53 protein-coding genes (1 of these 53 running past the window's edge) are annotated in these 56876 nt (G+C 60.2%); 25 read left to right on the top strand and 28 right to left on the bottom strand.

Translation table 11 applies throughout. The annotated features are described in order from the left end of the window. The 5 genes from H3028_RS08440 to H3028_RS08420 form a co-directional block, all read left to right on the top strand. A protein-coding gene (locus tag H3028_RS08440; protein WP_181296595.1) for an HD-GYP domain-containing protein crosses the window boundary here: on the top strand, positions 1 to 130 show its end. Its footprint begins 1175 nt before the window's first position; only the last 130 of its 1305 coding nucleotides appear in the window; its start codon lies beyond the left edge, outside the window; the stop codon is at positions 128 to 130. 130 nt (positions 131 to 260) lie between these two features. Continuing rightward, positions 261 to 956 (top strand): crotonase/enoyl-CoA hydratase family protein, encoded by a 696-nt coding sequence (locus tag H3028_RS08435; protein ID WP_181296594.1) that lies wholly within the window; start codon positions 261 to 263, stop codon positions 954 to 956. Positions 957 to 1074: 118 nt separating this feature from the next. Next, entirely contained in the window at positions 1075 to 2295 is a 1221-nt protein-coding gene (locus tag H3028_RS08430; protein WP_181296593.1) for an aspartate aminotransferase family protein, read from the top strand. Positions 2296 to 2363: 68 nt separating this feature from the next. Then, complete coding sequence (locus tag H3028_RS08425) at positions 2364 to 2651, top strand: topoisomerase II (protein ID WP_019340650.1); 288 nt, start codon at positions 2364 to 2366, stop codon at positions 2649 to 2651. Between the two features lie 10 nt (positions 2652 to 2661). After that, positions 2662 to 3648, top strand: coding sequence for a succinylglutamate desuccinylase (locus H3028_RS08420; RefSeq protein WP_181297094.1), 987 nt, complete (start codon positions 2662 to 2664; stop codon positions 3646 to 3648). Between the two features lie 288 nt (positions 3649 to 3936). Here H3028_RS08420 and H3028_RS08415 read toward each other — a convergent pair whose 3' ends face one another. The 3 genes from H3028_RS08415 to H3028_RS08405 form a co-directional block, all read right to left on the bottom strand. Further along, a complete protein-coding gene (locus tag H3028_RS08415) occupies positions 3937 to 4299 on the bottom strand; it encodes a YgaP-like transmembrane domain (RefSeq protein WP_181296592.1) in 363 nt (120 codons plus the stop codon). A gap of 122 nt (positions 4300 to 4421) precedes the next feature. Next, entirely contained in the window at positions 4422 to 6455 is a 2034-nt protein-coding gene (locus H3028_RS08410) for a S9 family peptidase (protein WP_181296591.1), read from the bottom strand. Between the two features lie 136 nt (positions 6456 to 6591). Further along, positions 6592 to 6903 (bottom strand): hypothetical protein, encoded by a 312-nt coding sequence (locus H3028_RS08405; protein ID WP_181296590.1) that lies wholly within the window; start codon positions 6901 to 6903, stop codon positions 6592 to 6594. A 17-nt stretch (positions 6904 to 6920) separates the two neighbouring features. Here H3028_RS08405 and fadB point away from each other — a divergent pair, with 17 nt between their 5' ends. The 5 genes from fadB (at position 6921) to H3028_RS08380 (ending at position 14089) form a co-directional block, all read left to right on the top strand. Beyond that, entirely contained in the window at positions 6921 to 9068 is a 2148-nt protein-coding gene (gene fadB / locus H3028_RS08400; protein ID WP_181296589.1) for a fatty acid oxidation complex subunit alpha FadB, read from the top strand. An 18-nt stretch (positions 9069 to 9086) separates the two neighbouring features. Next, positions 9087 to 10262 (top strand): acetyl-CoA C-acyltransferase FadA, encoded by a 1176-nt coding sequence (gene fadA, locus H3028_RS08395; protein ID WP_181296588.1) that lies wholly within the window; start codon positions 9087 to 9089, stop codon positions 10260 to 10262. A gap of 80 nt (positions 10263 to 10342) precedes the next feature. Continuing rightward, positions 10343 to 10570 (top strand): DUF1653 domain-containing protein, encoded by a 228-nt coding sequence (locus H3028_RS08390; RefSeq protein ID WP_021210141.1) that lies wholly within the window; start codon positions 10343 to 10345, stop codon positions 10568 to 10570. Between the two features lie 307 nt (positions 10571 to 10877). Continuing rightward, entirely contained in the window at positions 10878 to 13490 is a 2613-nt protein-coding gene (gene topA / locus H3028_RS08385) for a type I DNA topoisomerase (protein WP_181296587.1), read from the top strand. 80 nt (positions 13491 to 13570) lie between these two features. Further along, on the top strand, positions 13571 to 14089 hold the full coding sequence (locus H3028_RS08380) for a DUF6586 family protein (RefSeq protein ID WP_181296586.1): 519 nt from the start codon (positions 13571 to 13573) through the stop codon (positions 14087 to 14089). A 37-nt stretch (positions 14090 to 14126) separates the two neighbouring features. On the opposite strand, the gene H3028_RS08375 is transcribed toward H3028_RS08380, so the two are convergent. Beyond that, on the bottom strand, positions 14127 to 14966 hold the full coding sequence (locus H3028_RS08375; RefSeq protein ID WP_181296585.1) for a DMT family transporter: 840 nt from the start codon (positions 14964 to 14966) through the stop codon (positions 14127 to 14129). Between the two features lie 203 nt (positions 14967 to 15169). Between H3028_RS08375 and H3028_RS08370 the strand changes: the two genes are divergently transcribed. Beyond that, the gene (locus H3028_RS08370) at positions 15170 to 15406 is read left to right on the top strand and encodes a hypothetical protein (protein WP_181296584.1); all 237 of its coding nucleotides are present in this window, start codon (positions 15170 to 15172) and stop codon (positions 15404 to 15406) included. A 62-nt stretch (positions 15407 to 15468) separates the two neighbouring features. Here the strand turns inward: H3028_RS08370 and sulA are convergent, their stop codons facing one another. Together sulA and lexA are read right to left on the bottom strand one after the other, a co-directional pair. Further along, positions 15469 to 15948, bottom strand: a complete 480-nt coding sequence (sulA, locus tag H3028_RS08365; RefSeq protein WP_181296583.1) for an SOS-induced cell division inhibitor SulA — start codon at positions 15946 to 15948, stop codon at positions 15469 to 15471. 10 nt (positions 15949 to 15958) lie between these two features. After that, positions 15959 to 16567, bottom strand: coding sequence for a transcriptional repressor LexA (lexA, locus tag H3028_RS08360; protein WP_181296582.1), 609 nt, complete (start codon positions 16565 to 16567; stop codon positions 15959 to 15961). A gap of 194 nt (positions 16568 to 16761) precedes the next feature. Between lexA and H3028_RS08355 the strand changes: the two genes are divergently transcribed. The 8 genes from H3028_RS08355 (at position 16762) to H3028_RS08320 (ending at position 23765) form a co-directional block, all read left to right on the top strand. Continuing rightward, the gene (locus tag H3028_RS08355) at positions 16762 to 17469 is read left to right on the top strand and encodes a TetR/AcrR family transcriptional regulator (RefSeq protein WP_181296581.1); all 708 of its coding nucleotides are present in this window, start codon (positions 16762 to 16764) and stop codon (positions 17467 to 17469) included. Between the two features lie 38 nt (positions 17470 to 17507). Next, positions 17508 to 18032, top strand: a complete 525-nt coding sequence (locus H3028_RS08350) for a L,D-transpeptidase (protein ID WP_181296580.1) — start codon at positions 17508 to 17510, stop codon at positions 18030 to 18032. A 16-nt stretch (positions 18033 to 18048) separates the two neighbouring features. Beyond that, positions 18049 to 19047 carry a beta-N-acetylhexosaminidase gene (gene nagZ, locus H3028_RS08345; protein WP_181296579.1) on the top strand — a complete coding sequence of 333 codons (999 nt, stop codon included), beginning with the start codon at positions 18049 to 18051 and terminating at the stop codon, positions 19045 to 19047. Between the two features lie 15 nt (positions 19048 to 19062). Continuing rightward, positions 19063 to 19800 carry an S-methyl-5'-thioinosine phosphorylase gene (locus H3028_RS08340; RefSeq protein WP_181296578.1) on the top strand — a complete coding sequence of 246 codons (738 nt, stop codon included), beginning with the start codon at positions 19063 to 19065 and terminating at the stop codon, positions 19798 to 19800. A 181-nt stretch (positions 19801 to 19981) separates the two neighbouring features. Then, positions 19982 to 20479 carry an LEA type 2 family protein gene (locus tag H3028_RS08335; protein WP_181296577.1) on the top strand — a complete coding sequence of 166 codons (498 nt, stop codon included), beginning with the start codon at positions 19982 to 19984 and terminating at the stop codon, positions 20477 to 20479. 9 nt (positions 20480 to 20488) lie between these two features. Further along, positions 20489 to 20686, top strand: coding sequence for an SEC-C metal-binding domain-containing protein (locus tag H3028_RS08330; RefSeq protein WP_181296576.1), 198 nt, complete (start codon positions 20489 to 20491; stop codon positions 20684 to 20686). 7 nt (positions 20687 to 20693) lie between these two features. Next, complete coding sequence (locus H3028_RS08325; protein WP_181296575.1) at positions 20694 to 21158, top strand: DUF2489 domain-containing protein; 465 nt, start codon at positions 20694 to 20696, stop codon at positions 21156 to 21158. A gap of 69 nt (positions 21159 to 21227) precedes the next feature. Then, positions 21228 to 23765, top strand: a complete 2538-nt coding sequence (locus H3028_RS08320; protein ID WP_181296574.1) for a penicillin acylase family protein — start codon at positions 21228 to 21230, stop codon at positions 23763 to 23765. A 54-nt stretch (positions 23766 to 23819) separates the two neighbouring features. On the opposite strand, the gene H3028_RS08315 is transcribed toward H3028_RS08320, so the two are convergent. Then, positions 23820 to 24419 (bottom strand): DJ-1/PfpI family protein, encoded by a 600-nt coding sequence (locus tag H3028_RS08315; protein ID WP_181296573.1) that lies wholly within the window; start codon positions 24417 to 24419, stop codon positions 23820 to 23822. A 107-nt stretch (positions 24420 to 24526) separates the two neighbouring features. Further along, on the bottom strand, positions 24527 to 25225 hold the full coding sequence (gene tsaA, locus H3028_RS08310) for a tRNA (N6-threonylcarbamoyladenosine(37)-N6)-methyltransferase TrmO (protein WP_181296572.1): 699 nt from the start codon (positions 25223 to 25225) through the stop codon (positions 24527 to 24529). A 398-nt stretch (positions 25226 to 25623) separates the two neighbouring features. Here tsaA and betT point away from each other — a divergent pair, with 398 nt between their 5' ends. The 3 genes from betT (at position 25624) to betA (ending at position 31001) form a co-directional block, all read left to right on the top strand. Further along, positions 25624 to 27693, top strand: a complete 2070-nt coding sequence (betT, locus tag H3028_RS08305; protein ID WP_181296571.1) for a choline BCCT transporter BetT — start codon at positions 25624 to 25626, stop codon at positions 27691 to 27693. Positions 27694 to 27790: 97 nt separating this feature from the next. Then, on the top strand, positions 27791 to 29263 hold the full coding sequence (gene betB / locus H3028_RS08300; RefSeq protein WP_181296570.1) for a betaine-aldehyde dehydrogenase: 1473 nt from the start codon (positions 27791 to 27793) through the stop codon (positions 29261 to 29263). Between the two features lie 61 nt (positions 29264 to 29324). Continuing rightward, complete coding sequence (gene betA, locus H3028_RS08295) at positions 29325 to 31001, top strand: choline dehydrogenase (RefSeq protein WP_181296569.1); 1677 nt, start codon at positions 29325 to 29327, stop codon at positions 30999 to 31001. 45 nt (positions 31002 to 31046) lie between these two features. Here betA and H3028_RS08290 read toward each other — a convergent pair whose 3' ends face one another. The 5 genes from H3028_RS08290 to H3028_RS08270 form a co-directional block, all read right to left on the bottom strand. Then, on the bottom strand, positions 31047 to 31502 hold the full coding sequence (locus H3028_RS08290; protein ID WP_181296568.1) for a carboxymuconolactone decarboxylase family protein: 456 nt from the start codon (positions 31500 to 31502) through the stop codon (positions 31047 to 31049). Positions 31503 to 31512: 10 nt separating this feature from the next. Beyond that, on the bottom strand, positions 31513 to 32250 hold the full coding sequence (locus H3028_RS08285; protein ID WP_181296567.1) for an SDR family oxidoreductase: 738 nt from the start codon (positions 32248 to 32250) through the stop codon (positions 31513 to 31515). A gap of 182 nt (positions 32251 to 32432) precedes the next feature. Further along, entirely contained in the window at positions 32433 to 33101 is a 669-nt protein-coding gene (locus tag H3028_RS08280; protein WP_181296566.1) for a TetR/AcrR family transcriptional regulator, read from the bottom strand. 387 nt (positions 33102 to 33488) lie between these two features. Next, positions 33489 to 34811 carry a 30S ribosomal protein S12 methylthiotransferase RimO gene (gene rimO / locus H3028_RS08275; protein ID WP_181296565.1) on the bottom strand — a complete coding sequence of 441 codons (1323 nt, stop codon included), beginning with the start codon at positions 34809 to 34811 and terminating at the stop codon, positions 33489 to 33491. 176 nt (positions 34812 to 34987) lie between these two features. Next, on the bottom strand, positions 34988 to 36592 hold the full coding sequence (locus tag H3028_RS08270; protein ID WP_181296564.1) for a sensor domain-containing diguanylate cyclase: 1605 nt from the start codon (positions 36590 to 36592) through the stop codon (positions 34988 to 34990). 267 nt (positions 36593 to 36859) lie between these two features. On the opposite strand from H3028_RS08270, the gene H3028_RS21460 reads away from it, so the two are divergent. Together H3028_RS21460 and H3028_RS08260 are read left to right on the top strand one after the other, a co-directional pair. Continuing rightward, positions 36860 to 38338: an ATPase domain-containing protein gene (locus tag H3028_RS21460; protein ID WP_181296563.1), complete on the top strand. Its 1479-nt coding sequence runs from the start codon at positions 36860 to 36862 to the stop codon at positions 38336 to 38338. After that, on the top strand, positions 38331 to 38756 hold the full coding sequence (locus H3028_RS08260; RefSeq protein WP_181296562.1) for a response regulator: 426 nt from the start codon (positions 38331 to 38333) through the stop codon (positions 38754 to 38756). Before H3028_RS21460 ends, H3028_RS08260 begins: the two co-directional genes overlap by 8 nt. Before the next feature lie 11 nt (positions 38757 to 38767). Here the strand turns inward: H3028_RS08260 and H3028_RS08255 are convergent, their stop codons facing one another. From H3028_RS08255 to H3028_RS08245, 3 genes are all read right to left on the bottom strand, one after another. After that, on the bottom strand, positions 38768 to 39838 hold the full coding sequence (locus H3028_RS08255) for an acyltransferase (protein WP_181296561.1): 1071 nt from the start codon (positions 39836 to 39838) through the stop codon (positions 38768 to 38770). A 48-nt stretch (positions 39839 to 39886) separates the two neighbouring features. Beyond that, positions 39887 to 40885, bottom strand: a complete 999-nt coding sequence (locus H3028_RS08250) for a glycosyltransferase (RefSeq protein ID WP_181296560.1) — start codon at positions 40883 to 40885, stop codon at positions 39887 to 39889. A gap of 122 nt (positions 40886 to 41007) precedes the next feature. Next, a complete protein-coding gene (locus tag H3028_RS08245; RefSeq protein ID WP_181296559.1) occupies positions 41008 to 41229 on the bottom strand; it encodes a hypothetical protein in 222 nt (73 codons plus the stop codon). A 39-nt stretch (positions 41230 to 41268) separates the two neighbouring features. Between H3028_RS08245 and H3028_RS21225 the strand changes: the two genes are divergently transcribed. Further along, complete coding sequence (locus H3028_RS21225; protein ID WP_258237739.1) at positions 41269 to 41397, top strand: hypothetical protein; 129 nt, start codon at positions 41269 to 41271, stop codon at positions 41395 to 41397. Between the two features lie 229 nt (positions 41398 to 41626). Here H3028_RS21225 and H3028_RS08240 read toward each other — a convergent pair whose 3' ends face one another. The 12 genes from H3028_RS08240 to H3028_RS08185 all read right to left on the bottom strand — a co-directional run bounded on the left by H3028_RS08240 (position 41627) and on the right by H3028_RS08185 (position 56134). Next, on the bottom strand, positions 41627 to 42844 hold the full coding sequence (locus H3028_RS08240) for a glycosyltransferase family 4 protein (protein WP_181296558.1): 1218 nt from the start codon (positions 42842 to 42844) through the stop codon (positions 41627 to 41629). 141 nt (positions 42845 to 42985) lie between these two features. Beyond that, positions 42986 to 44104 carry a glycosyltransferase family 1 protein gene (locus tag H3028_RS08235; RefSeq protein ID WP_181296557.1) on the bottom strand — a complete coding sequence of 373 codons (1119 nt, stop codon included), beginning with the start codon at positions 44102 to 44104 and terminating at the stop codon, positions 42986 to 42988. A 36-nt stretch (positions 44105 to 44140) separates the two neighbouring features. Continuing rightward, a complete protein-coding gene (locus H3028_RS08230) occupies positions 44141 to 45454 on the bottom strand; it encodes a hypothetical protein (RefSeq protein ID WP_181296556.1) in 1314 nt (437 codons plus the stop codon). Continuing rightward, positions 45451 to 46785 carry a hypothetical protein gene (locus tag H3028_RS08225; RefSeq protein ID WP_181296555.1) on the bottom strand — a complete coding sequence of 445 codons (1335 nt, stop codon included), beginning with the start codon at positions 46783 to 46785 and terminating at the stop codon, positions 45451 to 45453. Before H3028_RS08225 ends, H3028_RS08230 begins: the two co-directional genes overlap by 4 nt. Further along, positions 46730 to 47989, bottom strand: a complete 1260-nt coding sequence (locus H3028_RS08220; RefSeq protein WP_181296554.1) for a glycosyltransferase family 4 protein — start codon at positions 47987 to 47989, stop codon at positions 46730 to 46732. Before H3028_RS08220 ends, H3028_RS08225 begins: the two co-directional genes overlap by 56 nt. 18 nt (positions 47990 to 48007) lie before the next feature. Next, positions 48008 to 48550 (bottom strand): transcription/translation regulatory transformer protein RfaH, encoded by a 543-nt coding sequence (rfaH, locus tag H3028_RS08215; protein WP_181296553.1) that lies wholly within the window; start codon positions 48548 to 48550, stop codon positions 48008 to 48010. A gap of 61 nt (positions 48551 to 48611) precedes the next feature. Further along, a complete protein-coding gene (locus H3028_RS08210; protein ID WP_181296552.1) occupies positions 48612 to 49343 on the bottom strand; it encodes a WbqC family protein in 732 nt (243 codons plus the stop codon). 19 nt (positions 49344 to 49362) lie between these two features. Then, positions 49363 to 51573, bottom strand: coding sequence for a polysaccharide biosynthesis tyrosine autokinase (locus H3028_RS08205; RefSeq protein ID WP_181296551.1), 2211 nt, complete (start codon positions 51571 to 51573; stop codon positions 49363 to 49365). Between the two features lie 58 nt (positions 51574 to 51631). Further along, positions 51632 to 52561, bottom strand: coding sequence for a glycosyltransferase (locus H3028_RS08200; RefSeq protein ID WP_181296550.1), 930 nt, complete (start codon positions 52559 to 52561; stop codon positions 51632 to 51634). Between the two features lies 1 nt (position 52562). After that, on the bottom strand, positions 52563 to 54068 hold the full coding sequence (locus tag H3028_RS08195) for a lipopolysaccharide biosynthesis protein (RefSeq protein WP_375154400.1): 1506 nt from the start codon (positions 54066 to 54068) through the stop codon (positions 52563 to 52565). 45 nt (positions 54069 to 54113) lie between these two features. Then, a complete protein-coding gene (locus tag H3028_RS08190) occupies positions 54114 to 55295 on the bottom strand; it encodes a DegT/DnrJ/EryC1/StrS aminotransferase family protein (RefSeq protein WP_181296548.1) in 1182 nt (393 codons plus the stop codon). Positions 55296 to 55360: 65 nt separating this feature from the next. Further along, entirely contained in the window at positions 55361 to 56134 is a 774-nt protein-coding gene (locus H3028_RS08185) for a hypothetical protein (RefSeq protein WP_375154399.1), read from the bottom strand. Positions 56135 to 56876: the final 742 nt, after the last annotated feature.

The following is a 56876-nucleotide window of genomic DNA, read 5'->3' as shown; positions in this document are numbered from 1 at the left end:
TTATCGGATTCGCAGCGGTATTTCCGATGGTTCCCACGGCCTGTTCATCGCCGATCCGAAACTGCAAACGATCCTGCACCCTGAGCTGCTCGCTGTGCTCGAGCTGGAACCGGATACAGCCGACAGCTGATCCAGCTCTCCCAGCCCTGCGGCTTTGGCAGTTCCGCCCAGCAAACCATGACTTGCCAGTCAGTCACGACGCTTTACCTTGCGGGTCGTGCTGGGTAACGTCTGCGGACTTCTAACAAGGAATATTCGTCATGAGTGATCTGGTTTCCTACGAACTCGCAGACGGCATCGCCACCCTGACCCTGAACAATGGCAAGGTGAATGCGTTGTCTCCTGAGGTGTTCGACGCGCTCAACGCCGCGTTCGATCGCGCCGAACAGGACCGCGCTGTGGTGATTCTCACCGGCCAGCCAGGCATTCTGTCCGGCGGCTATGACCTCAAGGTGATGACCGCGGGCCCGGAAAGCGCCATCGCGCTGGTCACGACCGGTTCGCGGTTCACGCGACGGATGCTCGCTCACCCATTCCCCATCATCGTTGCCTGCCCTGGTCACGCTATTGCCAAGGGCGCGTTCCTGCTGCTTTCGGCCGACTACCGCATCGGAGTCGAAGGGATGTTCAATATCGGTCTCAATGAAGTCCAGATCGGCATGACCATGCACCACTCGGGCATCGAAGTGGCGCGGGATCGTCTAACCAAACCGGCGTTCCATCGCTCGGTGATCAATGGCGAGATCTTCAATCCACAGGCGGCGCTCGAGGCCGGCTTCCTCGATAAGATCGTCCCGGCCGGTGAGTTGATGGACGCTGCCAAAGCGACTGCGGCTCAGTTGAAGAAAGTCAACATGACGGCTCACAAAAACACCAAGCTCAAGGCTCGCAAAGCGCTTCTCGAGACGCTGGATCGCGCCATCGAACTGGACCAGCAGCACTCGATCGTTTCCTGAAGAGAATTTTCGCCGGACCGCCCATTCCCGGTGGCCCTGCGTTTAAACTGCGCTTGCAACGCCCCGCCATGGCGGGGCGTTTTCATTCCTATTCGTGTCGCATCGCAGGAGAGTCCTGATGTCCGCCCCGCACACCCCGGTAGAACGCGCTGATTTCGACCAGGTCATTGTTCCCACTTTCGCACCCGCTGCCTTCATTCCAGTGCGCGGCCAGGGCTCGCGAGTATGGGATCAAGGCGGGCGAGAGCTGATCGACTTCACCGGCGGCATTGCCGTGAACGTGCTCGGCCATGCCCACCCGGCACTGGTGGCTGCGCTGACGGAGCAGGCGGGCAAGCTCTGGCACATCTCCAACATCTTCACCAACGAGCCGGCGTTGCGTCTGGCCAAGAAGCTCACCGCCGCGACCTTTGCTGACCGGGCGTTCTTCTGCAATTCTGGCGCCGAAGCCAACGAGGCGGCCTTCAAGCTGGCGCGCCGCTACGCTCACGACAATCACGGGCCGGAGAGGAACGAGATCATCTCGGCAGTGAATAGCTTCCATGGCCGGACGCTGTTTACCGTGACGGTCGGTGGCCAGCCGAAGTACTCCGATGGTTTTGGGCCGAAGATCCAGGGCATCAGCCATGTTCCGTATAACGATCTCGATGCCCTCGCCGCCGCTATTTCGGATAAGACTTGCGCCGTGGTCTTGGAGCCGATTCAGGGCGAGAGCGGTGTTCTACCTGCCGACCAGGCTTACCTGGAAGGCGCTCGCAAACTCTGCGACCAGCACAACGCATTGTTGATCTTCGACGAAGTCCAGACGGGCATGGGCCGCACCGGCGAGCTGTACGCCTACATGAATTACGGCGTCACGCCGGACATCCTGACCAATGCCAAGAGTCTCGGTGGCGGTTTCCCGATCGGTTTGATGCTGACCACCGACGAGATCGCTGGGCACTTCAGCGTCGGTACCCACGGCACCACCTACGGCGGCAACCCGCTTGCGTGCGCGGTGGCGGAAGCGGTGGTCGATATCGTCAATACGCCGGAGGTGCTGAACGGCGTCAAGGACCGACACGAACGCTTCAAGCGCGGGCTGCTGGAGATCGGCCAGCGCCATGGGCTGTTCAATCACGTGCGTGGCATGGGCATGTTGATCGGTTGCGTGCTGAACGACGCGTGGAAAGGGCGCGCGCGAGAGATCTTCGATGCGGCCGAGCGAGAAGCATTGATGATCCTGCAGGCTGGCCCCGATGTGATTCGCCTGGCTCCGAGCCTGATTATCGAAGAGGCCGATATCGCCGAAGGCCTGGCCCGCTTCGAGCGCGCCGCGGCAAAACTGTCCCAGGCCTGAGGCCCGGGCTTACCCATGGCAGGACGGCCATCCGTCCTGCCTTCGTTCCCTTATCGAGAATTCTGACCATGAGCGATAGCCTGCAACTGATCCTTGAAGACGTAGACGGTACCCAGCTGGAGACGTCCTGCACCCGTTTCGCCGTGATGTGGCAGGGGCGCGAGGTCTGGATTCAACAGGTCGGCAACAACCAGCTGATGATCGGCGTCGACGTGGAAGATGGCGACACCGAGTACGCCAATCTGCTGCTGCGTCCGTTGGCTACTAACCTGGTCAGCCTCGAGCTGGAGATGGAGCCGGTCGAGTCCGCTGATGACGACCATGTGCATGGACCGGACTGCAACCACGACCACTGACGGCCCCGACATGCTGGCGCTGGGCCGCCTGCTGGAGCTTACGCTTGCCGGGCGCGGGCCGGACGAGGAAGTCCAATTCACCGCTGACGGCGCCAGGCTGCGGTGGCTGGGCGAAGGCGCCCTTGAGGTGACGCCAGCAAAAGGCCTGGATGCAGGGCTGGATCTGGTGCTGTCGGCTGGCGTGCACGGCTGCGAGATCGTCCCGATCGAGCTGCTCGATCAATTGGTACAAGCGATTGGGCGCGGCGAGATACGTCCCCGCGTCCGGCTGCTGCTGTTGTTCTGCAATCCCCCTGCGATGCGCCAGGGCGTGCGCCGGGTCGCTGAAGACCTGAATCGCCTTTTCTGTGGCAAGCATGCGAGTGGCTGCAGCGACGAGGCTCGCCGCGCGTCGCGGCTGGAAGCACTGGTAGCGGCGTTCTTTCTCGAGCCGGGTCGTCGTCGCTGGCATTACGATCTGCACTCGGCCATGCGTGCATCGAAGCTGCCGCAGTTCGCAATCTGTCCGTGGGTGCCCGACCGTCAAGTGTCTTCGGAAAGTTTGATGCGCCTTCGCCACGCGGCGGTTGATGCGGTGCTGTTGCAGGAAAAGCCCTCCGGAACCTTTAGCGCCCACACGGCGACCCACCACGATGCCGAGGCCTTTACGCTTGAAATGGCGGAAGCCCCTGGCGGCGTCTGGCCTGATTGCCTCAGCGAGTTTCTCCGAACCGCACAGGATTGGATCGAGGCGGCCGAGCCTGTGCCGAAAGACCCGCCGCGACCTTTAACGACGTTTCGGCTGGCGCGAGAAATCATCAAGCGCAGCGAGCGCTTCGTCCTGCGCTTGCCGGCAGATATCGAGAATTTCACCCCGCTGTCACTCGGAACGCTACTGGCGGAGGATGAAAACGGTATGCGCTGGGTGGTCGAAGAGCGGGACGCGCGCATTCTGTTTCCGCTGGCTGATGTCGCGATCGGCGAGCGTGCCGGACTGATCGTCGTGCCTCGCGACTGAGTCAGCGATTGTTTTGAGTTTGTGAAACACCCGCCTCGGGGCGAGGCCTTTATCTTTTCTTGGTGGGGGCCGCCCGCGGGGCGAAGCTTTGTCTTTTGGATTGGCAGGAGGCCCGAATTCGCCGCGGGTCGCGCCTCCACGACAAGCGGCTCGGCGCGGGGAGCGAGCGCAGGGCTCGCTCTTGATCTTGTGGGAGGCCGCCCAGGGGCGAAGCTTTTGCCTTGGAGGTGCCGAAAGTCAGCTTTCGCCGCGGGGCGCCTCCCGCGAAAGCGAAGCGCCGGGGCTGCTTTAGACGCCGGTGGGTGGGTTGCTGAGTGAGTCGTTACCGGTCACCGCTGCGGTGCCGGTAGCCGCCTGGGCATTGGCTCGCAGGCGTTCATCATCGGCTTCACTGCGTTCCAGCGGCATGCTGCGGGAGTTGCCCTCAGCCATTTTGGCCTGCTCGTTCACTTCGCAAAGTACGCGCTTGGCTTCGCAGTGGCCGGTGAACCCCCGCGCCAGCGCCATGCCGCCCATCGCCAGTTGCAAAAGCCCGCCCAGGCCACCCCGGCCGATGCCCTTGCCTAGGAAATACAGCCCGCCTGCAATCGATGCCGCACGCTCCCAGCCATGCACGTTCTGTGACGCCTGGTTTGAGGATGTCCTGGTCATGAGGTAATCACTCCGAAACAGTGGTGTGATAAGTGACCCCGGCGCGCAGCCCCCGTTCCGACCGCAAGTCGGCAAGCAACGGTTGCCGCTCCTGTAACGGGGTTGCATCGACGCAGATATGACTAGCGAGTCGCCATGTGGAATATTTTGAGCAGGAATGCGTATTCCAGCGCGACATCCTTAAGCGCTTGATAGCGACCGCTCATGCCGCCGTGCCCGGCTCCGAATTCGGTCTTGAGCAGCAGCAGGTTATCGTCGGTCTTGCTGGCTCGAAGCTTGGCTACCCATTTGGCGGCTTCCCAGTACTGCACGCGGCTGTCGTTGTAGCCCGCCACGGCGAGAACTGCCGGGTAAGGCTGATGGCGCACGTTTTCATACGGAGCGTAGGCCTTGATGCGTGCGTGCACGTCTGGCTGGTTCGGGTCGCCCCATTCGTCGTATTCGGTCACCGTCAGCGGCAGATCGGCGTTGAGCATGGTGTTGAGGACGTCGACGAAGGGCACCTCAGCGATCGCCGCACCGAACAAATCTGGCCGCAGGTTCAGCACGGCGCCGATCAGCAAGCCGCCGGCGCTACCGCCGCTGACGGCGAGTCGGGCAGGTTCGGTATAACCATCGAATATGAGCTTCTCGGCACAGGCGATGAAATCGCTGAAGGTGTTCGGTTTGTGCTCCAGTTTGCCGGCGCGATACCAGGCCTCGCCGAGGTCGCCGCCGCCGCGCACATGGGCGATGGCGAAGATGAAGCCGCGGTCGAGCAGCGACAGGCGCGCATGGGAAAACCAGGGGTCCAGGCTGTGACCGTAGGCGCCGTAGCCATACAGATAGAGCGGTGCCGGCTTGCCGAACTGCTCGCGGCGGCCGACCAGGCTGATCGGTACCTGCGTGCCGTCTGCAGCGGTCGCCCAGATGCGCCGGCTCTCGTAGGCATCGGCATCGAACGGGCCCTCGACGGGCGTTTCCTTAAGCACCTGTTGCTCGCCGTTGGCCAGATCCAGCTGGCGAATCTGCGCCGGGCGGTTCAGTGCTTCGTAGCGCAGCCGGATCACCGGGCTGTCGAATTCGAGGGTGTTGTGCACGTGCAGGCTGTAAGCCGCATCCGGCAGTTGCAATCGGTAGGGTTCGCCAGCGGCTGGGCGCACCTCGATGATCGGTAAGCCGGCTTCGCGCAGGCTCAACGTGATTGCGCTGGCGTTCAAGCTGACGTCTTCGAGCATCACCGAATCGCGATGGCCGATCAATTCTTGCCAGTAATCGCGTTGCGGCGTGCGCTCCGGTGCCAGGTACAGCGCAAAGTTGATGCCTGCTTGATTGCTGCGAATCAGCCAGCACCATTGCCCGTCGAGCAGGCCGTGGTCGGGAAAGTACTCATGATCGTCCTGACGTGGCGCCAGGCAAGTCCAGTCGCCTTCGGGCTCGTTGGCGGACAGCACCCAGGCTTCGCTGGTCGTCTTGCTGTTGGACAGGATGACCAGCTGGCGTTCGGAGCTGGCGCGGTAGCAATGCACGAAAAAACGCCCGTCCGGATCGTGGTAGACCTCGGTACGACTGTTTTCGTCCAGGCGATGTCGGTAGATCTTGTGCGGGCGGTGGGTCTCGTCGAGCTCCCCGAAGAACAGCGTCTGGTGGTCGTTGGCCCAGGTCATGCTGCCATCGCAATCGTCGAAGGGCAGGGCGGTCACTTCGTCCGAGGTCAAGTCCTTGACGAACAACCGGTAGATCTCATCGCCCTGAGTGTCGAGGCTGTAGGCCAGCTTGCTGTGGTCCTGACTGACGCTGAATGCACCTAGCGACAGGAAGCCTCCGGCGGCCAGTTCGTTGGGGTCGAGCAGGAGCTGCTCGGCGGTATCGTCCACGGTGAACGACCCATCTGCCGGGCGCGGGCAGCGGTAGTGGCGGGGGTATTCGTCGCCAGCGGTGGTGCGCTGGTAGTACAGCCAGGGCCCCCAGGGCGAGGGCAGCGACAGGTCCGTCTCGCGGATGCGGCCCTTGATTTCCGAGAATAGTGCTTCGCGCAGTTCGGCCTGTTCAGCCAGCTGGCTTTCCAGGTAGGCGTTCTCCGCCTTCAGGTAGTCAAGCACCTCGGGCGCGTCACGGTTCTCGATCCACTTGTAGGGATCCTGGCCTTGATCGACGCGGGCAATGGGGGCGGACATGCATGACTCCTGAAGAATGGCCGCGAACTGGCGCAGCTGAACGAGATTGGGGGCAGGCGCCGAGTGTACAAGGTGCCTCATCCGTTTGTGACGGTACCGGGCGCTGGTGGTTCATCGGCACGCGGCTAAAGATCAGTTATGTGAATGGCTGGCAATGAGACGAAACCGGGCTTCTGCTGCTGCAGCATTGCTGGTCTTGACTAGGCTTATCGATCGGATCGCAGATGAGCGCCTCGGCATGGATCGGCATCCGATTGACATTGCGACGCTTTTCCATGAAGGTGTGCTCACCCAAATCAAACGGGCGTATGAATCGAGCGTTTGCCACGCAAATGCCGTCAGCCCGGTTTATCGTGTCGGTGGGTGTCGTTTCACCAGGCGTCGCTACGCCGCTATCGGTGACGGCCTTCGGGCCGATGACGTGCGACGCGTAACGTTCAGCTTCCATACCGTGGAGATCAGTTGATGATTTACGAAGGTAAAGCCATCACGGTTAAGGCTCTTGAGAGCGGCATCGTCGAATTGAATTTCGACCTCAAGGGTGAGTCCGTCAACAAGTTCAATCGCCTCACCCTCAACGATCTGCGCCAGGCAGTCGACGCCATCAGGGCCGACGCTTCGGTCAACGGCGTTATCGTTACCAGCGGCAAGGACGTGTTCATTGTCGGTGCCGACATCACCGAGTTCGTCGATAACTTCAAGTTGTCGGATGAGGAGCTGGTAGCCGGCAACCTCGAAGCCAACAAGATCTTCAGTGATTTCGAAGACTTGGGCGTGCCCACGGTCGCTGCCATCAACGGCATCGCCTTGGGTGGCGGTTTCGAAATGTGCATGGCGGCTGACTATCGCGTCATGTCGACCAACGCCAAGGTCGGTCTGCCGGAAGTCAAGCTGGGCATCTACCCGGGCTTTGGCGGCACCGTTCGCCTGCCGCGCCTGATCGGCGTCGATAACGCCGTCGAGTGGATTGCATCCGGCAAGGAAAACCGCGCCGACGACGCACTCAAGGTTCGAGCCGTCGACGCCGTGGTTGCTCCAGAGCAGCTACAAGCCGCCGCGCTGGATCTGGTCAAGCGCGCCATCTCCGGCGAGCTGGATTACAAGGCCAAGCGTCAGCCGAAGCTGGACAAGCTCAAGCTCAATGCCATCGAGCAGATGATGGCCTTCGAAACCGCCAAGGGGTTCGTTGCTGGTCAGGCCGGCCCGAACTACCCAGCACCGGTCGAAGCGATCAAGACTATCCAGAAAGCCGCCAACTTCGGCCGTGACAAGGCCATCGAAGTCGAGGCTGCTGGCTTCGTCAAGCTGGCCAAGACCTCGGTTGCGCAGAGCCTGGTGGGGCTGTTCCTCAGCGATCAGGAACTGAAGAAAAAAGCCAAGGCCTATGACAAGCAGGCCCGTGATGTGAAGCTGGCCGCCGTGCTCGGCGCTGGCATCATGGGTGGCGGTATTGCCTATCAGTCGGCTGTCAAAGGCACGCCGATCCTGATGAAGGATATCCGCGAAGACGGCATCCAGATGGGCCTGAACGAGGCATCCAAGCTGCTCGGCAAGCGCGTCGAGAAGGGCCGCCTGACCCCGGCCAAGATGGCCGAAGCGCTCAATGCGATCCGTCCGACCATGTCCTACGGTGACTTCGGTCACGTCGACATCGTAGTCGAGGCGGTGGTCGAGAACCCGAAGATCAAGCAGTCGGTGCTGGCTGAAGTCGAAGGACTGGTGCGTGATGACGCGATCATCGCGTCGAACACTTCCACCATCTCCATCAGCTATCTGGCCCAGGCGCTCAAGCGTCCGGAAAACTTCTGCGGCATGCACTTCTTCAACCCGGTGCACATGATGCCGCTGGTGGAAGTAATTCGCGGTGAGAAGACCAGCGAAACCGCCATCGCCACCACCGTTGCCTACGCCAAGAAGATGGGCAAGAGCCCGGTCGTGGTCAATGATTGCCCGGGCTTCTTGGTCAATCGCGTGCTGTTCCCATATTTCGGCGGCTTCGCCCGCGCCATCGCCCACGGTGTCGACTTCGTGCGTGCCGATAAAGTGATGGAAAAGTTCGGCTGGCCCATGGGCCCGGCCTACCTGATGGATGTTGTCGGCATGGACACTGGCCACCATGGTCGTGACGTGATGGCCGAAGGCTTCCCGGATCGCATGAAGGACGACACCAAGACAGCAGTCGATGTCATGTACGAGGCCAACCGCCTCGGTCAGAAGAACGGCAAGGGCTTCTACGCTTACGAGATGGACAAGACGGGCAAGCCGAAGAAGGTTGTCGATTCCCAGGCCTACGAGCTGCTCAAGCCAATCGTCAGCGAGACCCGCGAGCTTTCCGACGAGGACATCATCAACTACATGATGATCCCGCTGTGCCTGGAAACCGTCCGCTGCCTGGAAGACAAGATCGTTGAGACCGCCGCCGAGGCCGATATGGGCCTGATCTATGGCATCGGCTTCCCGCCCTTCCGTGGTGGTGCACTGCGCTACATCGATTCGATCGGTGTCGCCGAGTTCGTGGCGCTGGCCGACAAGTACGCCGACCTGGGCCCGCTGTACCACCCGACTGCGAAGCTGCGTGAGATGGCTGCCAATGGCCAGAGCTTCTACGGTTAATCGAGCGAGAGTGAAGATATGAGCCTTAATCCGAGAGACGTCGTCATTGTCGACTTCGGCCGTACCCCGATGGGTCGTTCCAAGGGCGGCATGCACCGCAACACCCGCGCCGAGACCATGTCCGCGCAGCTGATCGACGGTTTGTTGGCACGCAACGCCAAGGTTGATCCGGCCGAAGTGGAAGATGTGATCTGGGGTTGCGTCAACCAGACCCTAGAGCAGGGCTGGAACATCGCCCGCATGGCGTCGCTGATGACCCGTATCCCACACACCAGTGCCGCGCAAACCGTCAGTCGTCTGTGCGGCTCGTCCATGAGCGCGCTGCACACTGCTGCTCAGGCGATCATGACCGGTAACGGTGATGTCTTCGTCGTGGGTGGTGTCGAGCACATGGGCCACGTCGGCATGATGCATGGCGTCGACCCGAACCCGCAGCTGTCCCTGTACGCCGCCAAGGCGTCTGGCATGATGGGCCTGACCGCCGAGATGCTGGGCAAGATGCATGGCATCACGCGCGAGCAGCAGGACGCCTTCGGTGAGCGTTCGCATCGTCTAGCGCACAAAGCCACCGTCGACGGCCTCTTCAAGGATGAAATCATCCCCATGGAAGGCTACGACGAGAACGGTTTCCTCAAGGTCTTCGACTACGATGAAACCATTCGCCCCGAAACCACACTCAAGAGCCTGGCCGCGCTCAAGCCGGCGTTCAACCCGAAGGGTGGCACCGTCACTGCGGGAACGTCCTCGCAGATCACCGATGGCGCATCGTGCATGATCGTCATGTCGGCGCAGCGTGCGCAGGACCTGGGCATCCAGCCGATGGCGGTGATTCGCTCCATGGCGCTGGCGGGTGTTGATCCGGCGATCATGGGCTACGGTCCGGTACCTGCGACCCAGAAGGCGCTCAAGCGTGCCGGTCTGACCATGGATGACATTGACTACGTCGAGCTTAACGAAGCCTTCGCCGCCCAGGCACTGCCTGTGCTAAAGGATCTGAAACTGCTCGATAAGATGGAGCAAAAGGTCAACCTGCATGGCGGCGCCATTGCGCTGGGTCACCCGTTCGGTTGCTCGGGAGCACGTATTTCCGGCACCCTGCTGAACGTGATGAAGCAGAACGGCGGTACCCTCGGCGTGTCCACGATGTGTATCGGCTTGGGTCAAGGTATCACCACGGTGTTCGAACGCGTCTAAGCTGTTCGGTGACACGGAAACCGGGGCCCTGTGCCCCGGTTTTCATTTTGTTGGATACGTTTTTTTCAGAGGCAATCGAAATGCAGGTCACGCCAGGCCGTTATCGTCATTACAAGGGCCCCGAGTATCGGGTTTATGCGGTTGCCCGGCATTCCGAAACGGAAGAACCGGTGGTCTTCTATCAGGCGCTGTACGGGGATTTCGGCCTTTGGGTGCGACCGCTCTCGATGTTTACTGAAACAGTAGAGGTCGACGGGGAAACGCTTCCCCGTTTCGCCCTGATCGAAGCCGAACCCAGCCGTTTTTAAGGGCTGCCTGGGCAAGCTGGCTTAACCCTTGCGCTTGACCTCGACTCCATCGCCACTATATATAGCGGTGCTTTCGGGTCGAGTGAGATGATTTCACTTGGTTTCGGACAGTAAAACCCCCGCCGGGCAGCAGGCTGCCAAAGAAATTGTCGTGGGTTCGAAAGATTTCCGGAGCAATTGAATGCTCTTGGCAGTCCCGTAAAAAAGGCTGCTTCGCTTCTTTCTGGCAGACTGGGCGTTTTCGACGTCCGGCGACTGTCGGTTCAATATTCTCAGTTCACCTCTCGATTCAGGAACTCTCCTCTCCATGGGTAAATCGCTGGTCATCGTGGAATCACCGGCCAAGGCCAAGACAATCAACAAGTATTTGGGCAACCAGTACGTGGTGAAGTCGAGTATCGGCCACATCCGCGACCTTCCTACCAGCGGTTCCGCGGCCCGCGAGCCGGCCAAACGTGGCAAGGCGGCCGCCGCCGAAGCGCCTGCGCTGTCGCCGAAAGAAAAAGCCAAGCGTCAGCTGTTCACTCGCATGGGGATCGATCCCGAGCAGGGCTGGAAGGCCAGGTACGAGATCCTACCGGGTAAGGAAAAGGTCATCGACGAATTGCGTCGTCTGGCCAAGGAAGCCGACACCATCTATCTCGCGACCGACTTGGATAGAGAGGGGGAGGCCATCGCCTGGCACCTGCGTGAGTCCATCGGCGGCGACGACAGCCGCTACAAGCGCGTGGTGTTCAACGAGATCACCAAGAAAGCGATCCAGGAAGCCTTCTCAAAACCAGGCGATCTGGATATCAACCGAGTCAACGCACAGCAGGCGCGACGTTTCCTTGATCGAGTCGTTGGCTACATGGTGTCGCCGCTGCTGTGGCAGAAGATTGCGCGCGGCCTGTCGGCTGGCCGTGTGCAGTCGGTTGCGGTGAAGTTGGTCGTCGAGCGTGAGCGGGAGATCCGCGCCTTCGTTCCGGAAGAGTACTGGGAAGTTCATGCTGACCTGGCCACGGCCGAAAACGCCAAAGTGCGCTTCGAGGTCGCACGCGAGAACGGCGAGGCGTTCAAGCCGTTGAACGAAGGGCATGCCATGGCCGCGCTGGAGCAGCTGAAAGGCGCCGGCTACAGCGTGACCAAGCGTGAGGACAAGCCGACCAGCAGCAAGCCATCAGCTCCGTTCATCACGTCGACCCTGCAACAGGCGGCGAGCAATCGTCTCGGCTTCGGGGTGAAGAAGACCATGATGATGGCCCAGCGCCTCTATGAGGCTGGCTATATCACCTACATGCGTACCGATTCGACCAACCTTTCGGCGGACGCCCTGGGCATGGTGCGCGGCTTCATCGAGGATGAGTTCGGCAATAAGTACCTGCCCGAAAAGCCCAACTTTTATTCGAGCAAGGAGGGTGCCCAGGAGGCGCACGAGGCGATCCGTCCGTCCGACGTCAATCTGCGGCCGACCCAGCTGTCCGGCATGGAGCGCGATGCCGAGCGCCTCTACGATCTCATCTGGCGTCAGTTCGTGGCCTGCCAGATGCCGCCGGCGCAGTATCTGTCGACCAGCGTTACCGTCACCGCCGGCAATTTCGAGTTGCGCGCCAAGGGTCGCATTCTCAAATTCGACGGTTACACCAAGGTCATGCCGCAGCAGAGCAAGAGCGGTGAGGATGATGTGCTTCCGGAAATGAACAAGGGCGACGGGATGAAGCTCATCAAGCTTGACCCGAGCCAGCATTTCACCAAGCCGCCGGCGCGCTACTCAGAAGCGAGCCTGGTCAAGGAGATGGAAAAACGAGGTATTGGTCGTCCGTCGACCTATGCGGCGATCATTTCGACGATCCAAGATCGCGGTTACGTTTCCTTGCACAACCGCCGTTTCTACTCCGAGAAGATGGGCGACATCGTCACCGAGCGCCTCTCGGAAAGCTTCAACAACCTGATGGACTACGGTTTCACCGCTGGCATGGAGGAGAACCTCGACGACGTCGCCCAGGGCGAGCGTGAATGGAAACACGTACTCGATGAGTTCTACGGTGACTTCAAGAAGAAGCTTGAGGTGGCCGAGGCCAGTGATAACGGGATGCGCGCCAACCAGCCGACCTTGACCGATATTCCCTGCAAGGTTTGCGGTCGGCCGATGATGATTCGCACGGCGTCTACCGGTGTGTTCCTCGGTTGCTCCGGCTATAGCCTGCCGCCGAAAGAGCGCTGCAAGTCCACCGTCAACCTGATTCCGGGCGATGAAATCGCGGCCGATGATGAGGGTGAATCTGAATCGCGTGTGCTGCTTGGCAAACATCGTTGCCCGATCTGCAGCACGGCGATGGACGCCTATCTGCTGGACGAAACCCACAAGCTGCATATCTGTGGCAACAACCCCGATTGCACTGGCTACGAGATCGAGGAGGGCCAGTACCGCATCAAGGGTTATGAAGGCCCGAGCCTCGAGTGCGACAAGTGTGGCAGTGAAATGCAGCTCAAGACCGGCCGCTTCGGCAAGTTCTTTGGCTGTACCAACGCCGACTGCAAGAATACACGCAAGCTGCTCAGGAGCGGTGAGGCGGCGCCGCCGAAGATGGATGCGGTGAAGATGCCCGAACTCAAATGTGAAAAAGTCGACGATACTTACGTATTGCGCGACGGTGCATCTGGGTTGTTCCTCGCTGCCAGCCAATTCCCGAAGAACCGCGAAACCCGCGCGCCGCTTGTGCGGGAGCTGATCCCGCACAAGGATGAGATCGATCCGAAGTATCACTTTCTGCTGAGTGCGCCGCAGAAGGATGCGGAAGGCCGCCCAGCGGTTATCCGCTTCAGCCGCAAGACCAAGGAGCAGTACGTGCAGACTGAGGTCAACGGCAAGCCGACTGGCTGGAAGGCTTTCTTCGATGGCAGCAAATGGAAGGTAGAAGACAAGAGCACCGGTAAATAAGCGGCAGCGTCGGGTTGAAGTCAGTAGGCTACTGCACTGGCTTCGACTCGCAGCGTTTCAACTCTTGGGAGAGCATCTCCATGGCTCATGAGCTTTACACCCGAACCAATCAGAAAATCTATTTCGCCGGACTCGCGCTCGAAAGTTGGCGACGGGCCGAAGAAAAAAGTGCGCTAAATGCGCCGGGTCTGATCCAGGCGGAGCGAGAGGCCAGCCTTTTTCATCTGTATGGCGCACTGCTTGGCCTCTGCCACGAGATTGCCGGTTACTACCGCCTGCCTGGGGCCAGCGCGCCGCGTCCGGAACTGCTGCTGATGCGTTCGCCGCAGAATTTATCGCCGAGTCCGGAGCTGGCTGAGTTGATCGAACTGGCCGAACACCCCGAGACCTGGCTGGCGCAGCTACTAAAGGCGCATGCCGCGCTATTCGAGCCGCCACGCGCGCCGGCCAGAGCCAAGGCCGATCCCGCCATGCCATTGATCGAAGCGATCAGCGTAGCTGACGAAGCGCCAGCGCTGACACGTGAAGAGGTAGAATCCTGGCGGCGTAACCTGAAGGATCTCGCCTTGCGCTTCCGTGAATCGCTTACTGAATGGTAAGCGTCAAAGCGGATAGTTCTTCGCGGCTTGGGTTGCTTCAAACCTGATGCTTGAGCCGCAATACCAAGGCGAGGCCTCCCAGAATCGCGAGCCCAGCGATTACCAATCGGCCGGTTAGGGTTTCCCCCAGCAGCAAACTTCCCGCCAGCGCTGTGAGAAGCGGTACGCTCAATTGCACGCTGGCCGCCTGTATGGCTGCCAGACCGGGCAATGCGGCATACCAGATGGCGTAGCCGATACCGGACGTCAGGCCACCAGACAAAAGCGCATAGATCACCCCAGCGGTGTCCCACTCGAGCCAGCTCAACGCCAGCAGGCAAAGCACAGCCATGATCGGCAGGGTGCGAATGAAATTGCCAGCGGTCGCGGCCAGCGGGTCCGGTGTTCCTTTTCCCAATAGCGAGTACGCGCCCCAGGCGATACCTGAAAGCACCATCAACAACGAGGCCGATACAGAGGGTGTGCTCGTGCCGGGCAGCAGCAGTGCGAGCAATCCACCTGCAGCCAGCACCAGCCCGACTATCTGCAAGCGATGCAGCCGCTCCCCTTTTAGCAATCCCCAAGTGATCATGCTCAACTGCACGGCGCCGAACAGCAATAACGCTCCGGCGCCGGCATCGAGGTGCAGATAGGCATAGGAGAAGGCTGCCGCGTAGATGAAGAGGGCGAGGGCGCCGTACCAGTTCCCGGATGCTGCCGAGGGCCCCTTTCGCAGGTAGAGCAGCAGCCACAGCGTCAATGCTCCAGAGAGCAGACGCAGCGCAGTGAAACTGGTCGGGTCAATCTGGCTATCGCGCAGTGCCGCGCGGCAAAGTAGCGAGTTCCCCGCAAAAGCGAGCATGGCCAACACTGTCAGCATTAGGGTTCTTGCTGTCATCTCGAAGATCCTTGAGGCTAGCCGCCCTGTCTGCCATCCGGGCCGCGGTAGGACGCCATCCTACTGCGCCGTTGCGCATCGCCGCACCTGCTTCTGCATCTACGGTCAGAACGGTATGCGACACGGTTCCTCACTCAAGGAAGCCAGGGCTGTCGATAAGCCGGTCGGCTGGTACAATGCACCGTTTCACGGGGAGCAGATTCATGCCAACGTCTTTTCTGGAAATTGTCGAGCTACCCGACGGCAGTATTGTGCTGCGTCGCGCTGAGGATGAAGGCGTACTGGTCACGCTGGATTTCTCTGACGATGCCAAGGTGTTCCTGCAAGGTCAGCATGTCGAAATCGCCAAGGCGATGTTCAATGTCGGCGTGCAGATGGCGGGGCGAGTATCTGAAGGGGAATTCGAGCGGGAAGAAGAGGGCGCGCGCGTACTGCATTAATGCGGGGGGCTGGTCGCCTTTGTGGCGGCCGGGTGGCACTTCCATATGCCGATAGATCGATATCAGTTTCCCAGGCGAATGTTCAGGCTTTGCGCGTTGCCCTGAGCGGCCGCTACGCGGAGTTTCAGTCGGCTAGCCTTGTCGAGCCGTGGGAACCAGGTGATGACGGTATGGCTGCAGCCTGACATCAGCGCCTTGCATGCCAATTCAAGTACACCCTGGATTTCACGAGCCTGCAACAGCAGAATGCGGTCGCGGTTGAGCCCGGTTTCGCGCAGCCAGCTTTGCGAAAGCATTGCAGGCGGCGCGATCAGTGTCAGCCAGCGTGTATCGGCCGCCTCGCTGAACTCACGCAGAATGGGCGCGAGCAATTGGCGGCAATGATCACCGCTGCCGCTTAAAGCCATTTCGCTTAGGCAATCATCGGCAGGTTGCGGGGCGCGAGCGACGTCTGCGAACGGTGCCAGGCGATGGGCGATCAGGCCTTCAAACAAGGAAAGCTGTGGTGGTTTGCCTGCCGTGGGTTGGGGTTGGTACTGCATGAACCTCTCCTTAGCGGCGAATCACGCCGACACTCAAACCTTCAATAACCAGTTCCTGTTGCTCAAGATCCACTTCAATGGGCGAGAACTCGGGGTTTTCGGCAAGCAGCCAGACCTTGCTCCCTTCACGCTTGAAGCGTTTTACGGTTACTTCATCGTCAATTCGGGCTACCACTACCTGACCGTTGCGGGCTTCACGCGTGGTATGGACGGCAAGCAGATCGCCATCGAATATACCGATATCCTTCATACTCATGCCCTGGACACGCAGTAAGTAATCGGCCTTCGGCTGGAAAAATGAAGGATTGATCTGGCAAGAGTCCTCGACGTTCTGTTGCGCAAGAATTGGCGCGCCAGCAGCGACTCGACCAATGACTGGTAACCCGCTCTCTTCGGTGACCGGTTCGAAGCCTGGAATACGTATCCCGCGCGAGGCGCCGGGCGTCATCTCGATAGCCCCTTTGTTGGCCAATGCCCTAAGGTGCTCCTCGGCGGCATTGGGCGACTTGAAACCCAGCTCTTGAGCGATCTCCGCGCGCGTTGGCGGATAGCCATTCTCTTCCAGGCAGCGCTTGATGAGGGCAAGGATTTCCGACTGGCGAGGGGTCAGCTTGATCATGAGTGGTCTCTGTTCTTTTATACAGTGACTGGGATTATATACAGTGTCTTGTGCTTGGCAATCCTTGTTTGGTTGAGGGGCGGGCCGGCTTGATGCAAGCTCTGGTGAGCGAAAAGGCGTTCAGGCGCTTTCAAGGTTGACTTGAAGTAGTTTGAAACGTAAGTTTCAAACGGGTGTTTGTCAGGGGAGGGGGCATGGCGCAGTCTGAAACAGTCGAGCGTATTCTTGATGCAGCGGAACAACTATTCGCTGAGAAAGGCTTCGCCGAGACATCGCTGCGCCTGATCACCAGCAAGGCCGGGGTGAATCTGGCGGCAGTGAACTATCACTTCGGCTCGAAAAAGGCCCTTATTCAGGCAGTCTTCTCGCGCTTTCTCGGTCCGTTCTGCATGAGTCTCGAGCGGGAGCTGGACAGGCGTGAAGCGCTGTCCGACAGGAAGGAAAGCCTTGAAGAGCTGTTGGATATTCTTGTCGAGCAGGCGTTAGCGGTGACGCCACGTAGCGGCGACGACCTGTCTATTTTCATGCGCCTGCTGGGCCTTTCCTTCAGCCAGAGCCAGGGCCATCTGCGCCGTTACCTTGAAGATATGTACGGCAAGGTTTTCCGCCGTTACATGCTGCGTGTTCATGAGGCCGCTCCGTCGATCCCGCCGATCGAGCTGTTTTGGCGCGTGCACTTCATGCTTGGCGCTGCGGCGTTCAGCATGTCAGGTATCAAAGCGCTGAGGGCTATCGCTGAGAATGATTTCGGCGCCAGGACTTCCATCGAGCAGGTCATGCGCATGATGGTCCCTTTCCTGGCCGCCGGTATGCGCGCGGATTCTGGCGTGGCGGATCCAAGCCTGGCCCAAGCGCATCCGATTGCTCGACGCAACGCATTGGCGATGCCTGCCAAGGGTTGAGGTGCATGGTCAGGGGCTGATCGGCTAAGCTTGCCCCCATGTCTGATCTCGATTTTCTTCATATATCCATTGCCGACCAGCTGCTCTACGGGTTCTCCGATGGCAGGCTGTGTGTCCGGCTGCCGGTATCTACCGCTCGTAACGGTGCAGGCGAACAAAACGGTTCCGGCTGCACACCGCGTGGCCGCCATCAGGTCCGTGCGCGAATTGGTGAGGGACTGCCTGTTGGGGCCGTTCTGCGTGGCCGACGCTGGACCGGTGAAGTCTGGAATCGGGAGTTGCACGTACGATTCCCCGGGCGCGACTGGATCCTGACTCGGATTCTCTGGCTCAGCGGTTGCGAGCCCGGGTACAACCGAATGGGCGCGGTCGACACCTTTCGCCGTTATATCTATTTGCACGGCACACCCGATTCGGAACCCATGGGTGTCCCGCTTTCCCATGGCTGCATCAGGCTGCGCAATGCCGACTTGCTCGATCTTTTTCCGCGGGTGCCGGCTGGCTGCGCCGTGCTGATAGGCGAAGCGGCATGCCCGGACTGGTCGAGCGCAACACTGAATTAAGGATCTACTCATCATCATGCAAGGTTCATTGATGCTGGACATCGCCGGCACCTGGCTGACCGCCGAGGATCGCCAGTTGCTGCGCCAGCCGGAAGTAGGCGGGCTGATTCTGTTTGCCCGCAATATCGAAAGCGTCCTCCAAGTGCAGGCGCTCTGTCGCGCGATTCGAGCTGTACGGCCCGACATTCTGCTGGCTGTCGATCAAGAGGGTGGGCGTGTTCAGCGGCTGCGGCGTGATTTCGTCCGCTTGCCGGCGATGCGCGAGTTTGCCTCGCATGTCGATGCCCAGGGGTTGGCTGAGGTTTGCGGATGGGTGATGGCCACTGAAGTACTGGCGGTTGGGCTGGACTTCAGCTTCGCGCCAGTGCTCGACCTCGATCATCAGCGCAGCGCGGTGGTTGGTTCCCGCGCATTCGAAGGTGATCCGCAGCGTGCGACCGAACTGGCCGGTGCCTTTATCAAGGGCATGCACAGCGCCGGAATGGCCGCCACGGGCAAGCATTTCCCAGGTCATGGCTGGGCGGAAGCCGATTCGCATGTCGCGATTCCGGTTGACGAGCGCGGAATGGACGAGTTGCGCAGCCATGATCTGATTCCGTTCCAACAGCTGGCGAGCCAGCTCGATGCGGTGATGCCAGCGCATGTGATCTATCCGCAGGTGGACGACAAGCCGGCCGGTTTTTCCCCGCGGTGGTTGCAGGATATCCTGCGCAAGGAGCTGGGTTTCCGCGGCGTGATCTTCAGCGATGACTTGTCGATGGCCGGTGCGCATGTCGCGGGCGACGCGGCGAGCCGCATCGAAGCGGCGTTAACGGCGGGCTGCGACATGGGGCTGGTGTGCAACGACCGGGGGGCCGCCGAGTTGGCGCTGTCGGCATTGCAGCGTCTCGGTGCGCAGCCATCGCCGACGCTCGCAAAGATGCGCAATCGCGCGTCGGGCTCGCTGGAATATAAGCAGGATCCGCGTTGGCGCGCATCCATCGCCGCGCTCAAAGCAGCCGAACTGATCGTTTGACCAAGGAAACAGAAGATGACTGTCCATGCCATTATCGGCGGCACCGGCCTCACCGAGCTGCCGGGGCTCGCGCTGCATGAAGCTGTACCCATGGAAACGCCATACGGCCCACCGTCTGCAGATATCCTGCGCGGCACCTACGCGGGCCGAGACGTACTGTTTATGGCCCGTCACGGCCATCCGCACCGCATTCCGCCACATCAGGTGAACTATCGCGCCAACCTCTGGGCGCTCAGGGAAGCAGGAGCACAGTCGATCATCGCCGTGAACGCCGTCGGCGGCATTCACTCGGCAATGGGCGCTGGGCATCTGTGCGTACCGCATCAGCTTATCGATTACACCTACGGCCGCGAGCACACCTTCTTCGAGGGTGATATCGAGCACGTCACCCATATCGATTTCAGCTATCCCTATGACGAGCCGCTGCGCCAACGTCTGATTGCCGGTCTGGCAGCCGAAGGCTATCTGTTCAGCAGTCATGGTGTTTATGGCTGTACTCAAGGACCGAGGCTGGAAACGGTTGCTGAGATTGCCCGAATGGAGCGTGATGGTTGCGACATCGTCGGGATGACCGGCATGCCTGAGGCGGTTCTCGCCCGTGAACTCGAGCTGCCGTATGCCTGCCTGGCGCTGGTCGTCAATCCAGCCGCTGGCAAAACAACCGGCATCATCACCATGGCGGAAATCGAGGCGGCATTGGCAGAAGGAATCGTCAAGACGCGGGCGGTGCTGGCGCGAGCGCTTGCTGGTTGAAAAGGGCGCGGCTGGCGGCTGCTTGAGAAAGGGAAGCCATTGCGCGGCGGAGGCGGTTATGGTTTCTGCGGGCAGCAACGCCAGCCGTAGCAAAGACGTAGCAGGGACGTGCTAATTTCGCCACAACCCATTGCAGCCGATCCGCCGCTTGCTACACTTGGCCGTCCTTTGGAGTACCGGAATGCTTTGCCACGCACCTATAAGAAGAATATCGAGAGTAGTGGTTTTGCTGGGGCTGCTATCCGGCCTTTCCGGTTGTTCGACCTGGTTCAGCAGTGATTTCCGGGATCCTCGCGTTCAGCTCACCGACGTGGAGATCATCAAGGCGAGGCTTCTCGAACAGCAGTTCATGCTGCGTTTTCGTATCGACAATCCCAATGAGCAAAGCCTACCGGTGCGTGGCCTGGTCTACACCGTTCATCTCAACGACATTGAACTGGCGAGCGGCGAGTCCAGTGGCTGGGCTACGGTGCCTGCTAATGGCTTCGATTACTACGAAGTCCCGATCCATACCAATCTCTGGCGGCACATGAAATACATCGTGCGGCTACTGGAAAAGCCGGACCGGCCAATCGCCTATCGTCTGGAAGGTGAGTTGAAAACGGGCCTGCTGCTTGGTCGGCGCGTGCACATCGCCACCAATGGCGAGATAATCCCCGGCAACTTTATCCCTGAGTAGGCAACACCGATGAACCATGAAACCCACGTGCACGGTCCTGATTGCAACCACGATCACGAACACGATCATGCAGATCAAGGGCACGTCCACGGCCCGCACTGCAACCATAGCCATGATCCGGTTCGCAATCCGCTGAAGGATGTCGGCCGGAATGATCCTTGCCCGTGCGGCAGTCAAAAAAAATTCAAGAAGTGCCACGGAGCTTGATCCGCCCATGACGCCCCTCGCCACAGTGCTGCTGATTTCCGCTCTACTGCTAATCGCAGCATTGGCCGGATATGCCCTGCATCTATGGCGCAGGGTTTGGCGCAGAGAGCAACAACTTGCCGACATGCAGGCGCAGCAGCATGCAGCCCTTGCGGCGGATCTGCGGGTGCTCGCCGGTAGCCTGCTCGATGAGCAGGTGCCCCTGATCGAGGGCGCGATCCGGATCAAGGTCCTGCTGGACAACTACGACTCGAACCTTGGCCAAGACCCGCGCTGCCAGGTCTTCCAGGTGCTCTTCGAGGCGACCGAGCAAGTGCCGACGCATGCTGCCTGGAAGGCATTGGATAAGAACGAGCGCCGTCGTCATGAAGCCAACTTCAGCGCGCTCGAACTGCAGCACAAGGCCGAGGCGCGCCGCTCCGCTCGCTGGCTGCTCGACGAAGTGCTGCCGAAAAACCGCCAAGCTGCCTGAGCGCGACGGCTTCGCATCACACCATCTATTCTCTCTACCTCGTAGTGCCCTGCCTGTAAGGAGCCGTTGATGTCTCTGCGTCTGCCGTTTGTTCTGGTTCGCCTGACCCTGGGCGCTGCATTGGTAGCCGGTGGCCTCGGCGGCTGTCAGGCCTATCTGGATAGCCGCTACAGCGACAGCCTGCCACCTGCGCAAGGCGTCCAGGCGATCACCGGCCTGGATAAGAGCGTGAGCATTCGACGCAATGCATTAGGGATGCCATTGATCGAGACGGCCACGTTTCATGATGCGCTATTCGGTCTGGGATACGTGCACGCCACCGATCGTCTAAGTCAAATGGTCAGCTTGCGTCTCTTGGCCGAAGGACGCCTGGCCGAGATGGCGGGACCTGGCGTGCTGGAGATCGACCGCTTCATGCGCGCCGCGAATCTTCGACAAAGCGCTGCGGTGCTGTATCGAGAAAGCTCGCCGCGGATGAAACGGTTTTTCGAGGTCTACGCGCGGGGCGTCAATGCGTATCTGTTCCGTCATCGGGACAAGTTACCAATGGATCTGGCCGCCGCCGGTTATACGCCTGAGTATTGGAAGGCTGAAGATTCGGTACTGGTGTTCTGTCTGCTGAATTTCGGCTTGGCGGTCAACCTTCAGGAAGAGATCGCCTCGCTGGCCATGGCTCAGATGGTCGGTAGCGACAAGCTCGCCTGGCTGCTACCCACCTATCCTGACGAGCCGCTGCCGTTCGGGGAGGCCGACAAGCTTAAAGAGCTGAAGCTGAGCGGCCAGATACCAGGGCTGACCGCGCTCGACAGTGCGGCCTCACAGGTGGCTTCGCTGAACATGCTTGGCGTCGCCGCTTCCAACAATTGGGCGATATCGGGCAGCAATACACGCAGTGGCAAGCCACTGATGGCCAACGATACGCACCTGCCGCTGTCGATGCCCTCGTACTGGAATTTCGTACAGATCCGCTCGCCCAAGTTCCAGGCCGCCGGGGTCACGATCGCTGGCGTGCCCGCGGTGGTGGCGGGCTTCAACGGTAAACTGGGCTGGGGCATGACCATGGTGATGGGCGATACTCAGGATCTGTTTCTAGAGCAGGTGCGCCGTGAAGGTGGACGCCTGCTGTATCTCGCTGATGGCAAGTGGGTGCCGGCTCGCGAGCGTCACGAGACCTTCTTCATCAAGGGCGCACGACCGGTTCGCGAGACCATCTACGAGACCCGTAATGGCCCGCTGCTGAACAGCGTGCTGGGCGAGCGCAAGCACCCCCTGCAACCGTTGCAACTGAGCAGCGGTTACGGGCTGGCGCTCAAAACGACGCAGTTCGAAGCCGACCGATCGCTGGATGCGTTTTTTGACCTGACCCGCGCTCAATCGGTGGATCAGGCGTTCGAGGCGACTCGCGATATCCGTGCCGCCGCGCTCAACATCGTATTTGCCGACCAGCAAAGCACTGGTTGGCAGGTGACAGGGCGCTACCCGAATCGTCGTGAAGGGGTGGGTCTGGTGCCGTCGCCGGGCTGGGACGGGCGATATGACTGGGATGGATACGCCGATCCCATGCTGCACCCCTATGATCAGGACCCCGCGCAAGGCTGGCTCGCGACGGCCAACCAGCGCACCGTGCCCAAGGGCTACGGTATGCAGCTGTCCAATTCCTGGTACTACCCGGAGCGCGCCGAGCGAATTGCGGAGCTGCTCGCACAGGGCAAGCAGGACAGCCGCAGCGTGATCGCGATGCAATACGATCAGACCACGACCTTCGCCGCCAAACTGCAAACCATGCTGCAGGCGCCCGGAATGGCTGAGTCGTTAAAAACCGCGATTGACGCGCTCGCCGAACCTGAGCGGGGCAGGGCGCGCGAGGCGCTTTCGATACTGCTGAGCTTCGATGGCAAGCTCGCCGCCGATTCAGGCGATGCCGCCGTGTATGAGGCATTTCTGATGGAATCGGCACGTCAGACCTTTCTCGATGAGTTGGGGCCGGACAGTAGCGCCGCGTGGAAGGCGCTGGTGGAAACCGCAAACGCCTCTTACTCGGCACAGGCGGATCATCTGCTTGGTCGCGACGACAGCCCGTTCTGGGATGATCTGAGCACGCCCCGCCAGGAAGATAAGCCCGCTATTCTGGCGCGTTCTCTGGCGGCGGCGATCAGCCGCATGGAAGCCGCCCAAGGCGCTGATCGCACTAGCTGGCGCTGGGGGAAACTGCATACCTATACGTGGCAGACGGGCACGACGCAGCTGGCACCCTACATGTCAGCCAGCCAGCGCACTGGCGTTAACGCAATCAGCAGCTATCTGGACCGCGGCCCGTACGCGGCGGGCGGCGATCACAGCACCTTGAACGTTTCGGCCTACCGCTGGGGCGATAACTTCGATAGCTGGTTGATCCCGGCAATGCGCATCATCGTCGACTTCGGGCGTGACGAGCCGATGATCGGGCTCAACAGTTCCGGTCAATCGGGCAACCCGGCGAGCCCGCACTACGCCGACGGTATCGAGGCCTGGCTGAAAGGCGGCTACGTGAGCTTCCCGTTCAAACCAGAGAATCTGGACAAGGTCTACGGCACCCAACGGCTGTTGCTCACCCCAGCACGTCAGTAGCTTCCGACCGGCTGGGGAGGGCAGTGCAGCAAGCTGGCGTTGCCCGAGCCTCAGTCAGTCGTTCTGACGCCAATCGAAATCCAATTGCCGGGCGGTGGCCTCGGCCAGCTCGCGGCCAGCGATTCGCTCGACCAGGTGCAGGCTCATGTCGATCCCGGCTGAGATGCCTGCCGATGTCACGTAACGGCCGGCATCGACCCATCGGCAGCCTTCGACGATCTTGAGCATCGGAAACATCGCTTTCAGCTCGGTGATGTCTTCCCAGTGTGTGGTTGCCTTATGGGCGTAAAGCACGTTGGCCTTGGCCAGGAGGAACGCGCCGGTGCAGACCGAGGCGGTGAGTCCGGCCTGAGCGGCGGTCTTCTCGATCCACTGCACGACCTCAGGGTTCTCCAGCTCGGCCGTTACAACACCGCCGGGAATAATCAGCAGGTCGATTGGCGGGTGGTTGGCGAAGTTGAAGTTGGGTTGCACCACCAGGCCGGCCCTGGCGCGCACCAGCCCCTTGCGTGCGGCGATGGTGGCGGTCGAGAAGGGCGGCGGCATCCCATCGCGAAGCGCTACCCGCGTAGCGGTGGTGAAGACTTCGTAGGGGCCTGCGAAGTCGAGTACCTCAACGTCTGGATAAAGGTAGATACCGACGGCTGTGGGCATGACGGTCACCTGTCCTGTTACGGTGTGTCGAAAAGACGCTGCATTCGATTCGTTGCGTGGGCGCCCTAAACAGGAGGCCCGGGAGACCGGCACTGGCACGGCACAGACTAGCCCTCTACCCGCAACACTTCCACTACCGTAATGGAAGCGGGGTCGGGGTAATGCCAGCGCACCTCGACGTCCCATAGGCGGGTGCCGTAGCGTCGCTCCGGTGCGGGCGCCTGGTAAGCCGGTCGCGGATCCTGCGCCAGACACTGTTCGATAAGCGCCTGCAGTGGCTCTTTCAGCCGCAGCGCTTCGCCGCGGGCCTGCTCCAAGCTTGTCTCGGTCCAGCGCACGGCGATGAGTTCCGGTGTGTTGTTGGCCAGGCCATTGCGCGCGTCGGCGACCGCATCGGCGTAGGGAACGTAAGGCTTGATATCCAGCACCGGCGTGCCGTCCAGTAGATCGATCCCCGACAGGTGTAGGCGGCCGGGCTCGATCCGTTCGAGCCTGACTACCGACTGGCCGATGCCGTTGGGCCGGTGCGTCGAGCGCGTCGCAAAGACGCCCACCATGCGGTTCCCGCCGAGACGTGGTGGGCGTACCCGTAAACGTGGCTCGGCTTCCAGGGCTTGGTGGAAGAGAAACAACAGCCAGACATGGCTGACCTGCTCGAGGCCGTCCAGCGCATGGGCCTGATCGAAGGGTGGAATCAGTTCGAGTACACCCCGTGCAGCGGGCGCCAATTGCGGCTGTCGCGGAATTGCGAACTTCTCCTTGAAACAGGAGCGGACGAAGCCAATGGGCGAAACGGAATAGGACATGCTTGCCGTTGTGGTGTGAAAGCGTGGGTAGCCATCTTACCTGCTGCTGTGGCGAGGTACGCCTTCGTTAGCGCGGCACTGATCGAAACATGAATGCAGCAGGCCGGGCCGGTAGCAGGTGTTTGCGATGGGAATCATGCGTTTCTGCAAGATGCTAACAAGTTCTATAGAATCGCCGCCTTTTTTGCAGAACATAGGCTATTTTTGAGTTGCCGCTGTTTCCCTCCAAAGCTTCGTGCGCCGTGCTACATGCCGGCCGACTCCGGCATACCACGGGGTATCGCCACTTGAGTTCAGGCAATCAAAGCGCCGCTCTTTCGGCAATCGAAACATAGCCTGCCGCAATCCATCGCACTGCGATGTCAAAAAAGCCAGAACAAGTTCAGGAGAAAGAACTGATGAACGAGGCTGAGCTCTCATCCGACAACACCGAGACATCACGAGACCGCATTAACCCAGTCGTTTTCTACAGCTCGGCAATAGCCATCGTGCTATTCGCGATCTGGACCATCGTTTTCAAGGAGTCCTCCCTTTCGGTCATCAACACCGTGCTGGGCTGGATTTCAAACACGTTCGGCTGGTTCTATTTTCTTGCCGTGCTGGTGTATCTGCTGTTCGTGGTCGTTATCGCCACCAGTCGCTACGGCAAGATCAGGCTTGGGCCTGATCACTCCAAGCCCGAGTTCAACGTCGTCACCTGGGCCGCCATGCTGTTCTCGGCAGGGATCGGCATCGACCTGCTGTTTTTCTGCATTGCCGAGCCCATCACTCAGTTCCTCGATCCACCGGTAGGCGAGGGCGGTACCGCTCAGGCGGCGCGTCACGCAATGGAGCTGACGTTCCTTCATTGGGGCCTGTCCGGTTGGGGTGTGTATACGCTGGTGGGCATGTCGCTGGCCTATTTCAGTTTTCGCCAGGGTCTGCCCCTGTCGATTCGTTCGTCGCTCTATCCGATTTTCGGTAAAGGCATCTACGGGCCCATCGGACATACCGTCGACACCGCCGCCGTGCTGGGAACAGTGTTCGGCATCGCCACCAGTCTAGGCATCGGTATCATCCAGCTGAATTTCGGTTTGAACTACATTTTCGGCGTGCCGGAAGGCACCTTGACCCAGGCGGTACTGGTCGTGCTGATCGTCGTGTTTTCGGCAATATCGGCTGCGACAGGGGTGGAGCGCGGCATCCGCCGGCTGTCCGAGTTCAATATGCTGCTGGCGGTGCTGTTGCTGCTTTTCGTGTTGTTCGCCGGGCAAACCACCTTCCTGCTCAATGCATTGGTGATGAACATCGGAGACTACTTCTCCAACTTCATCAGCCTGTCGTTCGATACCTACGCCTATGATCAGCCCACCGATTGGCTGAATGCCTGGACCGTTTTCTTCTGGGCCTGGTGGATCGCGTGGGGGCCCTTCGTCGGGCTGTTCCTCGCGCGTATCTCACGGGGTCGGACCATTCGCGAATTCGTAGTTGGTACCTTGCTGTTGCCGCTGGCCTTCATGATGGCCTGGATGTCGATCATGGGTAACAGCGCCATCGACATGGTCATGAACGGCGCAGTCGAGTTCGGCGCGCAAGCGGTGAGCAATCCAGGCTCCTCAATCTATCTGTTCCTTCAGAGCCTGCCCTGGGCTGGCTTGACGACTGCGGTAGCGACCGTTCTGGCGATCGTGTTCTTCGTCACGTCCGGTGACTCGGGCTCGTTGGTGCTATCCAACTTCACCTCGATTCTCAGGGACGTCAACAGCGATGCGCCGGTTTGGATGCGGGTTCTCTGGGCCGCCATCATCGGGGTGCTGACATTAGCGCTGCTGCTCGCCGGCGGCTTGACGGCACTGCAGGGGACCGTGGTGATCATGGGACTTCCATTCTCCATCGTCCTGCTATTCATGATGGTCGGCTTGTTCAAAGCGCTGCATGTCGAAGGAGAGATGGCGGACAGTATCCAGAAGAGTCTTCCTGGGCAGTTGTCCGGCCGCGCGACGCTGGAACATGCACACATGAACTGGAGCCAGCGGCTCTCGCGTGCGATGAGCTTTCCCAGCCAGTCGCAGATCCGCCGCTATCTGCACGAGGTATGCAAGCCGGCCATGGAGGAAATCCGCCAGGCGCTCGGTGAAAAGGGCGTGCCGGTGGAAATCATCGAGGGCGAGGCTGGCAACGAGCATCTGATCCTCAACGTCAATCTCGGCAGCGAGCAGGATTTTACCTATCAGATCTGGCCGGTGCGCGGCTCCATGCCTTCGTTTGCCGTACGGACCCAGAGCAGCCGTGCCCACTACTACCGCCTCGAAGTGCACCTGCGCCAGGGGAGTCTCGGCTACGACCTGATGGGCTACTCCAAACGGCAGCTGATCGAAGACATTCTCGATCACTACGAACACCACATGCAGTTCCTGCATCTGCAGCGCGAGAAAGGCACCCTGGCCGGTGATATATCCGAACCGGGCGCTGCCCCTGGCGCCAGCTGACGTAGTCACGGCGGGCCTACAGGTTCGTCCGTGGCTCCCCAACCCGTGGCAGCGGCCCACCCGGTCGCTGCCATCCGGACAACGAAAGAGGTAAATCATGGCCCGTTATCCACGGCAACAGCTCTATATCGATGGCGCCTATGTCAATGCCAGCGGTGGCGACGTGTTCGAAAGCGTCAATCCGGCCAACGGTGAGGTGCTCGCGGAGGTCGCTCAGGCAACCCGCGCCGATCTCGAACGTGCGGTCGCCAGCGCCGAGAACGGCCAGAAGATCTGGGCGGCACTGACCGGTATGGAGCGTTCTCGCATCATGCGCAAGGCGGTCGATCTGCTACGTGAGCGCAACGACGAACTGGCGCTGCTGGAAACCCTGGACACCGGCAAGCCGCTGATGGAAACCCGCAGCGTCGATATCGTCACCGGTGCCGACGTGCTCGAGTACTACGCCGGCCTCGCACCCGCCATCGAAGGTGAGCAGATCCCGCTGCGCGACACCAGTTTCGTCTATACCCGGCGTGAACCGCTCGGCGTGGTGGCCGGGATCGGCGCGTGGAACTATCCGATCCAGATCGCCCTGTGGAAGGCTGCGCCGGCATTGGCTGCTGGTAACGCGATGATCTTCAAACCCAGTGAAGTGACCTCGCTGAGCGCGCTCAAGCTTGCCGAGATCTTCACCGAGGCAGGGCTGCCAGCGGGCGTGTTCAACGTACTGACCGGCACCGGTGCCGAGATCGGCGCCATGCTCACCGAGCACCCGCGCATCGCCAAGGTGTCTTTCACCGGTGGCGTGGCGACGGGCAAGAAAGTCATGGCCAGCGCTGCCAGTTCTTCGCTGAAGGACGTGACCATGGAACTGGGCGGCAAGTCGCCGCTGATCGTCTGCGAAGACGCCGATCTGAATCGCGCGGCGGATATAGCCGTGATGGCCAACTTCTTCAGCTCCGGACAGGTCTGCACCAATGGCACCCGTGTCTTCGTGCCGCGCACGCTGCTCGGCGAGTTCGAGGCCAAGCTGCTGGAGCGGGTCAAGCGCATCCGCATGGGCGATCCGCAGGATGAGCAGACCACCTTCGGACCCATGGTCAGCTTCGGCCATATGCAGAACGTGCTGGGCTACATCGCCAAGGGCAAGGCGCAGGGTGCGCGCCTGCTGTGTGGTGGTGAACGGGTGACCAGCGGAGAGTTCGGCCGGGGCGCCTACATCGAGCCGACCATCTTCAGCGACTGTACCGACGACATGATCATCGCCTGCGAAGAAATCTTCGGCCCGGTACTGAGCCTGCTGCCCTATGACGACGAAGAGGAAGCGGTGCGCCGCGCCAATGACAGCGACTATGGCCTGGCGGCTGGTGTGGTGACACCTGATCTGGTGCGCGCCCACCGCATCATTCATCAAATGGAAGCCGGGATCTGCTGGATCAACACCTGGGGTGAGTCGGCCGCGCAAATGCCGGTTGGCGGCTACAAGCAGTCCGGCGTCGGGCGCGAGAACGGTATTTCTTCGCTCGCGCATTACACGCGTTTGAAGTCCGTACAGGTGGAACTGGGCGAATTCGCCTCGGTTTTCTAAGCCGCCCGAAGAGGCAAGGGGCGGCGATGCGTTCGCGCTGGCCTGCGCAACAGGAGGATTCATGGAGTACGACTACATCATCATCGGCGCCGGCTCGGCCGGGAATACGCTAGCGGCACGCCTCACCGAGGACGCAGGCGTCAGCGTCCTGCTGCTCGAGGCCGGTGGCCCCGACTATCGCCTGGATTTTCGCACCCAGATGCCCGCCGCGCTGGCCTATCCGCTGCAAGGCACGCGCTACAACTGGGCCTACAAGACCGATCCGGAACCGCACATGAACAACCGCCGCATGGATTGCGGTCGCGGCAAGGGGCTCGGCGGCTCGTCGCTGATCAATGGCATGTGTTACATCCGTGGCAATGCGCTGGATTATGACAATTGGGCGACGATGCCGGGGCTCGAGGATTGGAGCTATCTCGATTGCCTGCCGTACTTCCGCAAGGCCGAATCCCGCGACATCGGGCCCAACGACTATCACGGCGGTGACGGCCCGGTCAGCGTGACCACGCCCAAGCCCGGCAACAACGTGCTGTTCCATGCCATGGTCGAGGCCGGCGTGCAGGCCGGTTATCCGAAGACCGAAGACCTCAACGGTTACCAGCAAGAGGGCTTCGGCCCCATGGACCGTACGGTTACGCCGAACGGGCGTCGCGCCAGTACCGCTCGGGGTTATCTCGATCAGGCCAAGGATCGCCCGAATCTGACAATCGTCACCCACGCCGTGACCGACCGTGTGCTGTTCGAGAACAAGCGGGCGGTGGGGGTAAAATACCTGCGTGGGCGCGAACAGCCTACGATTGCTCGGGCTCGCCGCGAAGTACTGCTGTGCGGCGGCGCCATCGCCTCGCCGCAAATACTGCAGCGCTCCGGCGTCGGACCGGCAGCGCTGCTCCGGGACCTGAACATCGAAATCGTTCACGATCTGCCAGGGGTCGGGCAAAACCTGCAAGACCACCTGGAAATGTACCTGCAGTACGAATGCAAGCAGCCGGTCTCGCTGTACCCCGCATTGAAGTGGTGGAACCAGCCAGCGATCGGTGCCGAGTGGCTGTTTCTCGGCTCCGGAATCGGTGCGAGCAACCAGTTCGAGGCAGGCGGTTTCATTCGCAGTCGCGACGAGTTCGAGTGGCCGAACATCCAATTCCACTTCCTGCCGGTCGCGGTGAGCTACAACGGCAGCAACGCCCATGACGGCCACAGTTTCCAGGCGCACGTGGGCTCGATGCGCTCCCCCAGCCGCGGGCGGATCCAGATCCGTTCGACCGACCCGCAGGTCGATCCCAGCATCCTGTTCAACTACATGTCCCATGAGCAGGATTGGCAGGAGTTTCGCGACGGTATTCGCCTGACGCGCGAGATCATTGGCCAACCTGCGCTCGACTCTTATCGCGGCAAAGAGCTCAGCCCGGGGGCACAAGCGCAGAGCGATGCGGAGTTGGATGCCTTCGTCCGCGAACATGCGGAGACGGCATATCACCCGTCATGCTCGTGCAAAATGGGTACGGACGAGATGGCGGTGGTTGACGGGCAGGGCCGCGTGCATGGGGTAGAGGGATTACGCGTGGTGGATGCTTCGATCATGCCGCAGATCATCACTGGCAACCTCAACGCCACCACCATCATGATCGCCGAAAAGATCGCCAATCGGATTCGTGGGCAACAACCGCTGCCACGCAGCACTGCGGCGTATTACGTGGCCAATGGTGCTCCGGTGCGGCAGTCGCCACAGCGCAGCTGAGGCAGCACCGGAGGGCCCGGCTTCCTGGTTGCGTAGTGCCTGGCGTTACCGCTCGACGGGGTCCGTCACCTCGCGCAGTGCCTGTGCCGCATCGATGGCCCGGGGAAAGCCGGCCGTAACGGTGGTGAGGTAGATCACTTCCTTCAGCTCGTCGCGCGTGACGCCGAGCCGGAGCGCATAGCCGGCATGCACTTTCAGTTGCGGCAGATTGCCCTGCGCGGCGAAGGCGGCGATGGCTGCCACTTGCCGGGTGCGATCGTCCAGTCCGGTGCGTCCCCAGACATCGCCCAAGGCGTAGTCGGTGATCCCATCGGCGAGAAAGGGATAATCCTGCCGCAAGGCATCGAGCACCGGTTGCCCGGCGCCGCCGGACAGATGGTTCAGGACCTTCAGGCCGGGCTCCTGCCGTTCGCTGCCGACAGCACCCAGCGAGGCGAGCATGAGCGGCCCGAGTATTCCCAGCCAGGCGGCGATCAGTATGTTTTCGGTACGAATTTGCATAGCGATGGCCTCAGAAAGGGCTGGCGGTAGGGCGCACGATCAACTCGCTGACGTCGACATCGGCTGGCTGCTCGATGGCATAGGCGATGGCGCGGGCGATGGCATCGGCCGGGATGGCGATGCGGCGGAAATCGTCCATGACCGCGCGGGCGTTATCGTCTGAGATGCTCTCGGCCAATTCCGACTCGGTCACGCCGGGGGATACCAGGGTGACGCGAATGTCGCCGCCGACCTCTTGGCGCAATCCTTCGGAGATCGCCCGCACCGCATATTTGGTCGCGCAGTAAACCGCAGCAGTGGGACTGACCGCATAGGCGCCAATGGAGGCGATATTGATGAACTGGCCCGAGCGCTGGCGCTGCATCAGCGGCAGGCCGGCGGCGATTCCATGCAGCACGCCGCGAATGTTCACGTCGATCATGCGGTCCCATTCCGCGACTTTCAGGGCGTCGAGCCTTGAGAGCGGCATCACCCCGGCATTGTTGATGATCACATCGATGCGACCGTAACGTCGCTCGGCGAAGTCGACGAAGGCCTGGGTGTCCTCGCGGCTGGTCACATCCAGCGTGCGGCAGGTGGCGACGCCGCCGGCCTCATTGATGCTCGCGGCTAGGCGCTCCAGCCGTTCCAGCCGGCGCGCACCTAATACGACGGTTGCACCCCGCGCGGCCAGCAGGCGCGCTGTTGCTTCGCCGATGCCGCTGCTGGCGCCGGTGATCAGTACGATTTTTTCGTTGATGCTCGACATGTAGGTGTCCTCCGCTGGGTCATTCGTCGGCGCCGGTGGTGCCGTGAGATGAATGGTGGGGCGGAGGCGGCGGATGGTGTTATGTCGATCCTGCCGAGTGCTTGCCTGATTCTGGCTGGGAGCGGTTTACCGGACGCTAGCTTAGCGGCGTCCGACGCGTTGGCCGCGCCGGAGGAGTCCCGTCAGGAAGGGCGCGGTGGCGTCAGACCGCAGCCCTTGAGGATGACCCTGATCAGGGTCTCGGTGCCTCGTTCGAAATCCTCCTTGGTCACCCGGCGTTGGCCAGTGATACGGCGGATCTGATCGGAGAAGTCGGCATAGTGCTGGGTGCTGCTCCAGATCAGGAAGATCAAATGCATGGGGTCGATGGGATCCATCTTTCCCGCGTCGCTCCATGCCTGGAACACCGCGGCACGGCCGCGGAACCACTCGCGATAATCTTCGTTGAAATGCGCCGACAGGCATGCACAGCCGCTGATGACCTCCATGGCGAAGATCTTCGAGGCCTGCGGCTGCTTACGTGAGAACTCCATCTTGGTGCGGATGTAATCCGCCAGCACGGCGGCCGGATCGTCATCGACGCTGAGATGGTCGAAGGCGCTATCCCAGAGCTCGAGGATATGTCGCATCACCTCGACATAGAGCCCCAGTTTGTTGGTGAAGTAATAATGCAGGTTGGCCTTGGGCAGGGCGGCGCGCAGAGCGATCGCGCTCATACTCGTGCCCTTGAAGCCATGGCGGGCGAATTCTTCCGCAGCGGCCGAAAGGATCAGTTCCTCGTTCTTCTGGCGAATCCGGCCGGTGCGTCGGACGGGGGGTGACTTGCTGAGGGCGGCGTCGAAGGTGTTCATAGATCCTTCTCTGTGATGATGGCATCGGGCCCGATGCGCATTTCCTGATGCTCTAGCGTAGGTCAGCTTTGGGCGATTTCACACCGCAGTGGCCGATCGTGCCGCATTGCTTCGGTCGTGCGATGTGCAGGGTACGAGGACGAAATCGAACGTCGCCCCGCTCTGCGAGCGAATCGTGACTGATGCAGCTATTCAAAAGGAAAACCCCGCCATCCAGGCTGTGTGAAAACTACTGCGCTCGGTCATGCTGCGTTAAAAACCGGCTCAAAATGCTCATTTACAACTCGTAAACTGCGCTTTTTCGCCTGTTTTTGCCTTGCCTGACCTTCGCTCGCTACGTTTTCACACGGCCTGCATCGGCGGGGTTTTGGTTTCAGCTGGCCTCGATCAGATCGTCTCGGCCCAGAGATCGTACTCGTCGGCGTTGGTCACGCGGACCCAGACCTTGTCGCCAGGTTGCAGCGGTTGTTCGCTGTCAACGTAGACCATGCCATCGATCTCCGGTGCATCGGAATAGGAGCGGCCAATGGCGCCGTCCTCATCGACTTCGTCGATCAGCACTTCCATCTCCTGCCCGATTTTGCGCTCAAGGCGGGCTGCGCTGATGGCCTGCTGATGGGCCATGAAACGATCCCAGCGATCCTGCTTGATCTCATCCGGCACTGGCTCCAGGTCCAGTTCCTCAGCCGGGGCGCCTTCGACCGGCGAGTACTGAAAGCAGCCGACGCGGTCCAGCTGCGCTTCGGTCAGCCAGTCCAGAAGGTATTGGAAGTCTTCTTCGGTCTCGCCCGGGAAGCCGACAATGAAGGTCGAGCGAATCGTCAGTTGCGGGCAGATCTCGCGCCACTTCTTGATGCGTGCCAGGGTCTTGTCTTCGAAGGCCGGGCGCTTCATGGCCTTGAGTACCTTCGGGCTGGCATGCTGGAAGGGGATATCCAGGTAGGGCAGCAGCTTGCCTTCGGCCATCAGCGGGATCACATCGTCGACGTTCGGGTACGGGTAGACGTAATGCAGACGCACCCAAACGCCCATGCTCGACAACGCTTGGCATAGCTCCAGCATGCGTGTCTTGACCGGCTGACCATTCCAGAAATCGGTCTTGTACTTGACGTCGACGCCGTAGGCGCTGGTGTCTTGGGAAATCACCAGGATCTCCTTGACGCCAGCCTTGACCAGACGCTCGGCTTCGCTGAGCACATCGCCCACCGGACGGCTGACCAGCTTGCCGCGCATGGACGGGATGATGCAGAAGCTGCACGTGTGGTTGCAGCCCTCAGAAATCTTCAGATAGGCGTAATGCCGAGGCGTGAGCTTGATGCCCTGCGGCGGAACGAGATCGACGAAGGGGTCATGATCGATTCTCGGCGGGACCACTTCATGCACTGCATTGACGACCTGCTCGTATTGCTGCGGGCCAGTGACAGCGAGGACGCTGGGGTGCACGTTGCGAATGCTGTCCTCGGCGACGCCCATGCAACCGGTGACGATTACCTTGCCGTTCTCGGCGATGGCCTCGCCGATGGCATCCAGCGATTCTGCCTTGGCGCTGTCGATGAAACCGCAGGTATTGACCACCACCACGTCGGCATCCTGATAGGTGGGTACGATCTGATAACCCTCCATGCGCAGCTGCGTCAGGATGCGTTCGGAGTCGACGGTTGCCTTGGGGCAACCCAGGCTGACGAACCCGACTGTTGGCGTTTTGCTCATCGACAATGTCCTCGGAACAGCGCATGAAAAAGGCGCGCGAGTATACAGAGCTGGATATTTTTTAGCCATGTCGGCCGTCGTGCTCGGCCGATTCAGTTGCGCGTCTGGTTCGGCGGGCTCTTGGAGATTCGCCAGATCGGCGCGGGCACTTGATAGCGTCTGGGTGGCAGCGTCGGTCAGTCGTCCCGGTTGGTGTCGGCCGGTGGGTAATGGTCCAGTTCGGCGAGCTCCGAGCGGTTGCGGCCGCGCTGTTTGGCCAGGTACAGGGCGCCGTCGGCCAACTTGAGCACGCGCTCGATGCTGTCGGCGTGTATGGGCCAGATTGCAACGCCGAGAGAGACGGTGATGTGGCCGACGGGCGCAATCTGCGCTTGCTCGACGCATTGGCGCAATCGTTCGGCGACCTGCTGTGCCGATTCGGCGTTGGTGTTCGGCAACAGCATTAGAAATTCCTCCCCGCCGCTCCGGCAAAGAACGTCGGCGTCCCGCGAGCAGGTTGTCATCAGCTGTGCCAGGTGACGAATGACCTGGTCGCCAATGTCGTGGCCGTGGCTGTCATTGATGCGTTTGAAGTGATCGATGTCCAGGGCCACAACGGCGAACGAATGGCCCTCGGCGCTTAGCGCGTCCAAGGCCAGGGTAAGGCCGCGGCGGTTGTGCAGACCGGTCAAGGGGTCGGTCTGCGCATCGAGATTGAGCTTGCCGATGCGTTGATGCAGCAGGTTGATACCCAGCTGCATGGCACGTTTTAGCTGGGCGGCTTCGAAGTACCAGGAGCGGATATGCTGAATGCGTTCGGGGCTGTTGGTTTTATCCATCTCGCTCGCACTTTTCGCCAGTCGCCAGAGCGGTCGCGAAATCAGCCCTGACAACCACCAGACGCAAAGGAAGGTCAGCAGAGCAAGAGGAGCAGTCTGGCGTAACACTTCAAGCATCAGGTCATCGAGCGGGTGCAGCGTTACCGCGGTGGGGCGTTGCGCGACGATGCCCCAGCTGGCGGTCGGCACCGGTGCGAAGCCGGCCAGCATGTCATAGCCCAGACTGTTGATGACCCGTTGGCTACCCGACTCGCCGTGGATGACCCTGTCGATAACCGGGTTCTCCGCCACCACCGTGCCGAGACGTTTGGAGTCGGGGTGGTAGAGCAACCGCCGGTTCTGGTCTATTGCGTAAATGTAGGAACCGTCCTTGTAGTAATGCTCGCCAAGCATGCTGTTGAGGATGTTTGGCTCCTTGAGATTAATCGTGCCGCCGATATAACCGAGGTATACGCCGTCCTTGTCGATGATCGGGTGAGATATCGTGACGACGAGCGTTCCGATCGCTGAAATATACGGACTGCTGATCATCGGCTGCCGCGTCCGGCTCGCTTTGCGCGACCCAGGTGAATGCAGTCGATGACCGATCAGCCGGCGAGTATCAGGTGACGTCGCTCGCAACACTCTGTGAGCGTCAACGATGAATACGTTATTGAAGCTGTTCGTCTGCAGACGCAACCGTTCGGCCTCGCTGAGCAGCGCTTCGTCGTCATGGAACTGCGCGGCGAGAATAGCCGCGCTGTATCTGAGCTGCTGCTGCACCGCGCCGAAGAATGTCTCTGTGCCGACCGCAAGCTTCGCCGCATAGGCGCGATTGGCCTCGAGGGTGCTGGCGATGAGTGAATCGCGCTGTACCTGGTAGCTCGCATAAAAGCTGATGCTCAGCGTAATCAGTCCGCTGAGGATCGCCAGCGTCACGATCAGCCGTCGCAGGTCTACGCGGAAAAACGGAGCAAAGGACATGAATTCTGGTTGGTCGGGAGAAGGAAGTCGCCACGCATGGTAGGGCGTTTGGCCGCAGCGCTCCAGCAAGTCACAAACCTAATTGCCATCGATCCCAAGCCGTTCGCCTACCTGGAACCATGCTCAGGTTCTATATCCGAAAGCTGACCGCTGAGCGGATGCGCTTCGAACGCCATCGGGTGAGCGCGGACCAACCTAATACGCAAAGCAATGAAATGTGCGGGACGTTTGCTAGCATGGCCGCACTGACTTGAACGGATAGCTGCTGTGACCGATATCTATACCACCTCGCAAACGGGGCCGGCCCATGTTCCGACTGGGGTGCCGGGGCTGGACGCTGTGCTCAAAGGAGGGCTTCTGCCGCGAGCGGTGTATATCGTCCAGGGCGGGCCGGGCGAGGGGAAAACGATTCTTGCCAACCAAATCTGCTACAGCTGGGCGGCGGATGGGGAGCGCTCGTTGTATGTGACCCTGCTGGCGGAAACCCACCATCGCCTGCTGCGTCATCTGCAGAATATGGCCTTCATGGATAACCGTCACGCTGGTACATCCGTTGTCTATGAGAGCGCCTTCGATATTTTGCGCATGGATGGGCTGGAGGGCGTTCTTCGATACCTGACGCGCAATGGAAAGCGCCAGAAGGCCTCGCTGATTGTGATCGACGGCCTATTCGCGCTGGAAGAGAACGCCGCGTCCGAGCGGGCGTTTCGCGAATTTATCAACGACCTGTCGGTTTATGCGGATGTCGTCGGCTGCACCATCTTGCTGCTGACCAATAGCAAGCGCGACGCGGGTAGCCCCGAATTCACCATGGTTGATGGCTGGCTTCACCTGGGCAGCGACGAGGATCAGTCCCGAACCTACCGCTACCTGCAGGTTCGCAAATTCAGGGGGAGCGATTTCATCTCCGGTCGGCACATGAGTTCCATCACCAGCGATGGGTTCAAGGTGTTCCCACGGCTCGAGGCAGTTACTGGCGAGCTCGAATCCGCGCAAATGCGTGATCAGCGGTTGAGTACCGGAGTCGATGGTCTGGACCGGATCATCTTCGGCGGTATTCCTTACTCATCGACGACGCTGCTGGTTGGTCCTACGGGCGTAGGTAAAACGACGCTTGGGCTGAGCTTCATCTGTCAGAGCAGCGAAGAGGAGCCAGGTCTTGTCTTCGGCTTTTACGAGGACGCACATCGCCTGCGCCGTCGCGCCACCGCGCTGGGGTTGGACCTTGGATCGTTGATCGACAACGGTGCTGTCGAGGTCATTCACCGAACGCCGACCGAGCTCCTGCAGGATCAGTTAGCCGAGGACATCCTTGAGGCGTGCCGGCGTCGTGGTGTCAAACGGCTGTTCATCGATGGCGTGGACGCATTCAAGCAGGCGACGATCAATGTCCAGCGCCTCGGGCGTTTCTTCAGTACGCTGACTGCCATTCTGCGCTGCGAAGGCGTCACCACGATTTTCACCGCTGAACTGGCTGAGATCGTTGGCGGTGCGCATGGTCTGCAATTCCCTGCTGTCTCGGCCATTGCAGAAAATATCCTGCTGTTGCGGTATGCCGAGCTCGAATCGCGTCTCTACCGAACACTGGCGGTCTTGAAGATGCGCGAAAGCGGCTTCGAACCCTATGTCTATGAGTTCAACCTGGGGGTGGAAGGGTTCAGGCTCGGTGAGCGCATGGAGCGTACGGAGGGGGTGCTGGTCGGAAGACCACATCGCCAGCCTCTGTCGGGGGGAGACGATGTCTAGGGATGGCCGGGACGGGCTGGCGCCGCTCGTGCTGCTGGTCGAGGACGAACTCGGGCTTAGCAAACTGATGGTGATGATCCTGGAGGATGAAGGCTACCGTGTTATTGAGGCGGCAAACGGGGCTCAGGGGCTGCGCAAGCTGGAGCAGGAAACCCCGGCATTGATCATTACCGATTACATGATGCCGGAGCTCAACGGGGTCGAGATGGTCCGCGCCATCCGTCGAAACCCGGCATTCGACCATGTGCGCATCCTGATGATGAGTGCTGCACTTCCCCAGCAGATTCCCGGTCGTGACCTCATCGACCAATTTCTGCCCAAGGGCACAGGGCTCGATGCGCTGATCGAGACCGTTCGGCGTCTGGTCGGTGATGATGCCGAGCCAGAGGAACCTGGCTCAGGTGACCTCGACGTCTAGCGCAGCCTGAATCAGGGGGCTGGGCTGAGGCCTGCGCGGCCGATGCGCTGGCGGGCGCTGGGCAGGTAGCGTTTCAGCCGCAGTGCGGGGGATTCGATGAAGTGCCAGGACAGCGCTGCGACGGCGATGCTAGCCAATAGGCTGATGGCCATGAACGCGCCTAGCGGAAGCTGCGGACTGAAACTGTGCATCAGCAGCTGCTGGATCGGAAAGCTGAAAATATAGATGCCATAGGAAAAATCGCCGTGTCTGCCGAAGCCGGATAGCCGTGGTATCGGCAGGTGGGCCAGATAGATGGTCAGATAAGGCAGTGTCAGTACATGGATGTACAGCCAGAGCTCTGTCCTTGCGCTGAGCAGCGACAGTGCGAGCAAGGCCAGCGCAACCTTCCAGTTCCAAGGCAGGTTCCCCCGGTACAAGTACATCGCCGAGCCGAGAAAGAAAAACATCCCCAATCGGGTCGACTTGTGCAGCATCTCGCTTTCCAGGCCCAGATTCGGTGCCAGGTGGAAATGGATCGCGATGAGCATCATCGGCACCGCCAGTACGGCGATTCGCCCGAATACCTTGAGCAGCCCCATCACCAGCAATGATGCGTACATGAGGACTTCGTAGGGCAGCGTCCAGACCGATCCATTGACCGTATCCGGGAATGGATTCTCGGTGAATACACCAGGCAGATGAAATTGCGTAATCAGGGCCATGTTGGTCAGGTAACGCAGGGTCTGGCTGGCAAGAAAATACTCTTTCAGCGACAGCCCAGTCGCCAGCGGTCCGACAATCAGCACGGTGAACAGTACCGACACCGTCAATGCGGGAAAGATGCGCAGTGCGCGTTTGGCGGCGAAATCCAGCACGCTGCGACTGTTCATCCATGACGCTGCAATCAGGAATCCGCTCATCACGAAGAACAGGTTCACGGCGATGTCGGCGGTGTCCATTGATCCGGTGAAAAGCCTTACCGGCTCGATATCGCCGCCCCCCGACAGCCAATAGCAGTGGCCAAAGACCACCGCTGACGCGGCGAAGAATCGCAAAAAATCGAAGTTGTTTGCGTCACGCTGGACCGATGTGACGTCCATGGACAATGTCCTCGATGAATCGGAACGGAGTGGAGCGCTGACGGTGGGTTAGCGCAACGGGAAGGTCTTGCTCATACCCAGCACGCCGCTTTCACCGTCATGGATCGCCTGCTCGATCAGCGCCAGGCGCTCGCGGGTATTGCGGAGCCGGGCAAACAGGCGCAGCAGCGTGAGAAAGATCATGCGGTTGAGACGATGCAGCCGGGGTGAGGCGGCCCAGACGTTCTTGTCGAACCAGGCCTGATTGCGTGCGGCGTAGTAGGCGCGGAAGTCCGATTCGCCGAGTAGAAAGCTCTCGTAAATATTGCGAGTGCGCGCCTTGATGTTCCAGGATTGCTCGAGCTCGTCGATCACCGCATCGGTGAAGAGGAACAATCGGCCACCGCCGGCCGTGATGCGTCGGGTGTATTCGGTGTCGTCGACGTAAAGCACCAGATCCTTCAATGGCACGCCAATGCGCTGGTACAGGCTGCGATGTGCCAGCATGCCGCCATAGGGGGCAAATGGCAGACTGATGCTCGCAGGCCGTTTGCCTGGCCGCTTGGCCCAAGGCACACGGCGCCAGAGCTTGTAGGGTAGCTGGGCGATATGAAAGCCGAAGTAGCTGGAGCGTGGCTGGAGAATGTAGCGGGGGGGGACTCCCTGCGCGATGTCGGCCTGTTGCGTCGCGCGATAGCCCAGCACCGCTACTCGATCCCGACCGAGCAGACCGGTGAGCCGCGCAAGTTCACGATGCAGGATCGATACAGCAGCTGCGGTCGGAGCATTGTCATCGTCCATCATCCAGATGTAGTCAGCTCCGCCTGCCAGCGCTGCGTCTAGCGCTACGGCATAGCCGTTCGCCGAGCCGGTATTGTGCTGCAGCTCGATCAGCTTGACCTGTCCCGGCCAACGTTCAGGTAGCTGATCCAGGGGTGCGAGTGATGCATTGCTCACCACTACCACGTCGCTGATCTCGGCGAAGCTCAGCGCACGCTCGATTAGCTGCTGCAGGTAAGCCAGCCGATTGCCGTAGGTCACGGTCACCACAGTCGTCTTCGGGCTCATGGGTTGTCTCTGTGTGAAGCGTGAATGCCACCGAAGCGTCAGCGGCATGGCCATTATTTGGCGGGGTGGTTGCGGCGCTGCGATGGGCTGGTCAGCGGCTCCTTGTCCGGCGAAGACGCCGATCAGACGACCTTGCTGGGTACCTTGATCGCATCGGCTCGCACGCCTGGTGAATCGACGTCGCAAGCCTCGTTGTCACGGTCGGCCGTGAAGAATGCATGGAAGACGCTGATCAACCGATCTCCGCCGGAAATGCCTGGTCTGTCAGGGGTCTGGAAGATCTCTGTGTAGGAGTAACCGTCGGCGTAAACCAGCGATGGCCTGTTTTGGTCTGCACTGTTCATGGGCCCTCCAAAGGGTCGCAGGGTTAAAACGAGTAGCGGATGCTGTCGCTAGACGGGATGTATTGGTTACCGGAGAGCGGTCTCGCCAGCCGTATGGGCGGGGGCGTGATCGTTACGGAACCACGGGTGGCGGTGTTGCAGGACGGTGCGGTCTGGCGAAATTCGTGATCGAAGATGATCACGCGAGGGCCTTGACGGCCTGCGCAGCTTGGCCTGTCAGGGGCGAAGCTTTCGTGCCCCTGCCGGTACAGCTCACCGCCGGCATGTTCAGGTCCGTGGGCGGCATCCGTCGTCCCGCTGATCAGCAAGGCAAGGCTTAATACGCAGCTGGTCTGAATTCGGTGAGTTGCGGTTGCTGTGTTCATCCGTGAAACCTCGCAATGAGATGGGAGCCTGCTCAGGCGTGCTTCATGGGTACCGCCGCGGGATAGACCGGTGTGACGCTTACCGGCGTTATGATTGGGCGGTGCACTAGCGCGTCCTGTCCTTGGTTTAAAGAAACCTCGCGAACCCTAGTATCGACGAAAGTCTTAATCTCCTGCCTGAATCGTTCGGTTGAAAAACGCTCCGCGCTTACCCGGCAGGTGTTCGGCAGGATGTGATGCGCTTCCGACTCGAATTCGTTCACCGCAGCGATGAGCGACTCAGGTGTCTGCTCGGCGTAGAACACGCCTGTTGGCTCCGGGTGATCGATTCCCCGTACCGTTTCCAGAACGCCGCCTCGTCCATAGGCAATAACCGGTGTGCCACACGCTTGAGCCTCGATGGGTGCGATGCCGAAATCTTCTTCTGCAGCGAACACGAACGCGCGGGCGCGTTGCATGTGATGCAACAGCACGGCAAAATTCTGATAGCCCATCAGCGTCACGTTCGGTGTTGCGAGCTCCTTTGCTTTTTCCATTTCCGGACCCGTGCCGATCACGATCAGCTTCTTGTCGGGCATCCGCGAAAATGCTTCGACGATCATGGGGATGCGCTTGTAGGGCACCATCCGCGATGCGGTCAGGTAAAAGTCTTCTTTCTCGGCATATAGCGTGAACTGGCGGGTATCGACAGGTGGGTAGATCACCGTCGATTCACGTCGATAGCTCTTATTGATGCGCCGTCCGATGAAGTGCGAGTTGGCGATGAACTCGTCCACACCGCTGGCGGTACGCTGATCCCACATACGCATGTAATGCAGCAGCATGCGCGCCAGCTTTGCCTTGAAGCCGTGGTCCAGGCTGGCCTCGTGCAGATACTGATGCTGGAGGTCCCAGGCGTAGCGGATCGGTGAATGCACGTAGCTGATGTGAAGCTGGTTCGGCCCGGTGAGTACGCCCTTTGCCACGGCGTGGCTGCTGGATATCACCAGGTCGTAGGTTGACATGTCGAGCTGCTCGATGGCCAAGGGCATCAGGGGCAGGTATTTCTGATAATGCGTTTTCGCCTTGGGCAGCTGCTGGATGAAGGTCGTAGTGGCGCGTTTGCCGCCGAGGTTGGCGCGGTCTTCATCGGAAAGGAAGTCAATCACGGCAAAGAGGTCTGCTTCTGGCCAGGTCTCGAGTATCCCGGCAAGCACCCGTTCGGCGCCGGCGTAGGTTACTAGCCAGTCATGAACAATGGCGATTTTCATACGATAGCCTTTCGTGGGTATGAGGAGTGGCAGCGGATCAATCGTCGAGACGACGGCGACTGAGATTGGGCCTATTGCGGCGATGCGGTGAGTGGTTGCACGTGACGCGCCGGCTTTTTTGTCAGGCGTGGCTTGACTTAGTTACTGCTTCGGCTGGCTGAGCGGGAGCCGCCGAAGGCTCACTTTTCCGGGGTCACGCACCCCAGTGAACGCCTGGTCGATTAGCCGGGATACCTGCCGGGCCGACGCATTCCAGCAGTAGCGTGTGACGTTCGCTTTGCCGCGGCGGCGCAGATCCTGGCGCAGAGACTCGTCCAGCAGGACCCGCTGCATGCAATCGGTGATGTCCTGGACCTTCAGCGGATCGAAGTACAGCGCGCTATCGCCGAGAACTTCAGGAATGGAGGCGGCACGTGCAGCGATGACCGGGCAGCCGCAGGCCTGCGCCTCGAGCGGGGGAATGCCGAAGCCTTCATAGATGGACGGAAACACGAAGGCCGTTGCACCCTGATAGGCCTCCACCAATTCTTCGTCGGTGAGCCTGCCAAGCATGCGGATGCGCCGGCTGCCGGCGGCGTCGTGCAGGCTGCCGGAGAAGACCCGGTTCGAGTCGCCAATGATGCGCAGCTCCACTTCGTCGAGCCCTTCCAGTCGCAGAAATGCGGCGACCATCCTGGCAAAGTTCTTGTGCGCGCTGGGTGATGACACTGCCAGCAGGTACGGCGCCGAGCCACGGGGGCATTGGGCGGCACAAAAAGGCTGAAAGCGTTCATCCACGGCGTTGGGCACCACGCAAATATCGCGTGCCGGATAGTTATAGAAGCGGGCTATTTCTTTTCGCGAAAATTCGCTCACGGTAATCAGCGCCTTGATTCGTTTGAGCAGCAGCGGCGTCAGGTTGCGGTAGGTCGCCCGGAACGCTCGCGAGTAGCTCTCCGGATGCCTGACGTAGGTGATGTCGTGGTGGGTCGCGATCTGGTTGTTGTATGCCAGGGGTGCCGTGTTGCACAGCGAGACCAGCGGCGGGCTGCCATTGCTCGCCAGCCACAAGGGCAGATCGAGCTGCTCCCAAAGGTGTCCTCGGTGCCGGCCGATGCGGTGTACGCCTAGCTGCTCAGCGCTTTCATGCAGGCGTATATCCTGTGGCGCGACGAAGACGAGATCGTCGCGCAAGCTTCTGAGCTGTAGGCTGATCTGCTCCGCGAAACGCTGCACGCCGCGTATTTCCTGGGTAAGAAAGCGAGCGTTGATCACAATCATCTGAAACTCCTCTTTCCAAAAACCGTTCACGAATCGCTAAGGCTTGGGTGCGGATTTACCGAGGCTGAAGATCTTCGGAAATCCATTGAGCTCGACATTAGCGGTGCAGTTGCTCGCAGTGGCTGGGCATTCCCATACCGTGTCGCCTCGAGTTCGGCCGTTATCAGGAGTGGCGGTATCGATCCACTCCAGCTTGCCGGTTGCCCGGCCTGCGGATTCGATGCTGACCGAGCGGGCCTGGTCGGTGCTCCACCCGACCAGAAGTTGTTCGTCTGCGTTACCGAAGTGCAGCAGGACGGTGTCTTTCCCGGCCACGCCAGCATGACCAAGGAACTGGTAGTTCTGGATGATCGGGCTAACTGCCTTGAGCACTGGATACGCTGGCTTCAGCGAGTAGTCCTGACGGAGCAAACCGAAATTGTGCTCACGCTCACGCTTGTCCGTGCCGTCGTTTCGCAAGTCGTACCACCAGTAACCCCGCACGTTGGGTAGCGTCCTGGCGAGAAAGAAGCTACGTGCCAGATAAGCCGCCTGCAGGCGTTCATCGATGCCGCAAGACCCTTGATAGGCCGGCCAGCTCATCTCTGTCAGGTACAGCGGCACCGGCTCGCCAGCGGCGCGGGACAGCTCCAGATCAACCTTTGCAAGCCACTCGATCCAGGCTTCTGGGGTGTTCTTCCCGCGCCCGCGACAATGCACGTAAGGGTGCAGCGAGAGGCCATCGATCGATTGCATTACGCCGGCCTCGATCAGGCGCAGCGCGAAACCCGACTCGATGCCCTGGGTAGTCACCGCGCCGGCCAGCACTTTCGCGTTGGGATCGTGCTGGCGGATGATGCCCGCCGCATCGACGATAAGCCGGGCGTAATCTTGCGTGAACTGCGGGTCGGTCGGGTTTTCGACGTCCCACTCGTTCCAGACTTCGTAGTGTTTGATGCGGCCACGAAACTGCTGTGCGACGAACGCGACGTAGCGATTGAAGGCGGCGCGTACCGGTTCGCTACGTGGCTTTTCTCCATCGCCGTGAAAGCTATTGCCGTAGCCAAGGATAAAAAGGCTATCGAGCCCCTGTGCTTCGGTGCCGGCGAGATAGCGGTGCCAGTGCGGCTCCACCTTGAGCCGATCGCGGTTGCGTTCCAGAAACGCCCAATGCGCATCGGTCCGCACCGACTCGATACCGGCTTCTCGCGACAGAAGGTTCCCCTGGTTTCGATTGTCTCGCAGGTGCAGATCGTGCGATGCGACCCCGATGATGAAAGGTTCTTCCATTGGCTTTGCCGGCGCGTGCAATGCAAGACCTGAAAGGGCTGCGACAAGCGCCAACCGGCGATAACGGAGGCGGGTGCTCATGGCCACTCATCCTTGTGTCTAGGTGTGTGCGGTTCTAGGCCACCGAGCGGTTGTGCCGTGGCGATTGGGTGATGCGAGCCTCGACACGGAACCGTCCGGGGCGTCAGGACATGAGCGATCGCCATGCCTAGAAATAGCGTGGCGGTGGTTACCTCCAGTACGTCGGTGGCCCAGCCGATCAGACACGTACAGAACACAATGCCCAGTAAGGCATCACGAATGCGCGGCCCGCGATCATGCAAACGCAGCAGCAGCGGGAACAGCAGCAAATAGAGCAGTACCCCAAACACACCTAGCATTCCCCAGAGATACAGCGCGGTGTTGTCGGCGACTCTCAGCAATTCCAGCCAAGCCATGGGGAACGCTGCGGCACTGGCACCGACCGCCCCGAAACCAGCGCCCCACCAACCCCAGCCTTCATTGATGATCGCATCAATGAAATTCGGCCAGCTATGAATCAGGCGATCGTTGAAGGACGCAAGCATGCTGTCGCTATAGGCCTCGCTCTGCGGGATATTCAGCAGCAGGCTGGCAACCGGCAGCGCCATTCCCGTTATCACCGCGATAAAAAAAGCCGTGGCGCTGGGCAATCGATAGCCGGCGAGAAATAGCATCATCAGCGTCAGCAGATAGGCCGCCGCAGTGGATTTGTTGGTGGTGAGAAAGATCGCGCCAAAGGCCAGTGGGTAGAGCATCATCCGCAACAGCCGTGACCGCAGGAACGCAGCCAGGAACAGGCTGTACAGCGCGATCATCACGGCCAGATTGGTCGACATCCGGGCAAACCCGGCGAGGCGGTCCGTACTGCCGAAGGCCCAGGACTTGTTTGCGGTCAGTTCGACGTCACCCATCATGTAGCTGTACCCCTTCCATGGCACGCTGGTGAACATGTCCAGTGCGATGCCGAGTAACGAGGCGGCCAGACAGAACCCGATCACCCAGCCCAGTAAACCGGTACGGCGCTCCAGGTAGCTGCCGCAGAACACGCCGAACAGTAGCGGGACGTAGATGAACAGGCTGAAGCCGACATTCCCCAGCGAAGCCCCGTGAAGCAGCGCCAACAGGCCTGAAACCAACACGGCAAACAACACCAGCCACACCTCTGGATTGCTGCGTGCGCGTGGCAATTCCAGTCCAACCGCCGCGACACAGGCCAGCTTCGGCAAGTAAAGCAGGGCGGAGATACCCGCCATGTCCAGGTAATAGCGCAGCGCCCCTGCAAAGGTTTCGCTGATCAGCAGCGAGGCTGCGATCAGGGTCAGCAGGGTTGGCTTATCAATCGCCAGCGGGCTCGGCCTGGGGCGCGTGAAAGTCAGCGAACTCGAAATCATCGTGGGCTCTCCGGCCGTGCAGCGTGGCATGCAGGATCGACTGGTACTGATCGAGCATCCGGTCCATGTTGAGAAAAGGCGCAACACTGTCGCGGGCTTGCTGCGACAGGCGCTGGCGCAGGCCGCTGTCCAGGTAGAGCCTGAGCATCGCGCGGCCCAGCGAGTCAGGGTCGGCTGGCGAGCAGAGCAGCCCGTTGAGGTTGTCCTGGATGATCTCTGGCAGACCGCCCATGTTCGTCGCGATCACTGGAAGGTGCCGGGCGCAGGCTTCGACGGCGACCAGCCCGAAGGGCTCGGCCCAGATCGAAGGCACCACCAGCACGTCGATGTTGCGCATGAAGTTGTCGGCATGCTTATAGCCGACCAGACGGACCTTGGCTGGATCGGCCATGGCCTTGAGCTGCGCTTCGTAATCGAGCTTGCCGCGACCGGCGATTTCCAGCGTGGCGTTGATCGATAGCGCCTGAAACTGTGCAATCAGCCAACCCACGCCCTTGTTTTCCGACAGCGTGCCGATGTAGCCGAAACGCAACAGCCCGCTGTGGTTCTGGCGCGGCGCGGGCGATGGGTTATCGCCAGCTGTTGTGCTGTTGTGCACCACATGGCGGCTGGCCCGGCTGAAATATCCGCCTTCAGATACCCGATCGAGAATGAAGCGACTGACACCGATCACCGCAGCAACCTGGGCCGATGCTGCCCCATGGTGCTGGCGAAAGGCCGAACATATGCGGCACTGACGGCTGCAGCTGCGGCCCTTGCTGAACATGGTGTCCTTGGGGCACAACAGGTAAAGGTCATGCACTACCTGAACGATCGGTACGCCCGCCGCGCTGATCTCGTCCCAGGCCGAGACCGACCAGCCGGTCAGGTTGTTGCAGATCACCACGTCGGGTTGTTCGCGCTCGATCACCTCGCGAACATGCTGGCGCATGCTGCGGTTATAGCGATCGCGGTAATGCCAGCCGAGGCGCAGCAACGGATTGAGCCGGGTCTGGGTGTAATGCCAGTACAGGTTGTATAGACCGGCGCGATAGATCCGCACGCCACCCAGAATTTCTTCGTGCAGCCCGCGCTCGGGGCCGGTGGCCAGCACCGCCACATCGCAACCGCGGCCCAGAAGTCCTTCGGCCAGCTGACGCACAACAATTTCCGCGCCGCCGCCAATGTGGGGGGCATACAAACTATGCAAGAAGAGGATCTTCATGATCGTAATCCCTGGAGATCAATCGACGCGGCAGCCAACCGCGAGCTCCCGTGCGAGGCAACCGCTGAGGTAGCGTGTTGGCACACGGACTTTCTGCTCGCGCTGCAACAGGTTCAGCAGGATCACCGAACGTTCATCACCATCGGCGCTGACGAAAATCGCTTCGAGTTCATTGAAGCTTCCGCCATGCAGTTGCACGCGCTCGCCGGGTTGGAACGATGGTTTCTTAGCAGCTGAGGCTGAGGCTGAGGCCGCCAGGCGCTGGCGCAACTGCTCAATGAGCTCGTCCCGGACCGGTGTCGGCTCGCCGCCGAAGGACACAACTCGCGCAACGCCGCGGGTCGACCGGATGGGGTACCAATTATCCAGCTGTCGATCGAGACGGATGAACAAGTACCCCGGGAACAGCGGCTCCTCGGCTTTGCCATCCGACGGGCCGCGTTGCTTCTGCGGCCGGTAGCAATCGAAACTTTGTCGCCGCAGGTTCTCTTCAGCGCGGGCTTCCTGACGAGGTTTGGTTTGAATCAGGTACCAGCGTGGATTGCTGCCGAGTATTGCCATGTGAACCTACCGTCCATAGAAAAAGGTTGCTGACGCCCGTTTTGTCGATCGTTCATGCCCGCTACGCGGTCTGCTGTTCGATTCCTTCGAGTAGAGAGAAACGCTCAAGCAGGGCCTGTGTATCGCTTTGGCTGTTGAACATCAGCACGTCGATGATCGACAGCGAAGGCACGAAAGCTTGGTTGAGTTGCGGATAATTCAGATCGTCCATGCGCAGAAAACGCAGCGATAGGCCGTGAGCTCGGAAGAACGCCGGGCAGTACAGGGGCATACCGCCGATGGGGTTGATATAACGCTCTGCGTTCAGCTTTTTTGCGATGCGGATGATCCGCTCCTGCTTGTCCATGCGGGCCGGCAAGCCCAGCTCGGACCCGATACGGATGGGCGTCGTGATCTGAAGATAGGCACAGATGCAGCGGATGGAGTGTTCGGTGAACCGCGCCAGATTGCGCTCGGGATGGCCCAGGATCTGGCGGATCAGTGCGATCACCTCTTTCTGGTGCGGGGCGCGGGCATAGGCGAGCTCCAGCGTCCGCAGTAGCTTCTGGGCTTCGCGCGGAAAGTCGTCGCACAGCCAGCGCTGATTGATCGGGTCGAATTGACCGCCCTTGCGCAACGGCAAGGTGACCAGCTTCGGCTGCCCATTTACCAATACACGGTTGCGGTTTATCCACGAAGCCTTGATGTACTGGAGATCATCGCCCAGCACGAAGACGTCGCTGTGGGCGATCAGCTGAAAATAGCCAAGGTAGGGGAACAGGTAGGGCTGCATCATCGAAACGGTTCTGAGCACGGCGTTTCCCTCGCATGTGTCAGGCTTTTTGAGAGTAGCTGTAATAACCGTAGGCCCCGGTTTCGTAGGCGGTACTCGAAGCCCTGCGCTTGATGCCGTTGAGAATCGCGCCCTTGAGCATCACGCCGTTCTGCGCCAGGCGCCGTTTAGCGGCCTCGATCTGGCTGGCGGTGCTCAATCCATACCGGGCCACCAGCAGACAGGTGCCAGCCAGTTGTGCGACCAGCACGGCGTCAGTTACCGCCAGTACCGGCGGTGTGTCGATGATGATGAAGTCGTATTCGCGCTCCGCCTCTTTGAGCAACTCGGCGAAGTTATCGTGCATCAGCAACTCGGACGGATTGGGTGCGGAGTAGCCGCTGGCAACGAAATGCAGGTTGGCCTGATCGGTCTTGTTGACGACCGCCGCGAGGCGCAGGCCGCTGGCCAGGGCATCGGACAGTCCGTTGCGTGGCTCCATGCCAAACATGCCGGCGAGATAGCCGCGGCGCATGTCGGCGTCGATGAGCAGCACTCGCTGGCCCGCCTGGGCAATGACCGCCGCCAGATTGCTGGAAACGAACGATTTGCCCGCCGAAGGGGTCGGGCTGGTGATCACCAACACCTGATTGCGCGCCTCGAGCATGGCGAACTTGAGGCTGGTGCGCAGGCTGCGCAGAGACTCGATGGCTAAATCTGCCGGATCGGTGCCGCCCAGCAGCTTGCTTCTACCATCGCGAATTTTCCGCAGTCGGTACAGGTGTTCCTGTTTCGGTGAAAAGGGGAGGGCGGCGTACACGGGAACACCCAGGTTCTCGATTGTTTCTGGGCTCTCGATGCCGCGATAAAACACCTGCCGCAGCAGGATCACTGCAGCTGAGACCAGTAACCCAATACAGATGGCGATCAATACGACCAGCGGCTTGATCGGCTTGGCCGGCTTTTCCACCACCGCATAAGCACTGTCGATTATTCGTACATTACCAATGGTCCCGGCGCGCAGGATGTCCTGTTCCTGGGCCTTGTCCAGCAGCAGGGTGTAGGTGCGGGTGGTGACCTGCATGTCACGGTTGAGGCGCAGCAATTCCTGCTGCGTCATCGGCAAGGTATCGATCTTGCCCATTAGCGCATTCTTCTGCGCTTGCAGCTGGCCAATCTTGGTCATCAGGGTCTGATAGGTCGGATGTTCGGGTGTGTAGAGCTGGTTGTATTCGGTGCGCTTGAGGTTGTGCTCGGAGATCTGTGTTTCCAGCGCGACGATCTGGTCCAGTACGCCCTTGGTTTCGATACTGATGTCCACCGATTGCGCACTGGTCTGATAATCATTGAGCGCGGCTTCGGCCTTTTCCAGTTCCTTGCGTACCAGCGGCACTTGCGAGCGCAAGAACTCAAGGCGCTGTGCGGCTTCGGCGGAGCTGCGTTCGATGTTCTGGCGCACATACAAGCGGCTGATCTGGTCGAGCACGCGGTTGGCCTTGTCCGAATCCGGATCCTCCAGCGAGAGGTAGATGATTCCCGAGTCCTTGCCGGCTTCGCCCACCTTCAGGCGCTTCTGATAGTCCAGCGCGGTGGTCTGCGGACGGCTGCGCACGATTGAGAACTCCGTCCCCGGGCGAGCTTTGAGTTCGGCGATCTGCACGCGAAAACCTTCGTGCTGCACGGCTTCGTTGGTTTTACCGCTGAGCAGCAATTGCTCGTCCGCGTCATACAGGGTGAACTCGCCCGCGCTGCCGGCACGCAGAACCAGCTTCTCTCCCAGGTAGTCCTCGGGGACGTCCAGTTGGAACACGGCCAGTTTTTCGCCGCCCCAGGCGTAGCTGTCCATGCCCAGCAGAGGTGTAGCGAGTTCGCCATCCTTCGCCGGGTCGTGCAGTCGCGCCATGTAGCCCCCGAGCAGAGGGAGGTATTTGGGGCGCGTGGTGATGTAGAGCTTCAGGGCATCGACTGTTCGTCCCAGCACCGAGCGCGACTTGATCAGCTCGATTTCGGTCACCGCCTGGGAAACCGAGTTCGGTCTGGCGATGGCTTCCGGAACACCGGTTATTCCGGCCTTCTTCGGCTCGATCTGGATCATCGCGCTTGCTTGGTAGATCGGGGTGGCGACGATCGCATAGGCAACGCCGAGCAGCGCGAAGAAGGCGGTGATGGTGAAGATCAGTGCCTTGTGATCGAACGCTACGCGCAGAATACGCGCCAGATCGATGCGGTTGTCCCCGTCATATCCCAGTGAGGAGCGGGTCATGGCAGTCATTGCGGATCCTTCCTTGTTTGTAGCGCCATCGGTACGGCAAAGGTCAGCCATGCGCCTGTCAGGCGCCGAGGTTCAGCCGGCGTAACAGGTTGATGCTGATGTTCTGGAATACCTGGCCCAGCGCCTGAAGTTTGCTAAGCGGGGAGATCGATGCCAGCGCTTGAGCGAACACCTGAATCATGAAGTACTCGTAGAGTGGCTGATCGCCGATCCGCTGGTAGTAACGGGCGAGGCTGTAGTAGGCGTGCATGCTCATCTGGATGCGCTGTTTGCTGCTGCGCATGGAGAAGATTCCGCCTTCATGCACCCGGTAAGCGGCTGGCTTGATCGTCTCGATGAACTTGCCCTTGCCATGGGCGCCGAGCAGCGACCACCAGCAGATATCCAGCACCTCGACGCCATGCAGTTCAGGCGGCAGCTCCTGCACCAGGTTACGAAAGCACACCGTCAGGGTAGAAACGGGGCGCGCCTGCATTAGCTGGCGAGCGCTGGCGTCCCGCCGGAGCTTGCCCTGCAGATGCGGGGTGCGCACCACGCCCTGGCTGTTGAACATGAAGGCGTCGTGGTAAGTGATCACGTAGTCGTGGTGCCGCTCGAGAAAGTCCACCTGAATCTGCAACTTGCGCGGGTCCGTCCAATAGTCGTCCCCTTCGCAGTAGGCGATGTACTTACCGCGGGCCCGTGCGAACAGCCGGGTGCTGAACGGAATACCCTGGCGGTACTGGTTTTCGCGCTGATAGATGGGCTTGATTACGCTCGGGTATCGCTTGGCGTATTCACGAATGATCGCTGCGGTACCGTCGGTCGAAGCATCGTCATGAACGATCACCTCGAACGGGAAGTCCGTTTTCTGCAGGACGAATCCCTCCAGCGTTTCCCTTATGAAACCCGCGTGGTTATAGGCCAGGCAGACGATGCTCAGCAGCGGATCGCGGCTGTCACCCCAGGTCGCCATCAGGTCTTGTTCGCTTATTGATTGAAGATCCATTTCAGACGCTCGATTTAGTCATCAGTAGGTAGAGCCTCATTACGAGGGGCTTGGAAGTGAAGGCAACCAGCGCCAGGCAGATCAGCCCACTGACGGCCAGTCCCAAAAGAATGTCGAAGCGGTTGTCACTGGCAATGGCGGCGAACACCGGTTCGCCTATCAGCAGACCCAGGCCGGTCATCGCAGTAATGCGCAGCAGGTCCTGCAGCCACTGCCGATGTAGGCCGGCGGCAAAGCGCCTGTGCACCATCTGTGGCCAGATCAGGAAGGTCAGCATGCGCAACCCGAACCAGGCCAGCGCCGCGCCGTAGACGCCATGCCCAAGCGCCGCGTACACCACCAGCGGGATACTCAGTGCTGCACTGATCAAGCTGAACCACACGTGGAGGCGCAGCTGCCCGTAGGCGTATTGCAGGTAAAACTGGAAAGCGGTGACGGCCATGATCGCGCTGCCGAGCACATACCAGGGCAGCACCAGACGGCTCCATCGGGCCGCTTCCGCATCGCCAGTCCAGGCGAACACCAGCTCGGCGGAGTGGAAGGCGATCACCCCCGATAGCGGAAACAAAAGGCTGCAGACGAACCGGGTGGCGTTCAGGTAAAGCGCCTGCATGTCAGCGATACGGCCTTCGGCAACGAGCATCGTCATGCGCGGGAGCAACGTCTGCACCAGCGGGTTGGTGAGTGTCATGATCCCGGTCGACATTAGCGCGACCAATGAGAAGTAACCGTATTCTTTAAGCAGCAGCACGTTGGAAAGCAGCACCTTGTCCAGCTGCGTCAGAACAATCCACAGCACCGAGGTGAGCGAGATGCTCGCGGCGAAGGGCAGTACGGGCTTGACCACTGTCCAGTCGAAGCCGGTCAGGAGCTTCGGGTTGGGCATCAGTGTGTAAGCCTTGGCGGCGAACACCAGCGTCTCGATCAGCGCGATGGCCGTCTGGAAGACGAAGAAGTCCAGCGGGTCCTGACTGATTTTGGCGACCAGAAACAGGCCTCCGACGTAGCGTAGCGTGGCGATCAGGATGTTCGCGCCGTTCAGCCATGCGTGCAGTTCGAGCCCCTGCAAGCCGCTCTTGTATAGGGTGGCGTACAGCTTCAAGCCAACCATCAGCCCCATCAAACTGATGCAATGGACGATGGTGGCGGTGCTCAGGTCTTGTGCCTGCAGCCATTGGTGCGCGATCCAGCCGCTGGAAAAGTGGACGCTCAGAATGGTCAGCGATGCCAAAGGCAGGAAGATGATTTCGAATGAGCGCAGCAACTGTCCCGGTTCGTAGTGTTGTACCGAGGCCGTCGACCGGCCGCGAAAATGTGCAATCTGGCGGACCAGCGACGGCGACAGACCGGCGTCCAGCAGCTGGAGCCAGGCTTGCAACACCGCGAAGAAGCCGATCAGCCCGTAGGCTTCCGCACCCAGATGCCCTAGATAGAAAGGAAGAACAAGGATGCCGATGAGCAAGGCGTACGCCTGTCCTGCGTAACTCAGACCGGTGTTGCGAATCATCGATAACTTTCGTTCAGACATGTAAATCAAGCCGCCGCGAATGGGTCAGTAAATGCGCTTGCACCCGGGATCGGCCAAGCTGGAACGGTGCTCCATCAAGCCGACGGCATTGGCCTGCGGCCAGAACCGATCGGTTTGTGTCTGGCTGCGCCGGGATGCTTCGCTCAGCAGCGTCTGGATCACAGTGTTCTGGATATGCCGCGGCAGACCGGGATAGATCGGAAGGCACAGCACTCTGCGACTCAGGGAACGTGACTGTATCTGCGGCGGTTGCGGCTGCAGATAGCCGAGGGTATCCAGCGAGGGGTAGAAGTAGCGCCTGGGATTTATGCCCTTGGCGGCCAGCGTTGCGCGGCAGCGCAACAGCTGGTCTTCGTTCGCCGTGGCGATCGGGAAGTAGCTATGGTTGCGTAGGGAGTTTGGCTGTTGCTGCTGCAGATCGAAGTGATCCCTAAGCTGGTCTTCGTAGCGCCTGGCGATCTCTTCCCGCTGCTCCAGGATCAATGCCATCTCATCAAGGATGCACAGACCCATGGCGGCCGCGAATTCGTTGAGTTTGGCGTTGATGCCAATGCCATCGATGATGTCGGTGTCGACAATGCCGAAGTTGCATAGCAAGCGAATCCTGGCTGCTAATGCATCGTCATTAGTGACGATGGCTCCCCCTTCTATGGTGTGGAAGAGCTTGGTGGCGTGAAAGCTAAGCGTGCTGACATCGCCCCAATTCAATACCGAACGGTCTTTGTAGCGCACGCTGAATGCGTGGGCGCCGTCGTAGATCACTTTCAAGCGATGCCGCTCAGCGATGCGTGCGATGCCTTCCACATCGCAGGCGTTGCCGAACACATGGGTGGCTACGATGGCGCAGGTGTCGCTGTCGATCCGCGCTTCGATGGCTTGCGGGTCTAGGTTCCAACTGGCCTTGTCGATGTCGGCGAATATCGGGCGAATGCCTTCCCACTGCAGTGAACTGGTTGTAGCGACGAAACTGAACGGCGTGGTAATGGCGCTGCCGGACAAGTCCAGAGCTCGATAGGCGATCTGCAACGCCAGCGTGCCGTTGCTGGTCAGGATGATGTTACGGACGCCTAGATAATCGCGCAGACGATCTTCCAGTTCAGTAACCAGCGGCCCGTGGTTGGTCAGCCAGCCGGAGGCATAGATGCTGTCGACGTAGCCTAGAAACTTGGTCTTGTTACCCAGATACGATTTGGTGACATTGATCATCGCGATGTCCTTATCGGTGCCACCGAGATTGGAAAGCGGAAGTTAATGACCTCAGCCGGGTTCGGTCATGCGGTCGGTTGCGTGCCCAGGGCAGTTGCGCGCCGGGCACGGCGCTGGTTGAGCTTGAGAATCAGGCGGGTCGCAACACTCCCTGCATGTGGGTCGCCGTAATGAAAGATGGCGGTTGCGCGGCGGCTGGCCGGATCGCAGGGCTCGTTGGCATGCAGCGTGCGGTAGCCCCAGAACAGATACAGGTTGCCCGGAATCAGTTGCAGCTTCTCCGGCCGAAGCAAGCCGTGGCGGATGGCTGTGCTTATCATTTTCCGGCTAACGGGGTTCTGCAGCAGCGCCTTCTCAATCACGTTGAACAGAACGTTCGAGCGCACCCGGCGGAGGTTCGGAAACATGATCAGGTCACCGCTATCGACTCCGTTCTGGGGGATCTCGATGGGCAACAGCACGGTTACGAGGCTGGCGTCGTAATGAAAACAGTTGGACTCACGACGACCCGAGTCTCCCTGCACACAGCGCAGGACTTTGAGAATCTCGTCGCTATAGGCGGTTTTTCTGATCTCCGCCTGGTAGATAAACTCAAGTAACGCCCGAAACTCTGGCGCAGCGCCTAGAGCGCCCAGAATGGAACTTTCAATCTCAACACCACCGTGGTGCGCAAAGTATTGACCGCGGTGTTTCTCTGCGTCGAACCTGACGCTCTCCTGCAGCGATAAGAGTTGCTCATCTGTTAGAAAGTTGGCAATGCAGGAACTTCCCTTCGTCCACATTTCTCTAGCTATTAGTTTGTACGCTTCGGTATCAATGCTACGGAAAAGATTTTTCACGATACACCCCGGTTGGGTATTGCAGGAACTATCGTTAGGGCTTGCATGAGAGGAGAGTGGGGCGAAAAGTGCTCGTCGCAACTAACTAAATTTTATTGTTAATTACTCGTGCGCAACTAGCAGCGTAATCAGAACGACGCTGTGAATAAACCTTTCGTTAGGCAATGCTACCGCCACTGGCCGCTCCCGGTGCCATTTCGGCTGCTTTCGTGAAGAAGTTGTCGCGCCTCTTTTAGACAAAGCTACCGCACTCGGCGGTAATACGAGATAAGCATAAGAGAGAGTAGGGCTAGCATTGAACAGCGACAGAGCTGTAATGAGAATGCCATCCCTGCGCACGGCTTGGCTGCAATACCTTGGCGTCTATTTTGGCTGCGGCTCAGGAAACGTCCTGTCTCAACTTTGTGAGACGTAGTTATCATTCAGAACGTGATGCCCGTCAAGCCTGAAGGCGACATTTTTGTATGGGTTTTTTGCTCGTGCTTCGTAATCTATTGATAGTCAACGGAATAACAAACTAGTTCGGATTGTCTGGGCTCATAATGCTTTCAGATTCTATCCATCTTAAGAACTAAGCCGTTCGATCTAGCAAAGGCATATATAAAACAGAATGAATATTGGCAACTAGCGAGACCCCTAAACTACTTAGGCAGCGATGTGGTGGGGAAGTGAGAAAGGAGTGTGCAGGGGGCTTTCAGAAGTGCCATCAGGGAAACGAAAAAAGGCCACTCCTGAGAGTGGC

It is taken from the genome of Pseudomonas sp. Q2-TVG4-2 (assembly GCF_013620795.1).
Classification (GTDB): domain Bacteria; phylum Pseudomonadota; class Gammaproteobacteria; order Pseudomonadales; family Pseudomonadaceae; genus Stutzerimonas.
Note: the sequence above shows the minus strand (reverse complement) of the source record. Positions and strands in the feature narration are given on the sequence as shown.

What these genes read in the sequence shown, in the direction of transcription:
- H3028_RS08340 (WP_181296578.1), top strand. Translation starts at nt 19,063, where the DNA reads ATGACTGTCCATGCCATTATCGGCGGCACCGGCCTCACCGAGCTGCCG.
- H3028_RS08390 (WP_021210141.1), top strand. Translation starts at nt 10,343, where the DNA reads ATGCAGGTCACGCCAGGCCGTTATCGTCATTACAAGGGCCCCGAGTAT.
- rfaH (WP_181296553.1), bottom strand. Translation starts at nt 48,550, where the DNA reads ATGGCAATACTCGGCAGCAATCCACGCTGGTACCTGATTCAAACCAAA.
- topA (WP_181296587.1), top strand. Translation starts at nt 10,878, where the DNA reads ATGGGTAAATCGCTGGTCATCGTGGAATCACCGGCCAAGGCCAAGACA.
- H3028_RS08255 (WP_181296561.1), bottom strand. Translation starts at nt 39,838, where the DNA reads ATGGACGTCACATCGGTCCAGCGTGACGCAAACAACTTCGATTTTTTG.
- H3028_RS08430 (WP_181296593.1), top strand. Translation starts at nt 1,075, where the DNA reads ATGTCCGCCCCGCACACCCCGGTAGAACGCGCTGATTTCGACCAGGTC.
- H3028_RS08420 (WP_181297094.1), top strand. Translation starts at nt 2,662, where the DNA reads ATGCTGGCGCTGGGCCGCCTGCTGGAGCTTACGCTTGCCGGGCGCGGG.
- H3028_RS08325 (WP_181296575.1), top strand. Translation starts at nt 20,694, where the DNA reads ATGACGCCCCTCGCCACAGTGCTGCTGATTTCCGCTCTACTGCTAATC.
- H3028_RS08405 (WP_181296590.1), bottom strand. Translation starts at nt 6,903, where the DNA reads ATGGAAGCTGAACGTTACGCGTCGCACGTCATCGGCCCGAAGGCCGTC.
- tsaA (WP_181296572.1), bottom strand. Translation starts at nt 25,225, where the DNA reads ATGTCCTATTCCGTTTCGCCCATTGGCTTCGTCCGCTCCTGTTTCAAG.
- H3028_RS08370 (WP_181296584.1), top strand. Translation starts at nt 15,170, where the DNA reads ATGCCAACGTCTTTTCTGGAAATTGTCGAGCTACCCGACGGCAGTATT.
- H3028_RS08375 (WP_181296585.1), bottom strand. Translation starts at nt 14,966, where the DNA reads ATGACAGCAAGAACCCTAATGCTGACAGTGTTGGCCATGCTCGCTTTT.
- fadB (WP_181296589.1), top strand. Translation starts at nt 6,921, where the DNA reads ATGATTTACGAAGGTAAAGCCATCACGGTTAAGGCTCTTGAGAGCGGC.
- betT (WP_181296571.1), top strand. Translation starts at nt 25,624, where the DNA reads ATGAACGAGGCTGAGCTCTCATCCGACAACACCGAGACATCACGAGAC.
- H3028_RS08380 (WP_181296586.1), top strand. Translation starts at nt 13,571, where the DNA reads ATGGCTCATGAGCTTTACACCCGAACCAATCAGAAAATCTATTTCGCC.
- H3028_RS08260 (WP_181296562.1), top strand. Translation starts at nt 38,331, where the DNA reads ATGTCTAGGGATGGCCGGGACGGGCTGGCGCCGCTCGTGCTGCTGGTC.
- H3028_RS21225 (WP_258237739.1), top strand. Translation starts at nt 41,269, where the DNA reads ATGCTGTCGCTAGACGGGATGTATTGGTTACCGGAGAGCGGTCTCGCC.
- H3028_RS08350 (WP_181296580.1), top strand. Translation starts at nt 17,508, where the DNA reads ATGTCTGATCTCGATTTTCTTCATATATCCATTGCCGACCAGCTGCTC.
- rimO (WP_181296565.1), bottom strand. Translation starts at nt 34,811, where the DNA reads ATGAGCAAAACGCCAACAGTCGGGTTCGTCAGCCTGGGTTGCCCCAAG.
- H3028_RS08195 (WP_375154400.1), bottom strand. Translation starts at nt 54,068, where the DNA reads ATGATTCGCAACACCGGTCTGAGTTACGCAGGACAGGCGTACGCCTTG.
- H3028_RS08270 (WP_181296564.1), bottom strand. Translation starts at nt 36,592, where the DNA reads ATGTCCTTTGCTCCGTTTTTCCGCGTAGACCTGCGACGGCTGATCGTG.
- lexA (WP_181296582.1), bottom strand. Translation starts at nt 16,567, where the DNA reads ATGATCAAGCTGACCCCTCGCCAGTCGGAAATCCTTGCCCTCATCAAG.
- fadA (WP_181296588.1), top strand. Translation starts at nt 9,087, where the DNA reads ATGAGCCTTAATCCGAGAGACGTCGTCATTGTCGACTTCGGCCGTACC.
- H3028_RS08285 (WP_181296567.1), bottom strand. Translation starts at nt 32,250, where the DNA reads ATGTCGAGCATCAACGAAAAAATCGTACTGATCACCGGCGCCAGCAGC.
- H3028_RS08290 (WP_181296568.1), bottom strand. Translation starts at nt 31,502, where the DNA reads ATGCAAATTCGTACCGAAAACATACTGATCGCCGCCTGGCTGGGAATA.
- nagZ (WP_181296579.1), top strand. Translation starts at nt 18,049, where the DNA reads ATGCAAGGTTCATTGATGCTGGACATCGCCGGCACCTGGCTGACCGCC.
- H3028_RS08415 (WP_181296592.1), bottom strand. Translation starts at nt 4,299, where the DNA reads ATGACCAGGACATCCTCAAACCAGGCGTCACAGAACGTGCATGGCTGG.
- H3028_RS08220 (WP_181296554.1), bottom strand. Translation starts at nt 47,989, where the DNA reads ATGAAGATCCTCTTCTTGCATAGTTTGTATGCCCCCCACATTGGCGGC.
- H3028_RS08355 (WP_181296581.1), top strand. Translation starts at nt 16,762, where the DNA reads ATGGCGCAGTCTGAAACAGTCGAGCGTATTCTTGATGCAGCGGAACAA.
- H3028_RS08240 (WP_181296558.1), bottom strand. Translation starts at nt 42,844, where the DNA reads ATGAAAATCGCCATTGTTCATGACTGGCTAGTAACCTACGCCGGCGCC.
- H3028_RS08190 (WP_181296548.1), bottom strand. Translation starts at nt 55,295, where the DNA reads ATGATCAATGTCACCAAATCGTATCTGGGTAACAAGACCAAGTTTCTA.
- H3028_RS08250 (WP_181296560.1), bottom strand. Translation starts at nt 40,885, where the DNA reads ATGAGCCCGAAGACGACTGTGGTGACCGTGACCTACGGCAATCGGCTG.
- H3028_RS08235 (WP_181296557.1), bottom strand. Translation starts at nt 44,104, where the DNA reads ATGATTGTGATCAACGCTCGCTTTCTTACCCAGGAAATACGCGGCGTG.
- H3028_RS08335 (WP_181296577.1), top strand. Translation starts at nt 19,982, where the DNA reads ATGCTTTGCCACGCACCTATAAGAAGAATATCGAGAGTAGTGGTTTTG.
- H3028_RS08410 (WP_181296591.1), bottom strand. Translation starts at nt 6,455, where the DNA reads ATGTCCGCCCCCATTGCCCGCGTCGATCAAGGCCAGGATCCCTACAAG.
- H3028_RS08320 (WP_181296574.1), top strand. Translation starts at nt 21,228, where the DNA reads ATGTCTCTGCGTCTGCCGTTTGTTCTGGTTCGCCTGACCCTGGGCGCT.
- H3028_RS08435 (WP_181296594.1), top strand. Translation starts at nt 261, where the DNA reads ATGAGTGATCTGGTTTCCTACGAACTCGCAGACGGCATCGCCACCCTG.
- betB (WP_181296570.1), top strand. Translation starts at nt 27,791, where the DNA reads ATGGCCCGTTATCCACGGCAACAGCTCTATATCGATGGCGCCTATGTC.
- H3028_RS08280 (WP_181296566.1), bottom strand. Translation starts at nt 33,101, where the DNA reads ATGAACACCTTCGACGCCGCCCTCAGCAAGTCACCCCCCGTCCGACGC.
- betA (WP_181296569.1), top strand. Translation starts at nt 29,325, where the DNA reads ATGGAGTACGACTACATCATCATCGGCGCCGGCTCGGCCGGGAATACG.
- H3028_RS08425 (WP_019340650.1), top strand. Translation starts at nt 2,364, where the DNA reads ATGAGCGATAGCCTGCAACTGATCCTTGAAGACGTAGACGGTACCCAG.
- H3028_RS08315 (WP_181296573.1), bottom strand. Translation starts at nt 24,419, where the DNA reads ATGCCCACAGCCGTCGGTATCTACCTTTATCCAGACGTTGAGGTACTC.
- H3028_RS08230 (WP_181296556.1), bottom strand. Translation starts at nt 45,454, where the DNA reads ATGAGCACCCGCCTCCGTTATCGCCGGTTGGCGCTTGTCGCAGCCCTT.
- H3028_RS08245 (WP_181296559.1), bottom strand. Translation starts at nt 41,229, where the DNA reads ATGAACAGTGCAGACCAAAACAGGCCATCGCTGGTTTACGCCGACGGT.
- H3028_RS08200 (WP_181296550.1), bottom strand. Translation starts at nt 52,561, where the DNA reads ATGGATCTTCAATCAATAAGCGAACAAGACCTGATGGCGACCTGGGGT.
- H3028_RS08330 (WP_181296576.1), top strand. Translation starts at nt 20,489, where the DNA reads ATGAACCATGAAACCCACGTGCACGGTCCTGATTGCAACCACGATCAC.
- sulA (WP_181296583.1), bottom strand. Translation starts at nt 15,948, where the DNA reads ATGCAGTACCAACCCCAACCCACGGCAGGCAAACCACCACAGCTTTCC.
- H3028_RS08225 (WP_181296555.1), bottom strand. Translation starts at nt 46,785, where the DNA reads ATGATTTCGAGTTCGCTGACTTTCACGCGCCCCAGGCCGAGCCCGCTG.
- H3028_RS08205 (WP_181296551.1), bottom strand. Translation starts at nt 51,573, where the DNA reads ATGACTGCCATGACCCGCTCCTCACTGGGATATGACGGGGACAACCGC.